General features: G+C 58.5%; 38 protein-coding genes and 2 pseudogenes (1 of these 40 running past the window's edge). 19 read left to right on the plus strand and 21 right to left on the minus strand.

Translation table 11 applies throughout. The features are described 5' to 3' along the window. On the minus strand, nucleotides 1-620 hold the 5' end (the start) of the coding sequence (locus tag ACRESH_RS03930; protein ID WP_431740716.1) for a phosphopantetheine-binding protein. The gene continues 982 nt to the left of window position 1, outside the view; the window shows 620 of its 1,602 coding nt (coding positions 1-620); it begins with the start codon at nucleotides 618-620; its stop codon lies beyond the left edge, outside the window. Nucleotides 621-1,072: 452 nt separating this feature from the next. Between ACRESH_RS03930 and ccoN the strand changes: the two genes are divergently transcribed. After that, nucleotides 1,073-2,500 carry a cytochrome-c oxidase, cbb3-type subunit I gene (gene ccoN, locus ACRESH_RS03935; RefSeq protein ID WP_431740717.1) on the plus strand — a complete coding sequence of 476 codons (1,428 nt, stop codon included), beginning with the start codon at nucleotides 1,073-1,075 and terminating at the stop codon, nucleotides 2,498-2,500. An 11-nt stretch (nucleotides 2,501-2,511) separates the two neighbouring features. Next, complete coding sequence (locus ACRESH_RS03940; RefSeq protein ID WP_431740718.1) at nucleotides 2,512-2,724, plus strand: cbb3-type cytochrome c oxidase subunit 3; 213 nt, start codon at nucleotides 2,512-2,514, stop codon at nucleotides 2,722-2,724. 31 nt (nucleotides 2,725-2,755) lie between these two features. Here the strand turns inward: ACRESH_RS03940 and ACRESH_RS03945 are convergent, their stop codons facing one another. Then, nucleotides 2,756-5,149, minus strand: a complete 2,394-nt coding sequence (locus ACRESH_RS03945; protein ID WP_431740752.1) for a UvrD-helicase domain-containing protein — start codon at nucleotides 5,147-5,149, stop codon at nucleotides 2,756-2,758. 302 nt (nucleotides 5,150-5,451) lie between these two features. On the opposite strand from ACRESH_RS03945, the gene ACRESH_RS03950 reads away from it, so the two are divergent. Next, nucleotides 5,452-6,150, plus strand: coding sequence for a pirin family protein (locus ACRESH_RS03950; RefSeq protein ID WP_431740719.1), 699 nt, complete (start codon nucleotides 5,452-5,454; stop codon nucleotides 6,148-6,150). 98 nt (nucleotides 6,151-6,248) lie between these two features. Here ACRESH_RS03950 and pgm read toward each other — a convergent pair whose 3' ends face one another. The 6 genes from pgm to ACRESH_RS03980 form a co-directional block, all read right to left on the minus strand. Beyond that, entirely contained in the window at nucleotides 6,249-7,886 is a 1,638-nt protein-coding gene (gene pgm / locus ACRESH_RS03955) for a phosphoglucomutase (alpha-D-glucose-1,6-bisphosphate-dependent) (RefSeq protein WP_431740720.1), read from the minus strand. Between the two features lie 95 nt (nucleotides 7,887-7,981). Continuing rightward, entirely contained in the window at nucleotides 7,982-10,243 is a 2,262-nt protein-coding gene (locus ACRESH_RS03960) for an ATP-dependent DNA helicase (protein ID WP_431740721.1), read from the minus strand. Further along, nucleotides 10,240-11,892: a VRR-NUC domain-containing protein gene (locus ACRESH_RS03965; protein ID WP_431740753.1), complete on the minus strand. Its 1,653-nt coding sequence runs from the start codon at nucleotides 11,890-11,892 to the stop codon at nucleotides 10,240-10,242. Before ACRESH_RS03965 ends, ACRESH_RS03960 begins: the two co-directional genes overlap by 4 nt. A 91-nt stretch (nucleotides 11,893-11,983) precedes the next feature. Continuing rightward, on the minus strand, nucleotides 11,984-13,387 hold the full coding sequence (locus ACRESH_RS03970) for a PLP-dependent aminotransferase family protein (RefSeq protein WP_431740722.1): 1,404 nt from the start codon (nucleotides 13,385-13,387) through the stop codon (nucleotides 11,984-11,986). Beyond that, complete coding sequence (locus ACRESH_RS03975; protein WP_431740723.1) at nucleotides 13,387-14,814, minus strand: hypothetical protein; 1,428 nt, start codon at nucleotides 14,812-14,814, stop codon at nucleotides 13,387-13,389. The genes ACRESH_RS03970 and ACRESH_RS03975 overlap by 1 nt, the downstream gene beginning before the upstream one ends. Nucleotides 14,815-15,309: 495 nt before the next feature. Then, nucleotides 15,310-16,332, minus strand: coding sequence for a zinc-dependent alcohol dehydrogenase family protein (locus ACRESH_RS03980; RefSeq protein WP_431740724.1), 1,023 nt, complete (start codon nucleotides 16,330-16,332; stop codon nucleotides 15,310-15,312). 199 nt (nucleotides 16,333-16,531) lie between these two features. Here ACRESH_RS03980 and ACRESH_RS03985 point away from each other — a divergent pair, with 199 nt between their 5' ends. The 6 genes from ACRESH_RS03985 to ACRESH_RS04010 all read left to right on the plus strand — a co-directional run bounded on the left by ACRESH_RS03985 (nucleotide 16,532) and on the right by ACRESH_RS04010 (nucleotide 20,689). Further along, nucleotides 16,532-17,446 carry a LysR family transcriptional regulator gene (locus ACRESH_RS03985; protein ID WP_431740725.1) on the plus strand — a complete coding sequence of 305 codons (915 nt, stop codon included), beginning with the start codon at nucleotides 16,532-16,534 and terminating at the stop codon, nucleotides 17,444-17,446. Between the two features lie 319 nt (nucleotides 17,447-17,765). Further along, nucleotides 17,766-18,563 (plus strand): NAD(P)-binding domain-containing protein, encoded by a 798-nt coding sequence (locus ACRESH_RS03990; protein WP_431740726.1) that lies wholly within the window; start codon nucleotides 17,766-17,768, stop codon nucleotides 18,561-18,563. Between the two features lie 346 nt (nucleotides 18,564-18,909). Further along, complete coding sequence (locus ACRESH_RS03995) at nucleotides 18,910-19,185, plus strand: metal/formaldehyde-sensitive transcriptional repressor (protein WP_431740727.1); 276 nt, start codon at nucleotides 18,910-18,912, stop codon at nucleotides 19,183-19,185. Nucleotides 19,186-19,205: 20 nt separating this feature from the next. Next, complete coding sequence (gene dmeF / locus ACRESH_RS04000; RefSeq protein ID WP_431740728.1) at nucleotides 19,206-20,108, plus strand: CDF family Co(II)/Ni(II) efflux transporter DmeF; 903 nt, start codon at nucleotides 19,206-19,208, stop codon at nucleotides 20,106-20,108. 39 nt (nucleotides 20,109-20,147) lie between these two features. Continuing rightward, nucleotides 20,148-20,504, plus strand: coding sequence for a hypothetical protein (locus tag ACRESH_RS04005; RefSeq protein ID WP_431740729.1), 357 nt, complete (start codon nucleotides 20,148-20,150; stop codon nucleotides 20,502-20,504). Between the two features lie 2 nt (nucleotides 20,505-20,506). Then, complete coding sequence (locus tag ACRESH_RS04010; RefSeq protein ID WP_431740730.1) at nucleotides 20,507-20,689, plus strand: DUF1289 domain-containing protein; 183 nt, start codon at nucleotides 20,507-20,509, stop codon at nucleotides 20,687-20,689. Between the two features lie 27 nt (nucleotides 20,690-20,716). Here the strand turns inward: ACRESH_RS04010 and ACRESH_RS04015 are convergent. Next, nucleotides 20,717-20,881, minus strand: a pseudogene (locus ACRESH_RS04015) (ArsR/SmtB family transcription factor); the annotation flags it as partial. Nucleotides 20,882-21,092: 211 nt separating this feature from the next. On the opposite strand from ACRESH_RS04015, the gene ACRESH_RS04020 reads away from it, so the two are divergent. Next, nucleotides 21,093-21,425, plus strand: coding sequence for a DUF2790 domain-containing protein (locus ACRESH_RS04020; RefSeq protein WP_431740731.1), 333 nt, complete (start codon nucleotides 21,093-21,095; stop codon nucleotides 21,423-21,425). A 71-nt stretch (nucleotides 21,426-21,496) separates the two neighbouring features. Here the strand turns inward: ACRESH_RS04020 and ACRESH_RS04025 are convergent, their stop codons facing one another. The 7 genes from ACRESH_RS04025 to ACRESH_RS04055 form a co-directional block, all read right to left on the minus strand. Further along, the gene (locus tag ACRESH_RS04025) at nucleotides 21,497-21,952 is read right to left on the minus strand and encodes a DUF411 domain-containing protein (protein ID WP_431740732.1); all 456 of its coding nucleotides are present in this window, start codon (nucleotides 21,950-21,952) and stop codon (nucleotides 21,497-21,499) included. After that, nucleotides 21,942-22,733 (minus strand): c-type cytochrome, encoded by a 792-nt coding sequence (locus ACRESH_RS04030; protein ID WP_431740733.1) that lies wholly within the window; start codon nucleotides 22,731-22,733, stop codon nucleotides 21,942-21,944. The genes ACRESH_RS04025 and ACRESH_RS04030 overlap by 11 nt, the downstream gene beginning before the upstream one ends. 9 nt (nucleotides 22,734-22,742) lie before the next feature. Next, on the minus strand, nucleotides 22,743-23,873 hold the full coding sequence (locus ACRESH_RS04035) for a copper resistance protein B (RefSeq protein WP_431740734.1): 1,131 nt from the start codon (nucleotides 23,871-23,873) through the stop codon (nucleotides 22,743-22,745). Next, nucleotides 23,863-24,192 (minus strand): hypothetical protein, encoded by a 330-nt coding sequence (locus ACRESH_RS04040; RefSeq protein WP_431740735.1) that lies wholly within the window; start codon nucleotides 24,190-24,192, stop codon nucleotides 23,863-23,865. Before ACRESH_RS04040 ends, ACRESH_RS04035 begins: the two co-directional genes overlap by 11 nt. Nucleotides 24,193-24,206: 14 nt before the next feature. Further along, on the minus strand, nucleotides 24,207-25,973 hold the full coding sequence (locus tag ACRESH_RS04045; RefSeq protein WP_431740736.1) for a copper resistance system multicopper oxidase: 1,767 nt from the start codon (nucleotides 25,971-25,973) through the stop codon (nucleotides 24,207-24,209). Nucleotides 25,974-26,159: 186 nt separating this feature from the next. Continuing rightward, nucleotides 26,160-26,366 carry a co-regulatory protein PtrA N-terminal domain-containing protein gene (locus ACRESH_RS04050; protein WP_431740737.1) on the minus strand — a complete coding sequence of 69 codons (207 nt, stop codon included), beginning with the start codon at nucleotides 26,364-26,366 and terminating at the stop codon, nucleotides 26,160-26,162. Nucleotides 26,367-26,624: 258 nt separating this feature from the next. Next, nucleotides 26,625-26,984 carry a co-regulatory protein PtrA N-terminal domain-containing protein gene (locus tag ACRESH_RS04055; protein ID WP_431740738.1) on the minus strand — a complete coding sequence of 120 codons (360 nt, stop codon included), beginning with the start codon at nucleotides 26,982-26,984 and terminating at the stop codon, nucleotides 26,625-26,627. A 192-nt stretch (nucleotides 26,985-27,176) separates the two neighbouring features. Here ACRESH_RS04055 and ACRESH_RS04060 point away from each other — a divergent pair, with 192 nt between their 5' ends. From ACRESH_RS04060 to ACRESH_RS04090, 7 genes are all read left to right on the plus strand, one after another. Continuing rightward, the gene (locus tag ACRESH_RS04060; protein ID WP_431740739.1) at nucleotides 27,177-27,854 is read left to right on the plus strand and encodes a heavy metal response regulator transcription factor; all 678 of its coding nucleotides are present in this window, start codon (nucleotides 27,177-27,179) and stop codon (nucleotides 27,852-27,854) included. Continuing rightward, the gene (locus ACRESH_RS04065) at nucleotides 27,854-29,248 is read left to right on the plus strand and encodes a heavy metal sensor histidine kinase (protein WP_431740754.1); all 1,395 of its coding nucleotides are present in this window, start codon (nucleotides 27,854-27,856) and stop codon (nucleotides 29,246-29,248) included. The genes ACRESH_RS04060 and ACRESH_RS04065 overlap by 1 nt, the downstream gene beginning before the upstream one ends. 322 nt (nucleotides 29,249-29,570) lie before the next feature. Then, entirely contained in the window at nucleotides 29,571-29,912 is a 342-nt protein-coding gene (locus ACRESH_RS04070) for a hypothetical protein (RefSeq protein WP_431740740.1), read from the plus strand. Between the two features lie 98 nt (nucleotides 29,913-30,010). Next, nucleotides 30,011-31,267 carry a TolC family protein gene (locus ACRESH_RS04075; protein ID WP_431740741.1) on the plus strand — a complete coding sequence of 419 codons (1,257 nt, stop codon included), beginning with the start codon at nucleotides 30,011-30,013 and terminating at the stop codon, nucleotides 31,265-31,267. After that, the gene (locus tag ACRESH_RS04080; protein WP_431740742.1) at nucleotides 31,264-32,748 is read left to right on the plus strand and encodes an efflux RND transporter periplasmic adaptor subunit; all 1,485 of its coding nucleotides are present in this window, start codon (nucleotides 31,264-31,266) and stop codon (nucleotides 32,746-32,748) included. The genes ACRESH_RS04075 and ACRESH_RS04080 overlap by 4 nt, the downstream gene beginning before the upstream one ends. Beyond that, entirely contained in the window at nucleotides 32,745-35,903 is a 3,159-nt protein-coding gene (locus ACRESH_RS04085; protein ID WP_431740743.1) for an efflux RND transporter permease subunit, read from the plus strand. Before ACRESH_RS04080 ends, ACRESH_RS04085 begins: the two co-directional genes overlap by 4 nt. After that, entirely contained in the window at nucleotides 35,900-36,262 is a 363-nt protein-coding gene (locus ACRESH_RS04090) for a copper-binding protein (RefSeq protein ID WP_431740744.1), read from the plus strand. Before ACRESH_RS04085 ends, ACRESH_RS04090 begins: the two co-directional genes overlap by 4 nt. 77 nt (nucleotides 36,263-36,339) lie before the next feature. Here the strand turns inward: ACRESH_RS04090 and ACRESH_RS04095 are convergent, their stop codons facing one another. The 5 genes from ACRESH_RS04095 to ACRESH_RS04115 all read right to left on the minus strand — a co-directional run bounded on the left by ACRESH_RS04095 (nucleotide 36,340) and on the right by ACRESH_RS04115 (nucleotide 39,252). Continuing rightward, nucleotides 36,340-36,471: a YHYH domain-containing protein gene (locus ACRESH_RS04095; RefSeq protein ID WP_431740745.1), complete on the minus strand. Its 132-nt coding sequence runs from the start codon at nucleotides 36,469-36,471 to the stop codon at nucleotides 36,340-36,342. 279 nt (nucleotides 36,472-36,750) lie between these two features. Then, a complete protein-coding gene (locus ACRESH_RS04100) occupies nucleotides 36,751-37,341 on the minus strand; it encodes a TraX family protein (RefSeq protein ID WP_431740746.1) in 591 nt (196 codons plus the stop codon). Next, on the minus strand, nucleotides 37,341-37,778 hold the full coding sequence (locus ACRESH_RS04105; RefSeq protein ID WP_431740747.1) for a YqaA family protein: 438 nt from the start codon (nucleotides 37,776-37,778) through the stop codon (nucleotides 37,341-37,343). The genes ACRESH_RS04100 and ACRESH_RS04105 overlap by 1 nt, the downstream gene beginning before the upstream one ends. Nucleotides 37,779-37,790: 12 nt before the next feature. Continuing rightward, complete coding sequence (locus ACRESH_RS04110) at nucleotides 37,791-38,927, minus strand: nickel/cobalt efflux protein RcnA (protein ID WP_431740755.1); 1,137 nt, start codon at nucleotides 38,925-38,927, stop codon at nucleotides 37,791-37,793. A 7-nt stretch (nucleotides 38,928-38,934) separates the two neighbouring features. Next, nucleotides 38,935-39,252 (minus strand): metal-sensing transcriptional repressor, encoded by a 318-nt coding sequence (locus tag ACRESH_RS04115; protein ID WP_431740748.1) that lies wholly within the window; start codon nucleotides 39,250-39,252, stop codon nucleotides 38,935-38,937. Between the two features lie 515 nt (nucleotides 39,253-39,767). Here ACRESH_RS04115 and ACRESH_RS04120 point away from each other — a divergent pair. Beyond that, nucleotides 39,768-40,505, plus strand: coding sequence for a HupE/UreJ family protein (locus ACRESH_RS04120; RefSeq protein WP_431740749.1), 738 nt, complete (start codon nucleotides 39,768-39,770; stop codon nucleotides 40,503-40,505). A 12-nt stretch (nucleotides 40,506-40,517) separates the two neighbouring features. After that, nucleotides 40,518-40,598, plus strand: a pseudogene (locus ACRESH_RS04125) (transmembrane anchor protein); the annotation flags it as partial. Nucleotides 40,599-40,725: the final 127 nt, after the last annotated feature.

The raw sequence follows: 40,725 nt of genomic DNA on the forward strand, positions 1-40,725 counted from the left end.
CCGAGGATGTAGGCGGCGTTGTCATAGACCGATTGGGCGTCGAGGATCTTGGTGCCGTTATAGACGTGAATACCCTTGATCCTGATGTTGGGCAACGCCAGGTACTCGGCAAAGTTGGCCACAGCGGTGTCTTCCTGGATCCCGAAATGGGTGGGCCGCCCGCCCATCTTCCAGGGTGAGCCTGCGGCCGAGAAGTTCGGGTTGATGCGAATTGCTACCGGTGCGTCACAACCCAGCTCCCCAGCCAGGGCAGACAACTTGCGCAACTCGCTTTCGGACTCGACAACGATGGCGAACACCCCGACCTGCAAAGCCCGGCGATGTTCTTCAGGCTTCTTGTAAGGGCCTAGCAGAATAATGTCCTGCGCCGCCACCCCGGCCTTGAGGGCAATTTCCAGCTCGCCCAGCGAGCAGACTTCAGTGTTGCCACCGTATGAACGGATCAATTTCACCAGGGACAGGTTCGGGTTGACCTTCAATGCATAGAAGATGTCCACGCAGTCCGGCAATGCGTTACGCAACTCGTTGAAACTGCTGCGCAGCACGGCTTCATCGTAGAGGTAGGTCGGTGTCCCGAACGTCGCTTGTGCCTGGAGGACCAGTTCTTTGGAAAGCTTCATCTGTTGCTCCCGTCGTTCTTATAGTGTCCCGCTCTGGCGGTGGTGCTTGCTCCCGGCGCGTAAGCGTCGTCGCACACGCTCGATGGCGGATTGGCTAGATATTTTGTCGCGTATCACTGACACGATCCTTGCAATCGCAGCTAAAACTTTGCGCGCAAAGTTTGTGGAAATTCTGCGGGCGGGCCAAAGGTGATGTCAAGGTAATTCCACCGTAAAGGCGCTACGGCACAAAGCCACGATGCTCTAGGCAATTTCGGGCAAAACAGAGATAAATCGTCGCACCCGGCCCATATCAGTAGGAGTTATCCCCAATAAATACGGGGCTTTTATCTGATCCGGTGTTATGCCCAGTTTCTGAGTCTGTTTTGAATATCGACAGGTTCCTACAGTCTGCGCCGGTGTCCTGCCCCCTTTCGGCAGGACGAGCCATACAGGAACTGTGGAAACTAGCCATGAGCACACATCAACAGGCCCAGGCCTATAACTACAAGGTGGTTCGGCAATTCGTCATCATGACGGTGTTCTGGGGCATCGTCGGCATGGCGATGGGCGTCTGGATCGCCTCGCAGCTGGTCTGGCCAGAGCTCAACCTTGAACTGCCCTGGACCAGCTTCGGCCGCCTGCGCCCCCTGCACACCAGCCTGGTGATCTTCGGCTTTGCCGGCAGCGCGCAATTTGCCGCCAGCTACTACGCGGTCCAGCGCACCTGCCAGGTACGCCTGTACAGCGACAAGCTGGCTGCCTTCACCTTCTGGGGCTGGCAGGCGACCATCGTCATCATGCTGGTCAGCCTGCCTCTGGGCCTGACGACCACCAAGGAATACGCCGAGATCGAATTCACCGGCGCGGTGTGGATGGCCATCGTCTGGGTCGCGTATGGCATCGTGTTCTTCGCCACCCTGATGCGCCGCAAGGCCAAGCATATCTATGTCGGCAACTGGTTCTTCGGTGCCTTCATCGTAGTGATCGCCATGCTGCACGTGGTTAACCACCTGTCGATTCCGGTCAGCTGGTTCAAGTCCTACCCGGTCTATTCCGGCGCCACCGACGCCATGGTCCAGTGGTGGTACGGTCACAACGCCGTGGGCTTCTTCCTGACCACCGGCTTCCTGGGGATGATGTACTACTTCGTGCCCAAGCAGGTCGGCCGGCCGGTGTACTCCTATCGCCTGTCGATCGTGCACTTCTGGGCGCTGATCACCCTGTATATCTGGGCCGGCCCCCACCACCTGCACTACACCGCCCTGCCCGACTGGGCGCAATCGCTGGGCATGGCCATGTCGCTGATCCTCCTGGCGCCAAGCTGGGGCGGCATGATCAACGGCATGATGACCCTGTCGGGCGCCTGGCATAAGCTGCGCAGCGACCCGATCCTGCGCTTTTTGGTGCTGTCACTAGCGTTCTACGGCATGTCGACCTTTGAAGGCCCGATGATGGCGATCAAGACGGTCAATGCCCTGTCGCACTACACCGACTGGACCATCGGTCACGTCCATGCCGGCGCCCTGGGCTGGGTGGCGATGATCACCTTCGGTTCGCTCTATCACATGATCCCGAAAGTCTTCGGTCGCGAGCAGATGCACAGCATCGGCCTGATCAACGCCCACTTCTGGCTGGCTACCATCGGCACCGTACTGTACATCGCCTCGATGTGGGTCAACGGCATCGCCCAGGGCCTGATGTGGCGCGCCACCAATGAAGACGGCACCCTCACCTACTCTTTTGTCGAGGCGCTGGTGGCAAGCCATCCGGGCTTCCTGGTGCGCTTCATCGGTGGTGTGCTGTTCCTCACTGGCATGCTGCTGATGGCTTACAACACCTGGCGCACGGTGCGCGTCGAGGATGAAAAGCTGGCGTTGTCCAACGCCCGCATGGCCTGAGGAGCATGGTGATGGATCAGTGGCTGTATGCGCTGTATTGCCTGACCGGCGTAGTGTTCTTCTACCTGGTCACCAGCGCCTGTCTGTGTGGCCATAGCCGCGAGGTGGACGACCAGGTCAGCCTGATACCCTTTGCCGATGATCCGGCAGTGGCGCAGCGGGTCGAGCAGGCGATTGGCAAACCGGTGCCGACGGTAAAGCCGGATGCAGCGCTGAAGGCCTGATTCGGCCGCTCCCAGCGCGGGGCAGCGCAACTCAGCCTGCGCTGCCCCGCCCATCCTCGAAAAACGCCTTGCGCCCATCTACCTGGCTCGAAGCCCTGGGCAGATTGGCTGCTTCGCCTGTGGGCTTTTCCACGTACCAATAACAATGCTTTGCCGCACGGGTAATGGCCACATAAGCCAGACGCAGCACTTCGTCCTTCTGGGCGTTATCGAACGCCAGCGGATCCCCCGCACGTCCCAATCCCGCCTGGCGATAAACCTGGTTCTTGTAGGGCGAACTGGTCAGGTGCTGGCAATCACCGAGCATGAACACGGCGTCTGCCTGCAGCCCCTTGGCACTGTGGTAGGTCAGCTGGCGGAACCGTCGCTGACTGACCGGCAGCCCTGCCTCATGATTAACCAAAGATTTAATATGCTCTGATATCAATAATTTATCGCTACTTTTTCGAAACAACATCATCACCGATTCGCCGCGCCGGTAATGTTCCATCAGCGTTTGCGCCAGTGCTGCTTCGTCGCGTTCAAGTACTTTGACCGGCAGCGGCTCCTCTGCTGCCGGGCCACAAGACCTGGCCTTCTTGCCATTGATCGCCGGTGCCGGCTTCACGATATGTTCGGCCGCGTCGATGATGTGCTGGTGGCTGCGGTAGTTGTCGGCGAGCATCACCCGGGTATTGCTCGGGGCGACGAATTCCTTGCTGAACTCCATGAAGAATTTGGGCGAACTGCCACGCCAGCCATAGATCGACTGCCAGTCATCACCCACGCACAGCAGCGAGGAATGCTGGGCTACCCGCCCGACGTGCAAGGTCGGGCCACGTCGGCGAATCTCGCGCAGGCAGGCCCGCAGCCAAGAGACGATCTGCGGCGAGACATCCTGGAACTCGTCGATCATCAGGTGCGCCAACGGTCGCAACAAGGGATCGGGCAGCAGCCGCAGGTTCTCCGGGTTGTTCTCGCCGAACAAGGCAAACATGCGGTTGTAGCTCATGATCGGTGGCGACTGGCCGAGCAGGTGCGCTTCCAAGGCCTTCCAGTACAGGCTCAGGGCTTCGAAGAACTGGGCATCGCTATCGCCTGCTGGGAAACTCATGGCGCCCACGGCCTTGTTCACTTCAAGCCCGAGGTTCTCGATAAAGCCTGCGGCAGCGACAAAGGCATCGAGCAGCGGCACCGCCGACAGCTCTCCCTTGACTTTGTAATCGAAACCCGGCCCGGCCACAGCATCACCCGCCAGGGACGATGTCAGGCGCTTGGCAGCAGCATAGTTTTCCAACCAAATCACAGGCTTGTCGCAGAAAGCTTGAAACAAGGTGCGCTTTATCACCCACTCCGCCCAGACCGGCAGCTTCGCCCCGGGGCGCTTGTACTGCTGGTTTTCACCCGGATCGAAGCCGAGCACGACCCAGGCATCCAGTTCGGCGACATAGCCATGGAAATGGAAACGACTGCCGTTGATTTCGACTGTCTCACGGCTCGGCTCAATGCCCTTGATCGGCCAGGCGCCTGCTGCAAACCAGAGGTCTTCAAGGGTGTCGCACAGTTCCTCATCACGGCTGGCCGAAAGCTGGGTCACTGCCACACGTTTTTGCACGTCAGGATGATCGCGGTCCAGAGCCTTGAGCTGCAGGGCCTCCCGCCGCAGGCCAGCGATCAGCTCGGCGAAACGCGAGCTGTTTTTGAGCAGGTCGCGGTAGCACAGGTTGAGCTGCTGGCGCTGAGCGTCATTGATGCGCAGGTCAAACGGATTACTCTCGGCGTTGGCTTCGCTGCCTCCCGGCATCTCACTGCCCAGGGTTTCGAATGCACGTACCTGGCTGAAGCCCGGCAGGCTGCGCACCAACGGCAGGATGCGCGAGTGGAAGGTACGCACTAATTCGCGGGCCTGGGCGGGATTCAGGGCAAGCTGCCAGAGACCGAACACCTGTACCAGACGGGCAATGAAATCCTTGCGCGACTCACGCGTGAAGGTCACCACGGTCATGGCGTCCAGCTCGTAGCCCAGGTAATGGCGCAGCAACAGAATACGCAGCACCAGCGAGGTCGACTTGCCGGCTCCGGCACCGGCGATGACGCAGGTGGACGGCGTATCGCTGAAGATCATCTTCCACTGCGCCGCGCTTGGCTGCGCATGCGCTGGCAGGCGCTGGGCGACGTCAACCTTGAAGCGCTTCTTCAACTCGGCCGTCAGCGGCAGGCGCCAGTCATCGAACAAGTGGTCATCTTGCCCAGGTACGCCGTGGCCGTCGGGGCGCGTGTCACGGATCACCAGGACCTGGCGCCCAGCTTCATAGCCGTCCACCCGCCCTTCTTCGTAGCCTTCGCGCAAACCGTCGGCGTGCCCGGTGCGCTGGCCACTGGCGTGCCCCTGGAACCAGGAGTCACGGTGCTGGGCCTGCAACCGGCTCAAGCCACGGCCGAGCATGCGCGCCGTCAGGCGCCGGATCCAGGGCAGCTGCGCAGGTGGAGTCAACTCCAGAGGTAGCTTGGGACGCTCTTCAGACACACCGACTCCAACACGAAAAAACCTGCGCTCATGTTCGCTCCATCGGACAAAAATCACCAGCTGAATGCTTGCAGATCAGTGAATTAGACGATGAAGCGTATAAATCACCCTAGCTGTACACATCCAACAGTTCGATTGAAATCAGCCGAAATTTACGCTTATTTTCGATTATAGATTCAGCGATGATCGCTCCATCAACCGACTCACCAGGAGAGCCCATCATGCTGCAACTGCGCCCTTTCAAGAGCCTTGGCCACGCCAACCATGGCTGGCTCGACGCCCATCATCATTTTTCCTTTGCCGAGTACTATGACCCGCAACGGATGCACTGGGGCAGCCTGCGGGTCTGGAACGACGACCTGATTGCTGCTGGCAGTGGTTTCCCGCCGCATCCGCACCGCGATATGGAAATCATTACCTATGTGCGTGAAGGCGCCATCAGCCACCAGGACAACCTGGGCAACAAGGGCCGCACCGAGGCCGGCGATGTGCAGGTGATGAGTGCTGGCACCGGCATCACCCACAGCGAGTACAACCTGGAGAAGGCCGATACGCGGATCTTCCAGATCTGGATCGTACCTGAGCGTGTCGGACAGGCGCCATCCTGGGGCTCCCGGCCCTTCCCGAAAGGCGAGCGCGGCGAAGGCTTCGTGACCCTGGCCAGCGGTCGTGAGGGCGATGAGGACAGCCTGCGCATTCGCGCCGATGCGCGCCTGGTGGCGGCAACCCTGCAGGCTGGGGAAAGCGCTGAGTATCGGTTTGAAGACGGGCGGCGTGGTTATCTGGTGCCAGCCAAGGGGCTGATCGAGGTTAACGGCTTGCGGACGGAAGCACGCGATGGGATCGCCATCGAGGATGAGCAGGTGATCAGGGTGACGGCGTTGGAAGACAGTGAGATTGTCTTGGTGGATGTGGCCTAGCTACCCGTGCGGACTCATCCGCGAAGGGTCGCACAGCGACCCCGGCAAATGGGACTGCTACGCAGTCCTTCGCGGATGAATCCCACAAAATACTGCAATCAGGCGATAGCGGCATCCACCAGTTCCTGGGCTTCAGCCACCAGGCGCTGCAGGTGCGCTGCGTCGACGAAGCTTTCCGCGTAGATCTTGTAGATGTCTTCAGTACCCGACGGCCGCGCGGCGAACCAGCCATTGGCAGTCATCACCTTCAAGCCGCCAATGGCCTGGTTGTTACCCGGGGCATGGCTGAGGATCTGTTCGATCGGCTCACCGGCAAGCTCGGTCGACTTGACCTGCTCCGGGGCCAGCTTGCTCAGCAGTGCCTTTTGCTGTGGATTAGCCTTGGCCTCGACGCGAGTAGCGAAGGGTTCGCCCAATTCGGCGGTCAGTTGCTCATAAGCCTGACTCGGGTCACGACCGGTACGGGCGGTGATTTCCGCCGCCAACAGCGCCGGGATCAAGCCATCCTTGTCAGTGGTCCAGACGCTGCCATCCTTGCGCAGGAAGGACGCACCGGCGCTTTCCTCACCGCCAAAGCCCAGACTGCCATCGAACAAGCCGTCGGCGAAGAACTTGAACCCTACCGGCACCTCGTACAAACGTCGGCCCAGGCGTGCCGTGACGCGGTCGATCAGGCCGCTGCTGACCACGGTCTTGCCCACTGCAGCATCCTCCCGCCATTGCGGGCGGTGCTGGAACAGGTAGTCGATGACCACGGCCAGGTAATTGTTCGGCGCCAGCAGGCCGCTCGGGGTAACGATGCCATGGCGGTCGTGGTCCGGGTCGCAGGCAAAGGCCACGTCGAAACGTTCACGCAGGCCGATCAGACCCTGCATGGCGTGGGGTGAGGACGGATCCATGCGGATCTGGCCGTCCCAGTCGACGCACATGAAGCGGAAGGTCGGGTCGACAGCGGTGTTGACCACTTCCAGGTTCAGCTTGTAGTGCTCGGCAATCGCCGACCAGTAACGCACGCCTGCCCCGCCCAGCGGGTCGACGCCCAGGCGCAGGTTGGCGCTGCGGATGACGTCGAAATCGATGACATTTTCCAGGTCGGCGACATAGCTGCCCACGTAGTCATGGCGGTGGGTGGTGCTGGCTTGCAGAGCCTGCTCGTGGTCCATGCACTTGATGTCTTTGAGACCACCGGCCAGCAGCTCGTTGGCCTTGCCTTCGATCCACTTGGTCACATCGCTGTCGGCCGGACCGCCATTGGGCGGGTTGTACTTGAAGCCACCACTTTGCGGCGGGTTGTGCGAAGGCGTAATGACAATGCCGTCGGCCAGGCCGCTGCTGCGCCCGCGGTTGTAGCAGATGATGGCGTGGGACACCGCTGGGGTTGGCGTGTACTCATCATCCTTGGACAGCATGACTTCAACGCCATTGGCTGCCAGGACCTGCAAGGCACTGGCCGTAGCGGGGGTCGACAGCGCATGGGTGTCGGCGCCAATGAACAGTGGACCATCGATGCCCTTGGCCTGGCGGTACAGGCAGATCGCCTGGCTGATGGCCAAGACATGATTCTCGTTGAAGCTCAGCTCCAGCGAGCTGCCCCGGTGCCCGGAGGTGCCGAACGCGACGCGTTGGCTAGCAATGCTGGCATCGGGTTGGCCGGTGTAGTAGGCGGTCAACAGGCGCGGGATATCCACCAGCACGGAGGTTGGAGCCGGTTTGCCTGCCAAAGGACTGAGCTTCATGCAAAACCTCAAGAAAGGATGTTCAGGGTAATGAAAACGCAGAGTTTACTGGCACTTTGACAAGCACGCGACGCCAATGCTCCCCGGCACTGCGATTATTTCTGCTGCGGCGCCCACCAGGCAGGAAACATGCCCTGCACCCTGGGCTCGGCGAAACGGTCGTCGATCAACATGACCATGCCCCTGTCGTCAGTGCCGCGAATCACCCGGCCGGCCGCCTGGATGACTTTCTGCACCCCAGGATACAGGTAGGTGTAGTCGAACCCGGCGCCAAACAGTTGGGCCATACGCTGCTTGATCTGCTCGTTCACCGGGTTGACCTGGGGCAGCCCCAGGGTAGCGATAAAGGCCCCGATCAAGCGTGTGCCAGGCAAATCGACGCCCTCGGCAAAGGCACCGCCGAGCACGGCGAACCCGACACCACGGCCCAGGGGCGCGAAGCGCTGGAGAAACCCCTGGCGCTGCGCCTCATCCATACCCGGCGTCTGGCGCCATTGGACGATGTGCGGATGGGTTGTGGCCAGCTGCGTGGCAACCTGTTGCAGATACTCGAAGCTGCTGAAGAACGCCAGATAGTTGCCAGGTTCGGCGGCATATTGCGCGGCAATCAGCTCGGTAATGGGTGTCACCGAGGCGGCTCGATGCTGAAAACGGGTCGAGACATGACTGATTACCTGCACCCGCAATTGCTCGGCGGCAAAGGGTGAGGCCACCTCAAGCCAGGCGGTGTCGACCGGCATCCCGAGCAAGTCGGCGTAGTAGCGCCTCGGGCTCAGGGTCGCGGAGAACAACGTGGCGCTGCGGGCGCTAGCCATGCGCGGGCCGATCTGCGCGGCCGGCACCACATTGCGCAGGCACAGCGTCGACAGGCTGCGCTTGCCCGGCCCCTGGCGCTTACTGATATCGAAGAGAAAATGGGCGTCGAACAGCTCGCTGACACGGATGAACTGCAACGCATTGAAGAAAAACTGCAACAGCGCTGGATCGAACCCGGTGACTTGCTGGTTGAGTTGTTCCTGAATCAGGCCGACACAGTGCTGCAACGCCTTGAGGAACGCCTCTGGCAGCGCGTCGGCCACCTGATACGCTGCCAGCTGCGTCTTGTGCAGGGCATTCCACTGACGGTTGAGGCGCTCCAGCGCACTGCCCATACCGGTGGGTTTGTTCCGCCGCAGGGCCTGCAACTGCCCTTGGTCGAGGCTGGCGCTGTACATCTGCCGGGCCCGCTCCACCAGGTTGTGAGCCTCGTCCACCAATAATGCAATACGCCATTGGTTGACTTGGGCAAGGCCATACAGCAAGGCGCTCTGGTCGAAGTAGTAGTTGTAGTCGGCCACCAGCACATCGACCCAACGCGCCATCTCCTGCCCCAGGTAATAGGGGCAGACCTGGTGAGCCAGGGCGATTTCGCGCAGTGCGGCCTTGTCGAGGATGGTCAGCGCCTGGGCCGCCTGGCGAGCAGCCGGCAGCCGGTCGTAGAAGCCCTTGGCCAAAGGACAGGCCTCACCATGGCAGGCCGTGCCGGGATACTCGCAGGCCTTGTCGCGGGCCACCAGTTCGAGGCTGCGCAGCGCCAGGCCAGGGGCACTGTCGTGTATCTGCTGCAGGGCTTCCAGGGCCAGGGCGCGGCCTGGCGTCTTGGCGGTGAGGAACAAGACCTTGTCCAGTTGCTGCGGGACCATGGCCTTGAGCAACGGGAACAGGGTGCCGAGGGTCTTGCCGATGCCTGTGGTGGCCTGGGCCATCAGACAGCGCCCGGTACTGACCGCCTTGTACACGGTCTCGGCAAGTTCACGCTGGCCACGGCGCAACTGCCCATAAGGGAAGCCCAGCCCCTGTAGCCCGTCGTCGCGCAATGCCACGCGCTGCAGTTGTTGTTCGGCCCACTGCAGGAACAACCCACACTGGGTGTTGAAAAACTGCTCGAGCGCAGCAGCGCTACAATGTTGTTCGATCAGGGTTTGCGCATCGCTGTCGACATCCAGGTACACCAGCGCCAGGTTGATCCCGGCGAGCTGGCGCTGCTGACAGAGCAACCAGCCATAGATTTTTGCCTGTGCCCAGTGCAACTGTCGATGATTGTCCGGCTGACGCGCCAGGTCGCCGCGGTAGGTCTTGATCTCTTCCAGACGATTGAGCCGCGGGTCATAGCCATCTGCCCTGCCGCGCACTCGCAAGGCAGCGAACTGCCCCTCAAGGCTGATTTCGGCTTCAAAGCCCGGCCCACGGCGGGCCACCAGCCGTTGATGGCCGCTAATACCCTCCTGGGCAGTGGGCGCAGGGGTGAAGCGCAAGTCCAGATCGCCAACCTTGGCACTGAACTCGCACAACGCCCGTACCGCCACGCGATAACTCATGGCGTCGGCGTGATCCAGCGCACATGGCACACCTCGGCCGGCAGGCCGTGCTGCGTACAGAAGTCGATCCAGCGCAGCTGGCTATCCTGCAGGCGGTCACCCGGCCCCTTGACCTCGATCATCCGGTAGCGCTGCTGTTCGGGCCAGAACTGAATCAGGTCAGGCATACCAGCGCGGTTGCTCTGGATATCTTCGAGCAGGCGCTCGAAACAACGCTTGAGGTGCAGCGTGGGCAGGCAGGCCAGGGCCTGATCGAGCAAGGCCTCGGTGAGCCCCTGCCAGTAGACAAAAGGTGACTGCAGCCCCTGTTTGCTGGCGAAGTGTCGGCGGATAGTCTGCTGGTAGCGACCATCGTCCAACTGCCCCAGACAGTCGGTGAACAGCGCGCTGCGCCGCACCCGGAACTCAGGATCGTGCAAATCCTGGGGCGCGCTCTGGAACGGGTGAAAGAACGCGCCCGGCAGCGGCGCGAAAATGGCCTCCCAGCACAGCAGGCCGAACAGACTGTTGAACAGGGTGTTTTCCACGTAATGCACCTGGCCGCCCTGCTGTTCAAGGTGCAGTTGTACCGCCTGCTCCACGCCCAGTGCCGCCTGCTCCAGCGGCAGTTGCAGTTCGATCAGGCCGGTTTGCGCCTTTACCTGCCGGGGTTGCGGCGGCCCACCCAGCTTGCGCCGCAGGCGTGGCAGTATCCGCGCCAGTGCCTGAATCTCGACTGGACCTGCTGGTTGCAGGGCAACTTCCGTGGCCAGTGCATGGGCCTGGGCCCACTGTTCACTGCGCTCGAGCACCCGAATACGACGAATCCGCGCCTGCGGGTGCTGGCTGCGAGGGTAAATCTGCAAGGCCAGGTCCCAGTCACCCAGGCGCTCGCTGTGCTGGCCGAGCTGGTACAGCAGGCGCGAACGACGACGCAGCAGCCACGGGTTATCGCTGTCCAGCGACTCGACCTGGGCCAGGACCTGCGGTACGGGCGATCCCTGCTCGAACAACTCGGCGCAGTGATGCAAGGCCAGGGCCAGGTCGACATCGCTACGTTGGCGCAGCGCCCGCGACTCGTCACTGAAGGCCACCTGCTCGTAGCGCAGCAGCCCCAGGTCCGACAGGACGAACTCCGACCAGTCCTGGTACAGATTGCCGAAGAACAGCAGGCGAAAACGGTCGCACAGGGCTTGCAACTGCAGCGTGATGATCGGTTCGACAAAGCCGGGCAACCAGTCGTGCAGGGGCCGTGGCGGCAGCTCAAGGGGCTGCAACTGGGCGAACAGCTCGGCCTTGGCTGCCCGCGGTCGCGTCAGCTGCGCGGCGAATCCGTTGGCGATTTCTTCCTTGCGCAGCACTTGAAACAGCTGTTCCAGGGTCAAGGGACTGTCGTCTGTGACCCAGCCCCGTTCAAGCAGAGGTTGCAAGGCTGACAGTGGCGCCCCGATTTCAGCGTAGGCCAGCTTACTCGGGCGAAACAGCTCGCCCTTGCGCATCACCATGCGCACCAGCAATGCCCGGGAGGCACGCGGCTGCTCAGGGAACTGGTCAATGAAGGCCCGCTCGCTGTCGTCCAGCACGTCGGCATAGCGCAACGCGATCCACTGCAGCACTTGCTGGAAGTTGTGCAGGTAATAGAACGGGTCGTCGACAGAATGGGCGATCACGGCAAGGCTACTGGCAGGCATCAATGACACTGTTTATACATACAGGTCAGCATCCTTGGCAACCTGACGGCTGACCGCTGATCGGTTTCAGCTACTTGCTGACCTTCTGAGCCCGCTGCAATTCTTCGCGCAACAGACTCAATCCACCCTGCAAATCACCTGGCTGCCTTGACGGCCAACCCAGGCGCATGTCCTGATGATAGTCACCCTGCAGGCTGAACAATTCACCCGGCGCGATTACCAGCCCCTGATCAAGCAAGCGGTGAAACAACGCCCGGGTGTCCAGCGGCGCCCGCGCTTGCGCCCAGATCGTTGCGCCACCGGCCGGCATCTGGAAGTGCAAATGGGCGCCTAGTTGCACCTGCATCTGCCGATACAGATGGGTGACGCGCTCGCGCAAGCGCAACCGCGCCTGCTCCAGATGCAGGTCAATGCGCCCCTTGGCATACAGCCGGGCCACGGCTTGTTGACGCAAGGGTGGCAAGCGAAAGCCCCGGGCCAGGAACTGACGCTGCAATCGCCGCTGGCAATGGCGCGACAACAAATAGGCATAGGGTGCTTCGGCACCTACGGTGCGCTCCAGTGACGAGAACACCAGCAGTCGCTGCGGATCGACCATTTCGCGCAGGCAAGCCTGTGCAGGTGCAGCAAAGCAGTACTCGGCATCCAGATCGTTTTCCAGCAGCCAGACCCCATGCAAGGCCAGCAGATGGGCAATAGCTTGATGCTGTGCCTGAGGCAGGAGACTGCCGTGGGGACTGTTCAAGCGCGAGGCGAGCATGACCATGCGTACAGGCTCACCCTTGAGCAGGCTGGCAAAACGCTCCAGATCCAACGAGCCATCACTGCCCAGAGGCAGCTCGATGACCCGCAGCCCGGCAGTCTGCAAGATCCTCAGCAAGCGCCAGGAACAAGGCGAAGTCACCAGAATCGTACAACCTTGCAGCTCCAGCGCTGCCAACAAGGTCTCGAACAGTGAGCGTAGGTCCAGCGCCAGATAGACATCTTCGGCATTCCAATACAGCTGCACGGAACGGGTATAGCGCGCCGCCAACGCCGTACGCAGCTCCAGCTCGCCACAGGGATGGGTATGCCCGGCAGGCCGCGGGTACTGGCGCAGCAATTGCCGTTCGATACCCAGCAAGTTCGCTTCCAGTGAAGGCAAGGATTGTGCGCCACTGAGCACCAGCATCTGCGGACTGCTGGCATGCTGCTGCAGGTCTTGCAGCAGGTCATCGCCGCCGAGTGCCTGCACAGCCACATCACCGCCTCTGGCAAAGTAGCCGGACTTGGGCACTGACTGTACTCGCCCTTCGTGCTCAAGCAACGAGTAGGCATACTGGATTGTCGAGATCGAGACATTCAAGCGCTGCGACAGATCGCGTAGCGAGGGCAGCTTGCTGTAACTGCCCGGGGCCATATGAGCAATCAGTTCAAGCAGGTAGCGATACACCGCCTGGTAGGCAAACTCGCTGTTTTTTTTCTGCTGCTTCATCAAGGATTGCCAACCTGCTCGCCCCTGTGCAGTGTGCTGTTCGTAGCGCGAACCTGCAGATGACGTAAATCGGCACCCCGTACCTGCAAGCTGGCCAACAGGCAATCAGCGGGACGGCCGGTCAATGGCTCTCGGCCATAAAGCTCCTGCAGGATCACCAGTGGCAAGCCGCTGATATCCACCAACCATTGCACCACCGGTTCCGGGGCCGGCTGTCCCCGTAACGCCTTGTGCAGATAAGGGACGGCAACCAGCATGTCGGGATGGCAGCGACGCAGAAAAGTCTCCAGCTTCAGGCCCCGACGCAAAAAAGGGCCGAACAATTGGCAAACCAGTTGCGCTTCGCTCAGGCCATAGGCTTGCAGGGCAAAATCATTGGCCTGGGCACGCTGCTGCTCCAGCACGCCAGGCTGCCAGTGATTGAGTACGCGGGCTTGCTGCAGGTACAGCTCGATACCATCGCGGTAGCGGGTGTCGTCGACGAATTCCGCCCGCAGTCCCTGCAGGTGGGCCAACAGCAAAGGATTGGCGCCCCCAGAGCGCGCGCAGGAATAGGCCTGTTCATCGAAACGATAACCCAGGAAGCGGCTCAGCCGCTCTGCCTGGGGTGAGTCGCGATCAGACACCAGGTCGTCGATGGCGATAAAGCGCAATGCCGGCCGGTAGTCAGTGTCGGACTCTGGCAACTGCACGGCCGCCTGCTCCTGCCCCAGCAACAGGCTCAGGTAACGCGAGCGCAGTTCGCTCATCCTTTCCAGCAACGACATTGCGCAACTGTGGATCGGGCGAACACCGAGCAACTCGGCATTACGCAGTGAACGCCTGCTCCAGGCCAGGTAACGCTTGCGATCCGGCAGTGGGTCGGCGCTGATGATGGCGTCTACGCCGCCCTTCCAGCGCAGTGTCTGACGTGCAAGCTCGGCCATGTGCAGGTAGCCATGACTGGCAAAGTTCGCCAACAGCGGCGCACCACCTGCCAGATGCCCGTAAAGCAGCCACTCCTGCCGCTCTGCCTGCTGCTGGTCAGTGGACGGTGCTCGACGGCTGTCGTAGGGCAGCAGTTGGCCGGCATCGAGCACTAGCAAGTCGATGCGCGGGTCATCATGCATGAACAACCTCGAGAACGTACTCTCAATGTTTTCCCGGGCCGTTGTGCTCATGCCGGCCTGCCAGGCCGTGGCGATACGCAGCTGGAAAGTAGCGGAAGAACGTGCGGCAATACTCAACTGCGCCGCCCGCAAGCACGCCAGGGCCTGAACGCTGGGCTGACGGGTATCGAGCACGAACATCAAGCGCAAACCCTTGATCCGTTCGACCCCGCCGGCCGCCACAATCAACCGCTGAACCAACAACTGCAGCGAGGCCTTTTGCGCCTGCGACAAATGCTCAAGCAAACGCTGCAATACTTGCTGATATATATATTGCATGGCTTGATCGTGAATACTGCCCATAACGCCCACCTGAATTTCAGTTACGGCCGCCTGAAAAAATCGCTCCTGCGAGATCGTTCAATCAGGAGAAATAAGAACCCAGCTAATTTCCTAGGATATTTCCCACAAGTTCCTACACCTACTTAAGCGCCAATTCAACCGAACTCCCTTACGTGCACCCGTAGCGCCGCCAACCTGAATCGCCAGACTTCTCTTCATTACGACTCACTCCCTGAGTGTACAAATGACAGGTTATTATCGGGCGTTAGCGGATGATTAAAAGATACAGAACAAAGTAAAAAACCCGTTCAGATTCAATCAGCTTTCTGCTCATAGTCTGTCAGGAGAAAGTAGAAATCCCGCTTCGCTTGAACATAACGTAAATACCTGTTTGGCGCAGGCAGAAAACTTGATTGAAATATCCGATATTCATTTAGGAAAGATGCACAAAAAAGCCCGAGCAATGCTCGGGCCTGCTTTCTCAGCGCTGCCTCAGGCGCCAGCAATCTCCAGCACCAAGCGTCCACCACATGGGCATTCATCCATGTAGCGATGCGCTTCGACAACACGCTCGAAGGGATAAACCTTGATGATCTGTGGTGTCAGCAGTTTGTCGACTGTGAACTGGTTGATGTCGCGCAATGCCCGCTGCAAGGCCACCTGGTCCTGGCTGATACCCAGCTCCGGTTTGCCGGTGAAGTTGCCAATGCAATGCACGAAAAACTGGATGTTCTTTTGAAACGCGGCGCACGCCGGGAACGGTGTCTGGTTACCGCCCTGCAGGCCATACAACACCAGACTGCCACGCGGCGCCAGGACATCACCGAGTAACGACATCTGCGGACCGCCCAGGCCATCGAGGACCATGTCGACCCCACGGTTGTCGGTGTACTTGTTGACCTGCATGAGCATGTCCTGCTCTTCGGTGACAATGACTTTGTCGGCCCCCAGCGAAAGCAGGTAGTCGCGCTCATTGGCTTCCTTGGTTGCGGCAAACACCTTCAGCCCCAGGGCTTTGCCCATCTGTACGAAGGAGGGACCTGCGCAATGACTAGCATCGGTGATCAATGCAGTCTGCCCGGCCTTGGCCCGGACCAGGTCGACATAGGCGAAATAGGCAATCAGCGACAGCGTGTAATGCACGCTGGCTTCGATCGGCGTGAGGATCTGCGGATAGCGGGTCACGGCATTGCGCGGCAACACGATGAGCTCGCCGTACACCGGGTAGTCATTGGCGCTGCAGGCAGGAAAGCTGGCCACCTTGTCACCCACCGCCAGGTCATCGACGCCCTCGCCCACGGCTGTGATCACGCCCGCCATCTCATGGCCCATACCCGCTGGCAAGCGTGCCTGGGACGGCGCCAGGTTTTGGCGCCAGAGCACGTCATACCAGCTGATGCCGATCGCCTGGACGCGAATCTGCACCTCGCCGGCAGCCGGCTGCGGCGCGACCTGCTCTTCAATCTTGAGCACCTCGGCCGGGCCAAACTTGTGGAAACGGATCATGCGGGACATCGCAAACCTCGCCTAGTGAACCTCTAATACCCTGAACTCTATCCGGGCTTTTGCGGTTAGACCATCCGTGGCCATTAATAGTCAACATGCCTGTCATTGATTGATGGTAATGCCGCTGGCAGCAAATTATGCGGTGCAGGGTAGCAGCCTTTACCCGTAAGATTCACCCCTGCCCCAAACGTGAAGTGAAGCCGAGCCGATGAACCGTAACGACTTGCGTCGCGTCGACCTGAACCTGCTGATCGTCTTCGAGACGTTGATGCACGAACGTAGCGTGACCCGCGCAGCCGAAAAGCTGTTCCTCGGCCAACCCGCCATCAGCGCCGCGCTGTCGCGCCTGCGCAACCTGTTTGACGACCCACTGTTCGTACGCACCGGGCGCAGTATGGAGCCGTCGGCACGCGCCATTGAAATCTTCGCCCTGCTCTCTCCGGCTCTGGACTCGATCTCCACGGCCGTCAGCCGTGCCGCCGAGTTCGACCCGGCCACCAGCACTGCGGTATTTCGCATCGGCCTGTCGGACGACGCCGAGTTCGCCCTGCTGCCGCAGTTGCTCAAGCGGATACGGGCTGAAGCACCGGGAATTGTCCTGGTGGTGCGCCGGGTCAACTACCTGTTGATGCCTGCCTTGCTGGCCAGCGGCGAGATTTCGGTAGGGGTCAGCTGGACCAACGACCTGCCAGCCAACGCCAAGCGCAAGGTATTGCGCCGTAGCAAGCCCAAGGTGCTGCGCGCCGACAGCATGCCGGGGAGCCTGAGCCTCGACGACTTCTGCGCCCGCCCCCATGCACTGGTGTCCTTTGCCGGCGACCTGGGCGGTTTTATGGATGAAGTGTTGGAAAAACTCGGCCGCAAGCGCCATGTGGTCCTGGCGGTGCCGCAATTCAACGGCCTGGGCAGCCTGCTGAGCGGTACCGACATCCTCGCCACCGTGCCCGACTACACCGCCGAGGCGCTGACGGCTGCCGGGGGCTTGCGTGCCGAAGATCCGCCGCTTGAGGTCCAAAGTTTCGAACTGCACATGGCCTGGCGCGGATCCCAGGACAACGATCCGGGCGAGCGCTGGTTGCGCTCGAGGATTCAGATGTTTTTTGGCAGCCCGGACAGCCTTTGACTCACAGGCTCTTCATCGAATTTCCTCGGCCAACGCCGGGTTACACGGAGAATGGTCTTACTGCTACAGACTTCGCCTCTCTTCGAGAAGCTGCGCAGCCGTGCCCAGCTGTTCGTTTATTTTTAACCTCGGCCGCGCTACTCATGCGCTGCGTCTCTAGTTTGCCAGTCCTGTATGCGGTGGTGGGTAACGACGGGGACGCTCGGTGACTTCATATCGTTAGCCGTGCCTCCAGACCTTCACCGAGGAGATCAGCAAAATAGCGGCCAGCAGGGGCAACAGGTAACTGGTGGGCATGACGCCGAGCAGCTGGCCGCCGATGAAGGTGTCGACGATCGACCCCACAGCCATGACTAGGATAGGCGGTGGGCACTCGGCCTTCAATGCTCTACAGGATCTGGCCCAGCTGCCTGGCACCAAGGTGTATTGGGCAATCCGCGGACATACCCTGGAAAAAATTCTGGGTGGCGGTGCCAACGACAAGCTGGCCGAACGCGGAAATCTGGGCCTGCGAATCAGCGCACTGCTCGAACAAGGAAAGATCACGCTCTACCAAGACATTTCGATCAGCCAAGTCGACGTGGCTGGCGAGGGAGTCGTTGTGCACAGCAATGACCAGCCGCTGCCTGAGGTGGACGAGATCATCGCGGCAACGGGTTTCCGTCCCAATCTGCAGCTCCTAAGCGAGCTGCGGCTGGCAATCGACCCAGCCACTCAAAGCCCTGCTCAGTTGGCTCCGTTGATCGATCCAAACGAACACAGCTGCGGCACCGTTCGCCCGCATGGTATCGACGAGCTGTCCCATCCAGACGAAGGTATTTTTATCGTGGGGATGAAGAGCTACGGCCGTGCACCTACATTCCTGATGCTCACGGGATATGAGCAAGTCCGCTCAGTAGCAGCAGGGCTTGCTGGAGACTGGGACGCTGCGCGACGCGTCGAGCTCGAACTGCCCGAAACCGGTGTCTGCAGCCTCCAGTTCGAAGCGCAGGAAAAAACTTACAGCTGTTACGCACCTGCGACGCCTGCGCAAGCGAGCTGCTGTGAATCGCTGGAGCCACTGCCAGTGCCTTCGGCTCCGAAAGCGAGTTGCTGCACGCCAGCGAGCCGCGCATAGGGACGCGTTGCTGTGCGTCACGCTGTCGCTCAGTCAGGGGGCAGATCTGGCGGGGCGACGCTGACAGGTGCGAAATCTCACTCCACTTGATCACCCGTTTACATTCGACCTGACCTGTCATTTGCATTCGTTCTGACCACCGACTGCACCGGATTTGACCAGTACGTTTTTTCACCTTGATCTGCAGAGAACGCCAAAAGCGGACGTTCCAACTCCTCTCGCGACCCTTCGAAATTGAAGCTTTTCTTTCCTACCAGGGGCTATAGATGATCTTCAGCCCGCCGACCTTGCATAGGTATAGGGGGTATACCTATAATACGTAACATATAGGTAGGGGGGGTATCTAATGAGCCATATCGCAACAAACAAAGACGATCTTCTCAAACGCGTAAAACGTATTGCCGGACAAATTCAAGCCGTTGAAAGGGCACTGGAATCGGATCTCGATTGCGCCAAAACACTGCACCTTGTTGCCGCCACTCGCGGAGCCATCAACGGCTTAATGGAGGAAATCATCGAGGACCACGCGCGGGAGCATGTCGCAAATCCTTCGCTCAGCGAAGAAGAGCGTAATCAGGGCGTCGAAGAGCTTCTTGAAGCCATTCGCCGTTACTCCAAGTGAACGTATCCAGGTACACACTGATGAGCAGTCTCAACCACACACACGACCACATGTTCCTTGGCTCGGCGCACGACGAAAATGCCAAACGTACGCTTTGGGTTGTGGCACTAACCGTTGTGATGATGGTTGGCGAGATCACCGCCGGCTATCTCACGGGCTCGATGGCGTTACTGGCCGATGGCTTTCACATGGCAACCCATGCCGCCGCATTGGGCATCGCGGCGGCCGCTTACGGATACGCAAAACGCCACGCTTCCAGCCAGCGCTACAGCTTCGGAACCGGAAAAGTTGGAGACTTGGGCGGGTTCGCCTCGGCGCTGATTCTAGGTATGGTTTCCTTGGGAATCGGCGTTGAGTCTGTCATGCGCCTCATGCAACCAACGGAAGTACAGTTCGGCACCGCTACGCTCATCGCGATTGCCGGTTTAATCGTCAACATTGTCAGTGCCCTGCTGCTGGGCCACGGGCACAGTTATGGGCACGATCACGATCATGCCCATCACGGGAACGACAACAACCTGAAATCGGCCTATCTCCACGTCATCGCAGACGCACTGACTTCGGTTCTGGCAATTGCTGCACTTCTCGCCGGCCGGTATCTCGGTTGGGTGTGGCTGGACCCAGTCATGGGCATTGTCGGCGCCATTGTTATCGCGCGTTGGGCATGGATCTTGATGAGGAGCACCGCAGGTGTACTGCTGGATCAGACAGATGAACACGTTGCCAAGGAAATCCGTGAACTGGTTGAGGAACCGGGAGATGCCACCATCACGGACTTGCACGTCTGGCGAGTTGGACCGCAAGCTCATGCGGCCATCGTCAGTGTCCTTGGTGAGGCCACGGCGAACGCCGACAGCATTCGTGAACGTCTCAAGCTGGTTCACGAAGTCAGCCATCTGACAGTCGAGTTTCGATCGGCCTGATTAAGAGCCTCCCCTCCATTGTCTCCAAAGGAGCCCGCAATGCCCCCAGTGAAACGTGAACTGGCGCGGATCGAGCGCCGATTGATTACCACGCTCACTGATGCGTGCGAAACAGCAAAAGGCGAAATGAAAGGCTTTGCCTGGCTCACCCACACTGCTGACCTGAACGCGTTGGCTGAAACCCTGAAGGTAATTTGGGTGTTCGAAACCCTGGCTGCCAGAAAGCTCGCCCTGGTAAACGCGAAGGCGCGCATTTTTGAGCTGACGGCCATCGCGTTCAATGAGGCCAATATCGATCTGACTCCTTCAGACAACAGTGTCCGCTTTGACTCCGAGGAAGAGTGCGAACGCACTCACGGTGGCGATTGGCAGAAACGTCTGGGCAAAGGTTACTGACGATGGCTAAAGAAATTGAAAACCCCTGCATCTCGGTTTGCCAACTGAGCGCTGATCTGTGTGTGAGTTGCGGGCGGAGCAAGGAAGACATCAGAAAGTGGAAACGCATGAAACGACCTGAGAAGATGGCCGCTGTGCAAAGGGCGAATGTGCGCTTGAAAGGGCTGAAGAAAACTCACGGATAGCCGCCTTGAAATCACCGGGCGCTCCTACGGCAAGGCTTTGGCGATTTCGCCGACATCCGCCCTCCCTAACTGGACCACGCGCTTGAACACCGCGACCCTGGAGGGTTCGCAGAGGGCTTTGAAGAAGGCTTCATCCAGCGACTCAATGACAGCATCGATGGCTTGGGCGCGGAGATTTTCGGTAGTCGTCATGGGGACAATATATGTGCGCGAATATGCACATTGGACTTAGAGAATTAGAACTGTCGTAGAATTTTAACTACATGATATACAACGTCTTTTTTGAAGTCTGGATACCCTTCAGCTATGCCTGAGCGCGACTTACGAAGATGTAATCGGCCCATCATTCGAGCGACAGGTCCATCCCCTTAAGATTCAGTCACGCCAAATCGGAGTGATGAACATGAAAGCTTTCAAAGGTATTGCCGCTTTACTGATCCTGACGGCTTCCTCGGCCGCATTGGCTGAGGGCGGGTCCGACCGCTTGCACGGAAAGATGATTCAGGCAAATGAACAAGCTATGCGCGCTTATGCCGCTGCCAATGGAAAAACCCCACCAGAGGTAACCCACTATCGCTACGGAATGCAGCTCGACATTGCGAAAGTGATCAGTGTGACCTCGAACCGGGGTACCTGTGACGTGATGCCGGCGCAAATGACCTATGAAGACTCGACTGGAAAGCTCAACATCCTTGAGTACCGCACAGCCGGCATAGGTTGCCGCGGTCAGAGTTGACCAATCAGAGTGGCCTCCCCACAACAAAAACGGCGCCTCCAAGGCGCCGTTTTTGTTGGTCTAGGGAAGGGTTAGTGGCCTGGATATTCTGCAACCACTTCATCACCTCCTCTCTTGGTGAGGCCGATAACCTGATAAGCATGCGTGACGCCATCCACTTCCATCCCTGGAGAGCCTGCGGGCATTCCTGGTACGGCAATGCCAAGCAGCTCATTTCGTTTTACTAGCTCACGAACCTGTTCAGCTGGGACATGTCCCTCGACAAACTTTCCGTCGATCACTGCGGTATGACAGGACGCTAAACGTGGCGCGACCCCGAGCTTCTGCTTCACAGCACTCATATCGGTTTCGACGTGATCGATGACCTTGAAGCCGTTCTGTTCCAGGTGCGCAATCCACTTTTTACAGCACCCGCAGTTTGCATCCCTATGCACATCGATAATGGTTGGCAAGGCTGCGGAAACTGGCGGTAGCGTGAGAAAAGCAACGAGGGCGGTCAACCTCAGGAAGCGGCTTTTAGCTTTCATGGGTATGCTTCTTTCCATCACTGTGAGTATGCGTCTTCGGAGTTGGCTTGGAGTGATGATCATTATCAGCTTCGGCCGCGTCATGACCGCCGTGATGGTCGGTGTCAGGCTTAGCGCTGGCGGGGTCAGCGGAAGGTGAATGATGCGCCTCTGCTTGCTCCATATCGAGATGGCCTCCTGCGGAGGCAGGCTTGCTGTGGTGGTCAGGCTCATTCCCGCCATGCTGGCCTTCATGGTTGTGCATCTCACTTTCCCCGCCGCCGTGCTGGTGCCCGCCGCTGGTTGCTACCAGCGCTTTGTACTGTTCAGCGTTCATCTGCGGTAGTTGGTCCAGGAAGGCGACAATGCCCCAGATGTATTGATCACCCATACTCTTGCCCCAAGCAGGCATGCCGGTGGCCTTGATACCGTGTTTAATGGTCCAGAACGCAGCGGCGGGACCATCGTCCAGGCCAATCTTGGTGAGGTTGGGAGGAGACGGATAAAGTGCTTGGCTGAGCTCAGTCTTATCAACTCCTGGGGCGAGGTGACAGCCAATACACATGGCATTGTAGTTCCCGGCGCCAGTACGAATCAGGGTTTCATCCTTTAGATTCGGCACCTCGATATCTCTTGCGCGAACCTCGATAGAGCGATCCCGCACCATGGAGAGGAATGCATGGACTGCCGGAAAGTGAGGATCATCAGCACCGACGTTGACCAGGCCGAAATACGCGCCCCCCAGCACAGCCGCACTACCCACGGCGCCTGCTGCCACAAGCGTTGTAATTGTTTTCTTCATGTCAGGTTCTCAAAACCACATCCGAATGCCAGCAACGAATCGGGCTTCATCCACATCCCCACCTTCGTCGCGAATCAGGTCTGCAGTTTTGCCGTAGGAGCGGCTCCAGGTGACGCCTATGTAGGGTGCAAATTGGCGAACGAGCTCATATCGTAAGCGCAGTCCAACTTCGGTGTTGGCGAGGCCGGAACCTACGCCGCGCTCAGGATCGTTTTTGCCATATAAATTAGCTTCAGCGGTTGGCTGCAGGATCAGGTGATTGGTCAGGAGGATGTCGTATTCGCCTTCCAGCCGTGCGGCGCTCTGACCATTCTCACCAATGAAAGCGGTGGCTTCAGCTTCGAATTCGTACAGCGCCATGCCCTGAATACCGAAAGCTGCCCATGTCTGGGGAGATTCTGGTTTGAAATCCTGGCGAACCCCAGCAACCACATCCCACCAAGGACCGATTGAGCGCCCGTACAAAAGCTGCAGCTCGGCATCCTCGGTAACGCCATTTGTGCGCTCGCCCTCAGAACGGATCCATAGCCGGTTGATGTCGCCTCCAACCCATCCCGAAGCATCCCAAGCCAGCGTGCTGCCTTCGTCTGCATCCTGGTACTCAAGCTGATCCAACAAGAAGAAGCTGTTGATACCGCTATCGTGAATTTCATGACCGCCCAGTGGGGGAAACGCCGCTTTTCGGTCCGCGACAGTCAGTACAGGAATCGGAGTACGACTGATCGTCGTGGGGGTATTGGCGGAGCCGTGGTTTATCTTCGAATGATCTATGACTCCGTGGTCCATCCCTTCCATGCTCCCATGGCCCATCTTGCTGTGGTCCACGGAAGTAGGTTTTACCTTAGGTTGACCGTGCCCCATCCTGCTATGATCTATGGAGTCCATGCTTCCCTGCATGGAGCCATGATCCATCTTGTTGTGATCAACAGAAGTGGGCTTTTTCGGCTGCTTGCTTGCCCCCATCTGGCTGTGGTCCATTCCCTGCATCGCGCTTTGTGAAGAGGCTGGATCCATTTGCATAGACCCATGCCCCATCGCTGTATGGTCCATTTCTTCAGCCGCAAAGCTGGGCGCCCCACCTAGTGCGCTGAGGGACACAGCCAATGCCAAGAGCGATGGTCGTGCCTGCCTATTGGTCATCTTTCCCTGCCTTAGCTTTGTCACCGCCATGTGATTCCATCATTTTGCTGTGATCCATGCCCTCCATCGAGCCATGGTCCATTCCTTCCATGGATCCATGATCCATGCCCTTCATAGAGCCATGATCCATGCCTTCGGCTTGCTTACCCTGTGCGCCTTTGGTTCCAGCGTTGGATTTAGCTGCGTTCGGGGCATCAGCAGACTTCTGAGTATGTTGCTCATGATTTTCACTGGACCACGAGGAAGGGGCATAAACAGCCAGGAGACCTACCATGGCGGCAGAGAAGAAAAAGGCGCTACGTTTCATTGGTTTGCTCATCTCAGATCTCCAGTTTATTCGTCCACACGGACTTCTCGGAACATGCCCATTTCCATGTGGAGCAGTAGGTGGCAGTGATAGGCCCATCTCCCTAAAGCATCGGCAGTCACTCGATAGCTTCGTTTTGAGCCAGGGGGCATGTCGATGGTGTGTTTTCGCACCATGAAATTACCGTCCTCGTCCTCCAGGTCGCTCCACATGCCGTGGAGATGGATGGGATGAGTCATCATGGTGTCGTTGACCAAGGTAAGGCGAAGACGCTCGCCATATTTGAGGCGCAGGGGCTCGGCATCAGAAAACTTAATCCCATCAAAGGACCATGCGAACTTTTCCATATGCCCGGTGAGGTGTAGTTCGATAGTGCGACCAGGCTCACGTCCGTCTGGATCAATGAAAGTGCTTCGCAGATCCGCATACGTCAGGACACGGCGTCCATTGTTGCGCAGCCCGATTCCTGGATCGCTCAACTTAGGCGTCGGCGACATCGTCTGCATGTCGACCAAGGGGTTGTTGGTCTCCGAATCTGGGTGAGCCTGCATGGCTCCGCCCATGCCAGCCATGCTGCCCTGGTCCACCCCAGTCATCTTGCTGTGATCCATGCTGGCCATGCCAGGCATGCCGCCCTGCATTGACCCGTGATCCATCCCGTCCATACTGCCGTGATCCATGCCCATATCGCTCATCGAAATTAGAGGGCGTGGATCAACTGATGGCACGGGAGCTTGCAAACCTTCACGGACGGCCAAGGTGCCCCTGGAGTACCCTGTGCGATCCATGGTTTGCGCGAAAATGGTGTAAGCCTGCGCGTCATCCGGCTCGACGATTACATCGTAGGTTTCTGCAACCGCTATTCGGAACTCATCGACCTTCACCGGTTTGACATGCTGTCCGTCGGCTGCGACCACAGTCATCTTCAAACCAGGAATACGCACATCGAAGTACGTCATGGCCGAGGCGTTGATAAAGCGCAACCGGATTTTTTCGCCCGGCTTGAAGATGCCCGTCCAGTTGCTGCCCGGGGCCTGGCCATTCATGAGATAGGTGTAGGTATAGCCGCTCACATCAGCAAGATCGGTTGGGCTCATGTTCATCTCAGCCCACATTTTCCGGTCCGCCACGGCAGCCGACCATCCCATCTCGCTTACGTCGTTGACGAAATCGCCAACCGTGCGCTTATGGAAGTTGTAATAGTCCGACTGTTTCTTGAGCTTGGACAGAACCCTGGCAGGGTCCTCATCGGTCCAGTCGCTAAGCATGACCACGTAATCCCGTTCATAGGTGAACGGCTCGGGCTCCTTCGCATCGATGACCAAGGCACCATACACCCCGACTTGTTCCTGGAGCCCAGAATGGCTGTGGTACCAGTAGGTCCCGTTCTGATGGACCTTGAACTTGTACTCATACATGCCATCAGGTGCGATGCCATGGAAGCTCAGGCCAGGCACCCCATCCATGTTCGCCGGCAGGATGATGCCGTGCCAATGGATGGAAGTGTCCTGCTTCAAGCGGTTGCGAACTCGGAGCGTGACGGTGTCACCTTCGCGCCACCGAAGAATTGGTCCAGGCAGCGAACCGTTGATCACCATTGCCGTACGGGCCGCTCCGGTAATGTTGACCGGCAGCTCACCGATGTACAGATCAAAATCGGTGCCTGTCAGCACATTAGGTTGGCCAGGGCTGGTCACGGCCCAGACCGGCATGCGCCACATGCCTAATCCACCAAGTAGTCCAGTAGCGGCCAGGCCTTTGACGAAGGATCGTCTCGTGGTTTTGCTTTGCATGCCGTAGTGTCCAGTCAGTCAGGTAATTCGCTGATATTCGGGCTGTTCGAGGTCGCAGGTCCCAGTTTCCTTAGGATCCCCACAAGCCTTGTAGACTTTTCAGAAAGCACAAACCGCCGTGGGAAAGAGCAATCTGAAACTGCCACATAACAGATTCCCGAGTGATTACATTTCTGTAAGCTCGGCTCAGCAGCTCTCATGCTTCGCTTGTTTGTGAATCTCAGCTGCTACCGGCGCCTGGCCCTTCTTCTGCTGTGCAAGCTGATTCGCACTCATGGAGGTCTGACGGGCCGCCTCCATCCTTGCAAAGGTGCGGTCGGCGCCGCCTTCAGCCAGAGCAAGGCTAGCCATGCCAAAGGTGACCATCATCACGAGCGCTTTAATCAAGTTCATCAGTTGTTCCTCTGCGGGTTACTGTGAGCCCCACGGGCTTCAGGCTTAGGGTCACATTAGCTAGCCTGCGCTTTCACAAAGCTGAGCTCGACATTACAGTTCTGTCAGGTTCTCACGACTGATCATTCCGATCCGGCCAAACGCCTGCTGCGGAGGCTAAAACGGAATGACTGAACCCCGCACCCCAAAAAAAAAAGGCAGCGCCGTTTGGGCGCCGCTAGGCCAAAGGAGCAGAGGGGAACGGCCGTGAATTCGGGGTTACGGATGACACTCCTTGTCCGCCATCATTAGCTTGTGCTCACGGACCATCTGACCAAGTACGTCATCCACAATCTTGTCGTGTTTCTCCATCCACGCTAGATGTTCATCCTTTGTCATGCCTGCTTTGGGATGGTCTTGATGCAGCTGGCTCATCAAGTCCTGCAACATGGCCATGTGCTCTTTCATGTGCACATGTCGTTGGCTGGAGTCAGCTTTCTCCGCTTTTATCAGTACGGCCTCGGCCTGGTCCCGAAGCAACTGGATTCTTTCGAGCGCACGGTCGCTTCCACCTTCAGCGAACACAGTTGAAGACAGCAGCATAGCTGTAGCAAGAAGCACTGGTTTGAGCGATTTCACAGGACGATCTCCATCAGGTTGTCAGGGTCACTGCTACCGCTAACGGCAGGCACGATTACGATGCCGCTCATAACAGACCGTAGACGGGACTCCCTGACAGCCGCCTGATGCCTATATTACTTTTGCGTCAGGTTCTGGTTGGGCGACTTTTTTGCTGCAAACTGGACATGTTCACCATTGGGGTCGAAGCACATGAAACTACTCGTAGCTGAGGATGAACCAAAAACCGGAGCCTACTTGCAACAGGGCCTCGCAGAGGCCGGTTTTACTGTTGATCGTGTCCTCTCGGGTACGGACGCCCTTCAACATGCACTGAGCGAAACCTACGACCTGCTGATTCTCGACGTGATGATGCCGGGGCTAGATGGCTGGGAAGTCCTGCGGATGGTTCGTGCGGCAGGTAAGGACGTCCCTGTCTTGTTCCTGACGGCTCGTGATGGCGTAGACGATCGAGTGAAAGGTCTTGAGCTTGGGGCCGATGATTACCTCATCAAACCATTCGCATTCTCAGAGCTACTCGCTCGGGTCCGTACGCTACTGCGCCGGGGCATCAGCTCGTCAGCTCAAACCACCATGAAAATGGCGGATCTTGAGGTTGACCTTCTCAAACGGCGTGCCACTCGAAACGGCAAGCGAATTGACCTGACAGCCAAGGAGTTTTCACTTCTAGAGCTTCTGATGCGGCGTCGTGGTGAAGTGCTGCCCAAATCCCTAATTGCATCCCAGGTGTGGGACATGAATTTCGACAGCGACACCAATGTGATCGAGGTGGCGATTCGGCGACTGCGGGCAAAGATTGATGACGACTTTGCTCCGAAGCTCATTCACACAGCCCGAGGCATGGGTTACATGATGGATGCACCTGAGTGATGCTGTCTCAGTCCTCACTCGTCAAGCGCCTGACCCTGATGATCATGTTCGCGGTCATCGCTGTACTGGTGGTCGCAGGCATCAGCTTCAACATACTGAGTCAACATCACTTTCGAATGCTCGATGAACAAGCACTATCCGAGAAGCTGGAGTCGACAAGACACATCCTGTCGATCCAGGCACCGGTAGCGAGGCTGGAAGAGCTGCGACCGCAACTACGCGCATTATTAGGCGCCCACCAGGATCTGACGGCGGAGATCCTCACATCAGACGGTACTGTACTGTTTTCAGATCTCAAAACCGTGCAGATCCCCGATCGTTACAAGCGTGCTGAAAAAGAAGCCATGTGGGAATGGCAGGACGAATCCCATAACTTCCGCGGCGTCACGTCTCACGTCGAGATCCAAGGCGACCCAGCCCCCGGCACCGTCATGCTGATGCTGGATATCACCAGCCATGCGCATTTCTTTGAAACCCTACAACGGTGGTTCGGAATCGGTTTGGTTATCAGTGCGTTGGTCAGCGCAGGCTTGGGTTGGCTGGTCGCGAAAAGTGGGCTGCGTCCCGTCGAGCAGATCACGAAGGTTGCGACGTCCATGTCTGCTAGGTCACTCCAAGAACGCATCCCACTGGAACCTGTGCCACTTGAACTTCAAGAACTGATCTTGTCATTCAACGGAATGCTCGCACGCTTGGATGACGCATTCGTTCGCCTATCCAACTTTTCGGCCGACATCGCACACGAATTAAGAACCCCGGTGAGTAACCTGCTGACGCACACCGAGGTCGTGCTGACCAGGAAACGCAATTTAGACGCGTATGAGGAGAACCTGTACTCGAATCTGGAGGACCTGAAGCGAATGTCCCGCATGATCGATGACATGCTCTTCCTCGCCAAGGCCGACAACGGACTCATCATTCCTGAGCAGGTCGACATCGAACTGGAAGATCTCGTGTCCAAGCTCTTCGAGTACTACCAATTACTGGCTGAGGATCGAGGAGTACGGCTAAGCCTACATGGAAGGGGAATCATCACTGGAGACCGTTTGATGATTGACCGAGCTGTCTCCAATATCCTCTCGAATGCCATGCGATACACGCCGGAAGGAAAGGAGATTGCGGTGGAGATCCAGCATTCCGCAGACGAGGTGACCCTCACCATACGAAATGGCGGAGCCACAATTGATTCGCAGCACATCAACAAGATCTTTGATCGTTTCTACCGTGCCGACCCGGCGAGGCGGGAGGGAGGTCCCAGCAATGCAGGGCTCGGTCTTGCGATCACCCGTTCCATTGTAGAAGCACACAAAGGCAGAGTCTGGTGCACCTCATCTGAAGGTATGACCGCCTTTCACTTTGCTTTTCCTGCCAATCAAGAGGAAGCGGTCGGGTAGCGAGCGCTTGTGCCATTAATGTTGCGCTAACCAGTTTCACCTACACTCGCCCACATGACCCACTTGTCACCACTGTTAAGCCAAGCGTGACGCCTCGTCTGCTACGGGCAACTGCTTTTCAGTCACTCGATTGAGAGCCTGGATTTTGAGCACTTCAAGTAAACGCCAACTGCCCATGGAACCGCCTAGCTGGCCTCTTTCTGTGGCATGGTGGTGTCTGCGAAACTCGGAACGATTCATTGACCCTTAAAATCTAGTCAATGGGCTCTTCCTGAGAGATTTGTCATTGTCCGGTGCGCTAGCAGCGACTAGACTCCCCAGCATGAAACGCTATCTACGGTGCTGCCTCATTTTCCTGGTTAGCCTGGCGCTTCCCTTCAGTGGGATGGCGGGCATCGAGGCACCGACTGAACCCTGCCCGATGAAGACCATGGGCATGGCGATGATGGACGACATGGGCATGGACTGCTGCAACGATATGAAAAGCCCTGCCGAACACGGCAAGCCCTGCAAGCCGGGTCAGGAATGCAAGACTGGCGGCATGCTGCAAGTCTCGATCATCAAGCCTCCTGTTACCTTGTCCAGCCCCGTCGTGGCGTCCGTCTTCGGCGAATTCCTACTTACGCAGCCCCCTTCAGGGGTATGGCGACCGCCCTGCGCCTGATTCCTGTACCAGACTGAGTCCCATCGCCATTGATGCGATGGCATACCTGCGTGCATCTCTGAAGAGACACGCCGTGATTCATCACAGGAATCGTGAACATGAACTCCAAGTGCTATTGCACAGGTTGGTCCCTCGTAGCCGGTCTGCTGGCAAGCGTACTGCCATTGCCGAGCGTTGCCGCCCCGCTGACCCTCGATGAAGCCTTACGGCTGGCTGAAAACAATGCCCCCTCACTCACCGCCCAAGCGGCCAAACTCCGAGCTGCCAGCAGCGCAGCCATCCCCGCCGGCGAGCTACCCGATCCGAAACTATTGCTGGGGGTGCAGAACTACCCGATTGGCGGCCCGGATCGCTGGAGCATTGACCAAGACTTCATGACCATGCAGATGGTTGGGGTCATGCAGGAAATGCCCAACCGCGACAAGCGCCGGGCGCGTATCGAAGTCGCCGAAGCAGCCGTTGACCGAGCCGCGGCTGAAGGTCGAATCGAGCGATTGACTGTCCGACAGGCCACGGCATTGGCCTGGATCAGCAGCTATTCAGTCGAGCGTAAAGAGGTGCTGTTCCAGGACTTTTACAAAGAAAATCGTCTGTTGAGCGATACCGTCCGGGCGCAGATCGCCGGTGGCCGCGCCCAGCCTGCCGATGCGGTCACACCCAGGCAGGAAGCGGCGCAGTTGGCGGAGCAACAGGACGATCTGATTCGCCAGCGAGCACAAGCTCGAGCAGCTCTCAAGCGCTGGATTGGCGCCGCCGCCAATGACCAGCCTGTGGGCCGTCTACCGGAATGGCCTGTCGATACCTCGGGCTATTCCCACAAGTTGCAACATCACCCTGAACTGGCAGCGTTTACGCCGATGACCCGCGAGGCTGAAGCCAAGGTGCGCGAAGCCGAAGCGGAAAAGCAGTCCGACTGGAGCTGGGAAGTCGATTACCAGCGCCGCGGACGGGAGTTCGGCGACATGGTCAGCGTGCAATTCTCATGGGACCTGCCGTTGTTCCCCGGCTCCCGACAAAATCCCAGGATCGCCGCCAAACACGCCGAGCTGAATCAATTGGAAGCCGAGCGCGAAGCGCTTACACGCGAGCATACCCAGCAACTGGAGGCGGATCTGGCTGACTACGAGCGTCTCAACCGTGCCGTACACCGCAGTCAGGAAAGCCTGGTCCCCCTGGCCAAGGAGAAGATTGGACTGAGCATGGCCAGCTACCGCGCCGGTAAAGGCGACCTGGCGGCTGTTATCGCGGCCCGGCGTGAACTCATCGAGGCCCGCCTCAAGCAAATTGACGTCGAAGAGCAGCGAGCGCTGACCAACGCACGCTTGTATTTCAGCTATGGGGAAACGAGCCAATGAGCACTCGAATCTGGAAAGGGGCTGTGTTGATTGGCTTGTCGGTCGCCCTAGGGGTTGCAGGCGGCTACTGGTTCGCTCAGCAACGCATGAACACAATGCCTGATGCGCTCACCCAGCAGGCTTCCAAGACGCAAGACGAACGCAAGGTGCTGTATTGGTACGACCCGATGGTCCCGCAGCAGAAGTTCGATAAACCGGGCAAATCGCCCTTTATGGACATGGAATTGGTGCCCCGATACGCTGATTCTGCGGCGGACAGTGCTGCCATCAGTATCGACCCGAGCCTGACCCAGAATCTCGGCCTGCGTTTTGCGACAGTCACTCGTGGCGTCCTCGCCTCCAGCCTGGACGTTGTCGGCGTGCTGGCGTTCAACGAGCGGCATGTCGCGGTGATTCAGGCGCGTACCGCTGGCTTTGTCGAGCGGGTGTATGCCCGCGCTCCAGGCGACGTGCTCAAGGCCAATGCACCATTGGCGGATATTCTGGTACCGGAATGGGCCGCTGCTCAGGAAGAATTCCTCGCACTTAAACGTAATGGCGATGCCGACTTGCTGGCAGCGGCCCGCCAACGGCTGCGCCTCACGGGAATGCCGGCGGCACTGATTACTCAGGTAGAGCGCAGCGGCAAGGTCCAGCCGAACCTGACCCTTACCAGCCCCATTGGCGGTGTGCTGCAAGAGTTGGATGTCCGTACGGGCATGACCGTGGCGGCCGGCGAGACGCTGGCCCGAGTCAATGGTTTGAGCAGCGTCTGGCTGGCGGTGGCCGTTCCAGAGTCGGAAACTGGATCGATCATCGTCGGACAGACGGTAGAAGCACACCTGCCAGCCTTCCCGGGGACAGTGCTCAACGGCACGGTCAGTGCGATTCTGCCGGAAACCAATTCGGATAGCCGCACCGTTCGTGTGCGAGTCGAGCTCCCCAACGCTGACGGGCGACTCAGACCGGGAATGACAGCGCAGGTGCGTCTGAACCACACGACCGAGCAAAGTGCCTTGTGGGTGCCGAGCGAGGCGGTCATCCGCACCGGTCGGCGCACGCTGGTGATGCTCGCTGAAGATGCGGGGCGCTACCGTCCGGTAGAGGTGCAACTCGGGCAGGAAAACGATGGTAAGACGGTGGTATTGAAAGGCTTGCAAGAAGGTCAACAGGTCGTCAGCTCCGGACAATTCTTGCTCGACTCCGAGGCCAGCCTCAAGGGCATCGTCGCAAGCACGCTGGAAATGCCAGCACCTCCCACCGCCGCCTCCGCCCTTCATGAGTCGGAGGGGCAAGTCCTGCAGATCAATAGCCAAGACGTCACGCTCGCCCACGGCCCCTTCAAGACATTGGGTATGCCAGGCATGACCATGACTTTTCCGTTAGCCGACCCTGCGCTCATGCAGGGGCTCAAGCCGGGTGACAAGGTTCGTGTATCCGTCAGTCAAACCGATGATGGTTTGCGCGTTGAGCGCCTGGAAAAACTTGGGGGCCAGCCATGATCGCGGCTCTTATCCGCTGGTCAGTGGCTAACCGCTTCCTGGTGCTATTGGCCACGCTGTTTGTCACAGCCTGGGGCGTCTGGTCGGTGCAGAGCACGCCCATCGATGCGCTGCCGGACCTGTCCGATGTGCAGGTGATCATTCGCACCCCGTATCCGGGCCAGGCACCGCAGATCGTCGAGAACCAGGTGACCTACCCGTTGGCCACCACCATGCTCTCGGTACCGGGGGCAAAAACCGTGCGCGGCTATTCCTTTTTCGGCGACAGCTTCGTGTACGTGCTGTTCGAAGACGGTACCGATATGTATTGGGCTCGCTCACGGGTGCTGGAGTACCTGAGCCAGGTACAAAGTCGCCTGCCCGCCAGTGCCAAGCCGGCGTTGGGGCCAGATGCCACCGGGGTGGGCTGGATCTATCAGTACGCCCTGGTGGATCGCAGCGGTGGACACGACCTGGCGCAACTCCGTGCACTTCAGGACTGGTTTCTCAAATTTGAACTGAAGACCCTGCCCAATGTGGCAGAAGTGGCCACCGTGGGCGGCATGGTCAAGCAGTACCAGGTGCAGCTCGATCCGCTCAAACTGGCCAGCCTCGGCATCACCCAGGCGCAGGTCACCGAGGCGATTGGCAAGGCCAACCAGGAAACCGGTGGCGCCGTGTTGGAGATGGCGGAAACCGAGTTTATGGTTCGCGCGTCAGGCTACCTGAAGACATTGAATGACTTTCGAGCAATTCCACTCAAGCTCGGTGCCGGTGGCGTACCAGTGACCCTCGGCGAAGTCGCGACGGTCCAGTTGGGTCCAGAGATGCGTCGCGGTATCACTGAACTCGACGGCGAAGGCGAGACCGTTGGCGGCGTGGTAATACTGCGTAGCGGCAAGAACGCTCGCGAAACCATCACGGCGGTCAAGGCCAAACTCGACGAACTGAAAAGCAGCCTGCCGGCGGGTGTGGAAATCGTCACTACCTATGACCGCAGTAAGCTGATCGACCGCGCCGTGGAAAACCTCAGCCACAAGTTGCTCGAAGAGTTCATCGTCGTCGCTTTAGTCTGCGGGATTTTCCTTTGGCATCTGCGCTCATCCCTGGTGGCCATTATCTCACTGCCGGTCGGAGTATTGATGGCCTTCATCGTCATGCGCTACCAGGGAATCAACGCCAACATCATGTCCTTGGGTGGTATCGCCATTGCCATCGGTGCCATGGTCGACGCCGCAGTGGTGATGATCGAGAACGCCCACAAGAAGATCGAGGCCTGGCACGTGGCCCATCCAGGGGAAGAACTCAAGGGTGAACATCACTGGCATTTAATGACCGAAGCTGCGATCGAGGTAGGGCCAGCGCTGTTTTTCTGTCTGTTGATCATCACCTTGTCGTTCATCCCAGTCTTCACCCTGGAGGCACAGGAGGGACGGCTGTTTGGGCCCCTGGCGTTCACCAAAACCTACGCCATGGCGGCGGCAGCCGGATTATCGGTGACCCTAGTGCCGGTGCTGATGGGCTACTGGATTCGCGGACGGATTCCCAATGAGGAACAGAACCCGCTGAATCGCTGGTTGATCAGGCTCTATCAACCCGCCTTGGACGCGGTGCTGCGTCGGCCCAAAGTCACTATGCTGGTCGCACTGCTGGTGTTCCTCAGCACACTATGGCCGATGTCCCGGTTGGGGGGTGAGTTCCTGCCGCCGCTGGACGAGGGCGATCTGCTCTACATGCCTTCGGCGCTGCCAGGGTTGTCGGCGCAGAAAGCGGCGCAATTGCTGCAGCAGACTGACCGCCTGATCAAGACGGTGCCCGAAGTCGAGCACGTCTTCGGTAAAGCAGGCCGCGCCGAAACCGCCACCGACCCGGCGCCATTGGAGATGTTCGAGACCACTATCCAGTTCAAGCCGCGTGAGCAATGGCGACCCGGCCTGACCCAGGAGAAGCTGGTGGAGGAACTGGATCGGGTAGTGCGTGTGCCGGGATTGACCAATATCTGGATCCCGCCGATTCGCAATCGCATCGACATGCTCGCCACTGGGATCAAGAGCCCGATCGGGGTGAAAATTGCCGGTAGCAACCTGACGGACATCGATGCAGCCACTCAGGCAGTCGAGCGTGTGGCCAAGGACGTGCCTGGGGTCAGTTCGGCCCTGGCCGAACGCCTGACCGGGGGGCGCTATATCGACGTCGATATCGACCGCAAAGCTGCTGCTCGCTATGGGTTGAATATCGATGATGTGCAATCGATCGTCGCCGGCGCCATCGGCGGTGAAAATGTCGGGGAAACCATTGAGGGGCTCGCCCGCTTCCCGATCAATGTGCGATATCCGCGTGAGTGGCGTGATTCGCTCGGTGGTCTGGAGCAACTACCGATCTACACCCCACTGGGGAGCCAGATCACCCTTGGCACGGTGGCGAAGATCAAGGTCAGCGACGGTCCGCCGATGCTCAAGAGCGAGAATGCACGGCCTTCTGGCTGGGTCTATATCGATGTGCGGGGGCGGGATATCGCTTCCGTGGTCGCCGACCTGCGCCAGGTCGTCAGTGAGCAGGTCACATTGCAGCCGGGCATGAGCTTGAGTTACTCGGGGCAGTTCGAATTTCTCGAACGGGCCAACGCCCGGCTCAAGCTGGTGGTACCGGCCACGCTGCTGATCATTTTCGTGCTGCTCTACCTGACCTTTGCCCGCTTCGACGAAGCCTTGCTGATCATGGCCACGCTGCCATTCGCCCTGACGGGCGGAGCGTGGTTCCTCTATCTGCTGGGTTTCAATTTGTCGGTGGCCACCGGTGTCGGCTTTATCGCCCTGGCCGGTGTATCGGCTGAGTTTGGGGTGATCATGCTGCTCTACCTGAAGAACGCCTGGGCCGAACGTGAAGACCTCGGTGACAACACAGAGCGTGGGCTGGTCGCCGCGATTCGTGAAGGCGCGGTGCAACGCGTTAGGCCCAAGGCCATGACCGTGGCGGTGATCATCGCCGGCCTCTTACCGATTCTCTGGGGCAGCGGCACCGGTAGTGAAGTGATGAGTCGCATCGCCGCGCCGATGGTCGGCGGCATGGTCACCGCGCCCTTGCTTTCTCTCTTTGTCATTCCGGCGGCCTACCGCTTGATGCGCCGTCGGCACCTCCCCGTTGTATCCACCACCCCTCAAGGAAAAGTCGTATGAAACTGACCCTGATCGCCGTTGCAAGCACCGTTGTCGCACTGTCTCTCTCCGCTCAGGCGGAGGACATGCCGGGTATGAAGATGGACGCTATGCCCATGGAGGGCATGCAGATGAAGCAAGAAACCCAGCAGGCTCCAGTGGCCAAAGCCGAGGGAACGATCAAGGCTGTCGATACCACGAAGCACACAGTGACGATTGCGCATGGCGCCGTGCCAGCCCTGCAGTGGCCCGCCATGACCATGGCATTCAATGCGACAAACAAGCAACTGGCAGGCCTGAAAGCTGGGGATCAAGTAGCGTTTGAGTTTCGTGCCGAGGGAATGGCAGCCACTATCGTGTCGATCAAGCCCCTGAAGTAACAATGGCACGGATGGCTGGTTCGACCTTCCCTGATGACCACCATTGGAGAGGCCCAGCAACCGCTGGGCTTTGCCGCTTAGTGGCAGTGGTAACCGCCAGTTTTGTGGTTGGTGTGGCAACCTTTAGCGTCGGTACCACCACTGTGCGCGAATGCGGCTACCGAGGAGAACGAAAAGACAGCGGCAATCACGAGGGAAACGACTTTCATCAGGCTAACTCCATGCGTAATTTTTGTAGGTGGAACCTTCCACCGCGCACAGGTTATGGCTAATTGCTTTCATCCGACAAGAATTTGCGGACTCGGTTATGGGTAAGCCGATGAAAGGCATTTTTGTGCCTCACAGACACAAACGAAGGGCTTGCAACGCAACCAAGTGCCCAGGATAGAACCAATACCCCCACTGGCGAACCGGTTGCACATTGAAATGCAGGCTCTGACGTAGCAGCCACAGTCCTAGAAGTGGAGCAGCAAAAGCAGTGCCCAAGGCTAAAATCGACGGAGGGTCGAGATCCAGAGCCTTGGCAACGATGCTGTGCGCGTATTGATTAACACGCACAGAAGCGCAGGCAGTAACCACAGTATGCCTGGCCGCTTGATTGCAACGAGCACTACCGCTGGTACTAGGACGCCGTAGAACCCGTACATCAGCGTATCGTCGAGCAGGTAAGTAAGCACGCCCGCAGTTATAACCATGGCTCCGGCCAGCCATGTGCGGTGGTGAATTCCCCAGGTGACCAGCAGTCCCAATGTCAGGGTAACCAGTACATTGAACAAGCCAGACGTGCTTATGTAGCGATATGGCACCTCGGAGATGATCGCGAACAAGACCATCAAAATGAGGTATCGGCCGTTGGCTGCTGTAAGTAACTCACCGGGTGTCGTACGCGCCACATTAGCAGCAATCGCTACGCAAAACAGCGGAAAAGCGAGCCGTCCAACGATAAACAGGTCGCCCATTTCGGGCCATACCAAGCGCAGGTGATCGATGACCATTGTGGTCATTGCCAACCACTTGATCAGGTCCTGGCCAGCATTGCGATGTTTGATGACCGGTGCTGTTGGCTCATACGCGCTCATCACGAACCTCCCAGAACCAGCACAGTTAGCAGCAGGTACCGCCCTCCCTTGGCCAGGGTGACAATCAGAAGGAAACGCCACAAAGGCTCACGCATGATGCCTGCGACCAGTGTCAGTGGATCGCCAATGACGGGGGCCCAGCTGAGTAGCAAGGACCAGTGGCCGTAGCGCTGATAGGACTGTTGGGCTTTTTCGAGCTTGCTCTCACTGACCGGAAACCAACGCTTATGCCGAAAGTGCTCGATGCTGCGCCCAAGTATCCAGTTCAGCAACGAGCCCAGGACGTTGCCAGCAGTAGCCACCAGTAGCAGTGTCAAGGGCACGAATTTGTCGGAGACCAGCATGCCGACAAGCAATGCCTCTGACTGCATGGGCAGCAGGGTGGCGGCCCCGAGTGCCGCCAGAAACAGGCCGATGTAGCTGGTCAGTTCGAACACTGTGCAGCCCCCTCAGCTGTTCAGACCGATCCAGCCATGGAAGCCCACATAGAGGCCGACACCGATAATCAGGACGCAGGAGAGGTACGGCGCACGCCGCGCCACGGTACCTAGCCATGGCCAGCGATTGGAGGCTTGTCTTGCGCCAATTGCTGCTGCGCTTCCTACGGCCACTAGGGTAAGCGCCAACCCAATGCTGAAGCACAGAACCAGCATGCCGCCCAGTGCGACCTCTTTAACCTGAAGGCAGAGCAGCAATACGGTGATGGCGGCAGGGCATGGAATGAGGCCACCGGTCAGGCCAAACATGATGATCTGACCTGTTGTCACTTCTCGGTTGGTAAAGCGCTTACGGATGTCGTGGGCATGGGCACGTTCATGCGCGTCCTGGTAGCCATCGACTGACAGTTCTAAACCCTCAAGCTCGGAGTGGCCGTGACCATGATCGTGCTCGCGGTAAGCGAGATCATAGTCATGCGAATGACCTGCATGGCCGAGGCTGAGTCGTGCGCTGAATTCATGGGGTTCAGGAATATCAACCGTGGATTCGAGGTACCCCTCTCGCTCAACAAAGGCGAATTGCTGGGCCATCCCATCGGGCCTGGTGGTGATCAATTGAACTTGGGCAGCCGGCCAGGCATGGCCACTTAGCACTTTCATCCGCCAGTGAGGGGGTACTCCTTCTTCGAAAATTGAAAGCTCGATCCGGCCATGGCTGGTATCAATACGGTGAGTCTCATCATGATGCCCGTGATCATGATCGCCGTGATGGTGATCATCGCCTTGCTCGAATTTGAACATCTGCTCGCCATGCCACGTCCGCCAGAGCATCCACAAGGCAATCACAATGATCAGGGCAGAAGACGCAAGCTGGAAGTAAGGCTCTGTAGTCTGCGCATCCAGCCCCTTACCCAGGTACATCCCGCCGATTGCAACCAGCCATACCACCAACGTGTGGGAAACCGTGGCGGCAAGGCCCAACAGAATCGCCTGTTTCACCGATCCACGAATAGCAACGATGAACGCGGCCATCATGGTTTTAGAGTGACCAGGCTCAAGCCCGTGGAGAGCACCAAGTAAGATGGCACTGGGGAAGTACAGCCAGGCGTGGGCTCCGCCCTGCTGCAGCAACTCTGCGAAATTCGGCATGGGGAACCTAAAGGTATTTCGTGATTTGCTTGAATTCTTCAAGCGAAGATCGATCACCGTTACTCAATGCCGCAACGGTGTCTTCCAGGCAGTGGTCGATGTGATCCTGAATGAGCGTGCGCTTGGCTTGGCAAACCGCTTTTTCAACTGCATGCAGCTGCTGTGCGATGTCGACGCACTCGCGGCCCTCCTCAATCATCGCGATGATACTTCGCAGGTGGCCGTCCGCACGTTTGAGGCGCTTGATGATTGCTTCGTGGCTTTGATGGGTATGCGTATGACCATGCGGGTGGTCATGGGCATGGAGGTGCTCATGCTCAGTCATGACTTGAGTCTCTGGTTCCGATGAATTACGCTGGCATCGTATCCCCCAGGGGGGGATAGGTCAACCACGCTTCAGATTCCTTGGAATTGGCCTGAAAGGCACCTGTGATGCTTAGTCGCGCTCTCTCAACGATGGTGATTCTTGCTCTCGCTCTGGCCGTTATCACGGCTTGGGCGGGGCATGCCTGCCTATTCGTTGTCAGTGCCCAACAAGCATCCTGCACCAGAGGTGGTGCAAGGAGCGGAGCATGATCACAGTCATGGAGCATCGTCCTGTGCTAAATGTGCCGACCATTACCACTCGCCACTAACCCCTGACCACCAGCACGAGACTCCTCAGCTGAGCTCTACGGTGCAGCTTGCTGCACAGCAGAAGCCATTCGTGCGCCTCGCCGCGCCAGGGCATTCACTTCCCCGATCGCCAATATTCCTGATCGAGCGTCCCCCCCGTCCTCCGATTGCATCCTGACCATGGCCGCACAGCGGCTCAAGATCATTGCAACGTAGGATTGATCCATGCAATTGCACCCAACGAGTGGCGGGGATGTGTTCGCTATGCGCTCACGCCGACCGCTATTGCTACTCTTTTTACTTGTCGCATCGCTTTGTTTAGACATGCCCTCGGCGCTGGCTCATGCCGTCGCCGAGGGAGATAAAGGCTTTATCCAGGAAAGCTCGGGCGTGATGCTCCTGCCGTTCATCTACATGGGCGCCAAGCACATGATGACGGGGTACGACCACCTGCTGTTTCTGTTCGGGGTGATCTTCTTCCTGTATCGAATGAAGGATGTCGGGCTCTACGTCACGCTGTTTGCCGTCGGGCATTCGGTCACCCTATTACTGGGTGTGCTCACGGAAATCAGCATCAGCTCGTACGTCATTGACGCCATCATCGGTTTCTCCGTGGTGTACAAGGCGCTCGACAACCTGGGCGCCTTTCAACGCTGGTTTGGCTTCCAGCCAAATACCAAGGTGGCCACGCTGGTGTTTGGTCTGCTGCACGGTTTCGGCTTGGCGACCAAGATCCAGGAATACGAGATCTCTTCGGATGGCCTGATCCCCAACCTGATTGCTTTCAACGTTGGCGTTGAGATCGGTCAGCTGTTGGCACTCGGCAGCATTCTTATCCTGATGGGCTATTGGCGGCGGACAGCCAGCTTCTGGCGCCATGCCTACACCGCCAACGTCGCCATGATGAGTGCCGGTTTCCTACTTATGGGTTACCAGCTGACTGGCCTGCTTGTTTCCTCATAAGGAATTCTGACTATGTTCAATACCCCGCTTCCAACTGCAAGTGAGCTGCCCAGCAGTCGTCAACTCGTCCGTTCCACTGTGATTGCCTTGGCAACGTAAGCGGCCAGCGAACACACCTTCAGAATCCCCGTATTAAGGGCGATGGTGTCCGCCTATCTTTAAGCGGACGCGATCACCCTTATCGCCAGGATTCTCATGCGCCAACGAAGCTCTTATCCAA

The organism is Pseudomonas sp. (genome assembly GCF_050739775.1).
In the GTDB taxonomy this organism is placed as follows: Bacteria; Pseudomonadota; Gammaproteobacteria; order Pseudomonadales; family Pseudomonadaceae; genus Aquipseudomonas.

Bases quoted from the DNA above. Each gene is read 5' to 3' on its own strand.
- ACRESH_RS03940 (WP_431740718.1), top strand. From the start codon at position 2,512: ATGGATCAGTGGCTGTATGCGCTGTATTGCCTGACCGGCGTAGTGTTC.
- ACRESH_RS03950 (WP_431740719.1), top strand. From the start codon at position 5,452: ATGCTGCAACTGCGCCCTTTCAAGAGCCTTGGCCACGCCAACCATGGC.
- ACRESH_RS04005 (WP_431740729.1), top strand. From the start codon at position 20,148: ATGCCCCCAGTGAAACGTGAACTGGCGCGGATCGAGCGCCGATTGATT.
- ACRESH_RS03990 (WP_431740726.1), top strand. From the start codon at position 17,766: ATGAAGGTGTCGACGATCGACCCCACAGCCATGACTAGGATAGGCGGT.
- ACRESH_RS04070 (WP_431740740.1), top strand. From the start codon at position 29,571: ATGAAACGCTATCTACGGTGCTGCCTCATTTTCCTGGTTAGCCTGGCG.
- ACRESH_RS03960 (WP_431740721.1), bottom strand. From the start codon at position 10,243: ATGAGTTATCGCGTGGCGGTACGGGCGTTGTGCGAGTTCAGTGCCAAG.
- ACRESH_RS03975 (WP_431740723.1), bottom strand. From the start codon at position 14,814: ATGCAATATATATATCAGCAAGTATTGCAGCGTTTGCTTGAGCATTTG.
- ACRESH_RS04025 (WP_431740732.1), bottom strand. From the start codon at position 21,952: ATGAAAGCTAAAAGCCGCTTCCTGAGGTTGACCGCCCTCGTTGCTTTT.
- ACRESH_RS03970 (WP_431740722.1), bottom strand. From the start codon at position 13,387: ATGAAGCAGCAGAAAAAAAACAGCGAGTTTGCCTACCAGGCGGTGTAT.
- pgm (WP_431740720.1), bottom strand. From the start codon at position 7,886: ATGAAGCTCAGTCCTTTGGCAGGCAAACCGGCTCCAACCTCCGTGCTG.
- dmeF (WP_431740728.1), top strand. From the start codon at position 19,206: ATGAGCAGTCTCAACCACACACACGACCACATGTTCCTTGGCTCGGCG.
- ACRESH_RS04120 (WP_431740749.1), top strand. From the start codon at position 39,768: ATGCAATTGCACCCAACGAGTGGCGGGGATGTGTTCGCTATGCGCTCA.
- ACRESH_RS03995 (WP_431740727.1), top strand. From the start codon at position 18,910: ATGAGCCATATCGCAACAAACAAAGACGATCTTCTCAAACGCGTAAAA.
- ACRESH_RS03985 (WP_431740725.1), top strand. From the start codon at position 16,532: ATGAACCGTAACGACTTGCGTCGCGTCGACCTGAACCTGCTGATCGTC.
- ACRESH_RS04065 (WP_431740754.1), top strand. From the start codon at position 27,854: ATGCTGTCTCAGTCCTCACTCGTCAAGCGCCTGACCCTGATGATCATG.
- ACRESH_RS04110 (WP_431740755.1), bottom strand. From the start codon at position 38,927: ATGCCGAATTTCGCAGAGTTGCTGCAGCAGGGCGGAGCCCACGCCTGG.
- ACRESH_RS04040 (WP_431740735.1), bottom strand. From the start codon at position 24,192: ATGAGCAAACCAATGAAACGTAGCGCCTTTTTCTTCTCTGCCGCCATG.
- ACRESH_RS04010 (WP_431740730.1), top strand. From the start codon at position 20,507: ATGGCTAAAGAAATTGAAAACCCCTGCATCTCGGTTTGCCAACTGAGC.
- ACRESH_RS04095 (WP_431740745.1), bottom strand. From the start codon at position 36,471: ATGAAAGTCGTTTCCCTCGTGATTGCCGCTGTCTTTTCGTTCTCCTCG.
- ACRESH_RS04060 (WP_431740739.1), top strand. From the start codon at position 27,177: ATGAAACTACTCGTAGCTGAGGATGAACCAAAAACCGGAGCCTACTTG.
- ACRESH_RS04080 (WP_431740742.1), top strand. From the start codon at position 31,264: ATGAGCACTCGAATCTGGAAAGGGGCTGTGTTGATTGGCTTGTCGGTC.
- ACRESH_RS04050 (WP_431740737.1), bottom strand. From the start codon at position 26,366: ATGAACTTGATTAAAGCGCTCGTGATGATGGTCACCTTTGGCATGGCT.
- ACRESH_RS03945 (WP_431740752.1), bottom strand. From the start codon at position 5,149: ATGCTCGGCCGTGGCTTGAGCCGGTTGCAGGCCCAGCACCGTGACTCC.
- ACRESH_RS04115 (WP_431740748.1), bottom strand. From the start codon at position 39,252: ATGACTGAGCATGAGCACCTCCATGCCCATGACCACCCGCATGGTCAT.
- ACRESH_RS04035 (WP_431740734.1), bottom strand. From the start codon at position 23,873: ATGACCAATAGGCAGGCACGACCATCGCTCTTGGCATTGGCTGTGTCC.
- ACRESH_RS04085 (WP_431740743.1), top strand. From the start codon at position 32,745: ATGATCGCGGCTCTTATCCGCTGGTCAGTGGCTAACCGCTTCCTGGTG.
- ACRESH_RS04045 (WP_431740736.1), bottom strand. From the start codon at position 25,973: ATGCAAAGCAAAACCACGAGACGATCCTTCGTCAAAGGCCTGGCCGCT.
- ACRESH_RS04020 (WP_431740731.1), top strand. From the start codon at position 21,093: ATGAAAGCTTTCAAAGGTATTGCCGCTTTACTGATCCTGACGGCTTCC.
- ACRESH_RS04090 (WP_431740744.1), top strand. From the start codon at position 35,900: ATGAAACTGACCCTGATCGCCGTTGCAAGCACCGTTGTCGCACTGTCT.
- ACRESH_RS04075 (WP_431740741.1), top strand. From the start codon at position 30,011: ATGAACTCCAAGTGCTATTGCACAGGTTGGTCCCTCGTAGCCGGTCTG.
- ACRESH_RS04100 (WP_431740746.1), bottom strand. From the start codon at position 37,341: ATGAGCGCGTATGAGCCAACAGCACCGGTCATCAAACATCGCAATGCT.
- ACRESH_RS04030 (WP_431740733.1), bottom strand. From the start codon at position 22,733: ATGAAGAAAACAATTACAACGCTTGTGGCAGCAGGCGCCGTGGGTAGT.
- ccoN (WP_431740717.1), top strand. From the start codon at position 1,073: ATGAGCACACATCAACAGGCCCAGGCCTATAACTACAAGGTGGTTCGG.
- ACRESH_RS03980 (WP_431740724.1), bottom strand. From the start codon at position 16,332: ATGTCCCGCATGATCCGTTTCCACAAGTTTGGCCCGGCCGAGGTGCTC.